This window comes from Chitinophaga sp., assembly GCF_039596155.1.
Taxonomy (GTDB): Bacteria; Bacteroidota; Bacteroidia; order Chitinophagales; family Chitinophagaceae; genus Chitinophaga.
In genome coordinates, this window is record NZ_JBCNKF010000028.1 from 57,672 (window position 1) to 112,831 (window position 55,160).

Here is a 55,160-nt window from a genome sequence, read left to right on the forward strand (position 1 = left end):
CTTTCTTTCGGATTGAAGCCGGAGTCACCATACTTATTGATGGCTTTTACGCGGTAGTAATAAGTAGTGGAAGCTACCAGGTTGCTATCGGTATAGGAGGTTGCGCCCGCACCAATAGTTGCAATAGTCGTATAAGGACCTGCCTGTGCAGTAGCACGGTAGATTTCAAATCCGGTTTCGTTGTTGCTGCTGTCTGCCCATGTCAGTTTGATCTTGTTATAAGCAGTAGCAGTAGCCAGCAGGTTACCAGGATATTTAGGTACAGCACCACTGGTCACTGTTTTTTTGAAGTAGTCAGCAGTGATTTTTGTAGCAGTAGTGATTCCATTAGCGGTATTCTTCCAGGAGAGGGTGAATGCCTGTCCACCTGCGATCTCGTTGTAGGCAGCAGCAATTTTGTGCATACCTGCGGTGAGGTAGATGGTACCTTCTCTGTCCTGTGTACCGTGTGCACCGTCGTTGTTCACGAGTGGTGTAACCGAAGCATCGTACTTGCTGTCGATCCAGAGCTTACTACCATCGTCAGAGTTGATGATGAAGGTATAGTTGCCGGATACAGGAATACGGATTTCACCTTCCCACACAAAACCGAAATAGTCTGCATCGGGAGCTATACTGATATCAGGAACAGCAGAGTAGCCGGTAGCATCAGGTGTCAATGTATTGAAATCGGGCAGTGTATTCCAGTTGCCGGTGTAGTAGCGCCATGCAAGGCCGTTTGCCACGGCATACACAGCTACCTGGTTGCTGCGTGCGGAAGAGTTGCCTGCAACATCTCTTGCTTTTACGACGAAGTTGTACAGTGAGTCACTCTTCAGACCATAGGCAGTGAAGGTGCTCACATCGTTATTTACCGTGTAGGACTTGATACCATTTACGTAGATGTCGTATTTGTATACACCTACATCATCAGTAGAGGGAGTCCATGACAGAGAAGCCTGGCTGGAAGTGCTACCTGTTACGGTCAGGTTGCCCGGAGCGGTAGGAGGCGTATTGTCCACCTGCGTCTGGGTAACAGCCTCATTACTGTTGGCTGCCGCGCTGCTGTCATTAACAGCACGTACGATGTAGTAATATTTGGTGTTGGGGTTGAGCAGGCTGTCGGTATAAGTAGCCGCATTGGCAGCGGTCAATTTCACCAGTGTATAAGGGCCGCCGGAAGTGGAGGCACGATAGATCTCATAACCGGTTTCATTGTAGGTGGCATTAGGATTGTCAGTCCAGTCGAGGGTGATAGCTGTTTTTGAAATAGCCGTCGCCGTGAGACCGGAAGCAGGTGCCGGTGCTTTGGTACCGCTGGCAGGCACTACAGAGAACGGTGCAGACCATTCGCTGGAACAACCGTACAGTTCAGTCACCTTAGCGCGATACTGGCCCGCTGCGCTCGCATTGTAGGTCTGCGTAGTAGCCAGTGTAGTAGTATCTGTTAACTTAGCCCAGCGGTAAGATGTATAACCATTAGGCAATGTAAGTGTTACAAATGTATTGCCATCCGGAGCAGGGATTACCTTACTCATCAGGCCGGAAATAGTGATAGGAGGGGTTTGAGTGGCTGCTTTCTGTTTAACCACAACGGGTGTAGCAGAATAATCAGACCATACATCTCCTCTTTTGATTCTTGCGTCGTAGGTACCAAATTCGGTCACTACCAGTTCGTTTGAATTCGCACCTGGAATGGTAATACCATCCTTGCGCCATTCGTAGCCGTCAAAACCGGCTGTTAATCCCAAAGTACAATTAACGGCTTCACCTGGGCAAAACTCGTTATGCCCGGCTTTTGGCCAGGGGTTTGTTTTATTCTGCCTGTTAATCCAGGGCCAGAAATCAGTTTCATTCCATGCGTTATCCCAAATACCATGACCCCCATTAGGGTAAATAGTTTCTTTCCAGTTGCCGCCTGCGAGAGAATCGGCGGTCATTACCTGGGCTGTAGTGTTAGGGTGAGGATTGTTGTCCAGACCACCCTGGAAGATCCAAAGAGGAATGTACTTAAATGTGTTGACCTGGTCTTTGTAAGCAATCTGACAACCGCTGATAGGCAGGAAACCAGCTATCAGTGTAGGATAAGCGAACATAAACTCCCAGGTAGAAGAGCCACCAGCAGAGAGACCATCAACAAAAATCCTGTTCACATCGAGCTTATTGCTGGCGATGAGAGTATCCAGGATCTGCTTAACAAAAGCATAGTGAGAAGCACCGAAATATCCGGTGGTGTTTTGGGGAACAAGAATAAAACCATCGAAATTACCATTGTCGACAGCAGCACAGAATTTGCCACCACCGTGGTAGAGGGAGTATTCATTGTCATAAATGCCTCCACCTTCACCTTTACCATGGAAGAAAATAAAGATGGGGTACTTCTTACCATCTGCTACACCTTGCTGATAGCTTTTGGGAAACTTCAGCCGAAATGGCATTCCGTTCAGGTAGTAACACTTGTAAGAGTCTTTGTTCGTGAAATTGACATCGCTTCGTAAAGTACGCACCCACTTCCCAATTGTACCCCATGCAGGGGCAGTGGGGGGATTATTGGGGTCGTAATTCACAACGGCGTCGCCTGAATTGAATATCTGTGCCATGGCCATATGACCAAAGCCCATGATAAAAAACAGACAGATTGCGTAAAATTTCCTCATATGGATAAGTGTTTCAGTTGTAAACCGATTAATTAACTTACCCAGCAAGTTTTGGCAAAACTGCGATTTTTTTAGTTCACATGTATCTTAACAACGTATTCGGCCAACTCAATGCTGAGCGGCTTTAAATAGGAAAACGGCTAAAAGTATTATCGTGAGGTTTTAAATGAGGACTGGTTGGAAGGATAAATTCGAAACGCTAAGGTAGTATAAAATTTAAAAGAGGCAAATCTTTTTTATTACATTAACAAATCGTTTTAAAATCCCGCTTCATGCATATCAGTTAAGGATTATAACGTTTTTCAGGATTTCGATGTAGACATTTTGTATACTGTTTTGTGCGCGTCGGGCATCGATCGTTCTCTTTTCCCATGTAAATAAAATCCTATAATAGTGTATCGTACAAACCACTGGTAGGTGAGTAGCGAAATTGCAACGGGTACAATAAAACATAACACCGGCTTCAGTATACCCGGCAGGTGAGTGTCTCCCAGCCATGCCTGCATCATATATACCAGCCCTACGTGTACCAGGTACACCCAATACGACGCGTCTGAAAGGTAACGCATGGTATATGATTCAGCATTGACCCAGCGCAGAAATACGCCCAGGAAACCGATCACAAGCGATGCAGTCGCAATGGTCATACCCAATTTCAGCAAAATACCGGCTGCAGTACTATTATAATATATCGCCAGTGCGGTAGTCAGACCAACGGCTGTAAACACCAGTCCATAACGTTTGAGCAACGGAAAATATTTCTCTTTATGCGCATGGAGTACCCAGCCTGCGTACACGAAAATGCCATAATACAGGATGTAATTAGGCTTCGGCACCAATCCGGGCGTGTATTTGATATAATACGTATCAAAGAGAAGTAATGATGCAAACGAACCTGCCAGTAATAACACAGGAACGATAGCTACAGGCAGTTTCGGCAACTTCAGTTTCATTAACAGGATGCCGATGATGTAGAACAACGTCAGGTAATACAGAAACCACAGGTGTACCGGGCCTCTCCAGATCATGATGTTGTGCAGGATCAGGGAAACGTCCGGCCCGGTGAGGTGCTGGCCCCCACCGGTCACCGTGTACGCTGTGAGCGGCAGATTGGTAAAGGGAAGTATCAGGAACAGACCGACTATCAAGGGGATCAGGATGCGCTGCGTGCGATGCTTTATAAATGCAGCCTCGCCAATCCTGAAATACAACAAACGGAAGAAGAACCCCGCTATCAGGTAGAACAACTGCATCCGGAAAGTATGTATTAAAAAAAATATCACATCATAAGCACCGCTGCTATAGTGCGGGTCATGATAAAAGTTTTCAAATGGGGTAAGTGTATACGCCATCACTGCATGCAGCACCACGCCCAGGAACATAGCAAGCGCCCTGAGTGCATCCATGCTGTTGATACGCTGTGTATTGGTTGTTGTCGACATGTTGGTTGTATTTAAGCATTCATAACGGCTGTTTCTCTCCTGGCCTTCTCCCACACAGCAGATTGCTGCTTCCTGATATATCTGAAAAAGCCTTCGTATATCGCCACATTCATAAAAAGAAAATAAAACGGAATATAGCAGGGCTTGAATTTAATGTCCCGCTTAGCAAGGAAAAACCCGGTGATTGCGAGTATATAAAATATTACCTGCGCTGCAAACAGCAATTGATACCAGCCGCCTGTTCCCTGAAACGTTAGTGCTGCGGCACTGATAAATAGTATTGGCAAACTAAGCGGACTCAGTGTCCAGCGCAGCACACGATGTGAGATGTATTGGAAGGAGAGGAGCGGATACCGGAATACATTGAGCAAAGCACGCAGCATTACAATAGATTGAAAGCCGCCTGCACTGATGCGGATCTTGCGTTTGTGTTCTTCTGTAATACCTGCTGATGGCGTTTCCATTGCGAAGGCATCCGGCGCATAAGCAATCCTGTAGCCCATTTGATTCACCCGCAGGGAAATGATAAAATCATCCAGGATCACATCTGGTTCCACCGGGGTGAAAAGCGCTGTTCTTACAGAAAACAATTCGCCCGCTGCACCTACTACTGTATATAGCGCCGCATCGAGTCGCTTTAATACCGATTCATATTTCCAGTAGATACCTTCTGTACCTGCTGCGCCACTGTTACCTGCCTGCATTACTTTCTTCTCGCCGGCCACACCACCTGTAAGGGGATCCTGGTAGTGCCGCACAATATTCCTGACGGCCGCCGCATTTAACAACGTGTTTGCATCACAGAAGATCACAATGGGAGTTTGCACGGTTTGCATCGCCCTGTTGATGGCGGCAGTTTTACCCTTCCGCTCCTGTTCATGCAAGCCTCTTATACGTGTATACTGCTGTATTATTTTTTCAGAACCATCATTAGACCCATCAGTGATGAAGATTATTTCTAATTTATCAGCAGGGTAATCCAGTTCGAGCGTGTTTTTAATTTTTTCAGGTATGAAGGCTGCTTCGTTATAAGCTGCAACGATCAGTGTGACCGTTGGTTCGAACGCAGTCGATACGTCTGTATCCTTTGCCAGCAGGCGTTTACAGGTCACCAGTATTCCCACCAGGACACCATACCCGATATAATTATAGAACAGTATGAATAAGCTGGTGTAGAATAATATCGTCATCGTTAACAATTTCGTTTACTGGGGGTGATGCTTCTTAATAACACTGCCAAATTAAAGAAGAAAAATTATTGTGTGTCAGGATGATGATACATCAACCGCAATTTTATGATCGTTTACTTTCAGTTTTGCATCATTCACGAGGAATTCTTAATCTTTTACCAATTTCAAAATATTAAAAAATAATTATTAATATACTTTTGCGACAGATTTAAGATAAAAACCATCAGGTTGTTGACATTCAAGTACAAAAAAAATATTGTTCAATATTTTTTTTGCACTATTCAGGAATAAAGAATATTTTTACGCCTGATTATAGCAATCTGCTAATGTAACCATAGCCATCTCCTCTGAAATTCACATTAACCAATTTGTCCTGAAATGAATGACCACCGCAGTCTTTGCGCGTATGCTTTACCTACTGAGCATATGTACTAACCTGCAAGTGGTGAATTTTAGTGATAATTCTACCTTATCCTCCTGGAAGATCAAAGAGATTCCATTTGCCCATTCTGCAACAGCGAGCGTTGCGGCGTGTATGCATTTGGTTTACAGAGCAATCTTTTATGTTCTAAACCGGAGTAAAAAATGAAAAAGAAGATTTTAATAGTAGATGACAGTGCCCCGATGCGATTCTTGTTAGAAGCGATGTTAGGCAACAAATATAAGGTGTATGCTGCTACAGACGGACTGACCGCTACTATGTGGTTATCCAGCGGCAATATTCCGGATCTGATCATTACAGATGTTCAGATGCCAAACATTGATGGCTGGCAACTTGCAAAAAATCTTGCGGGCAATGCACTGTATAGCGATATTCCTGTTATCGTGCTTACGGGAATGGACCTGAAGGACAACCTGCCCCTGTATCCCAATGTAGCGCAAGTGATTAACAAACCTTTTGATCCAATTAAATTGCTCGCGTTAGTAGATAACCAATTAAACACACAGCCGTCTGTGAGTATTGCGGGATAATCCTTTTTCCTTGTTCCCCTGGCACCATTGTTATAATAGATTTATAAGTAAACCGAACGCACATGATATCAAATCTACCATTGAGCTATCCGAATGCCAGAAAACGGACCGGTACCAAGGTTGTCGCGATGGCATCCAGCCACGTGAACAGGTACACGCTTTGCATCGGGAATGATGAGTTCTTTGATGGTGTGACTGGCAAAACGGATGAGTACGTATTTACTGCGAAAGAGTTGTCACTGTCAGTGGATGTGCTGAAAGAGCAGCTGCAATTTAACATCGTACCTACATTTATTATCTGTAACGTACATGGTAATCCTCAATTTAACCTGCGTAAGCTGAGAGACTTTATCCGTACGGAGTCCAGGCTCGCTAAAGTACCCGTGTTTATTTACACGGAAGATTTATCTGCGGAGCTGAAACAAGAGCTGCGCTCCATTGGTGGTATCGATGATATTCTCACCCCCGAAGTTACCCCTGCGATATTTGAAGAAAAGCTGCACACCGCGCAGCAGATCAGGAACCTGGCACAGACAATAGAAAAAGAAGGCAGATTCCCTGCCATCAAGCCCGGGTACTATATCAACTATTTCTTTAAACGTGGCCTGGATATACTCATTGCCGGCACACTACTCCTGTTGTTATCCCCTGTATTTTTAGTCCTGACTATTCTGATCAAACTGGATTCCAAAGGGCCTGTTTTCTATGTGTCCCGCCGCGCTGGCAACCGCTACCAGATCTTTAAATTTTATAAGTTCCGCACCATGGTAGCGGACGCTGACAAACAGGTCGCCCAGATGAAACACCTGAACCAGTACGATACTAACGGTACCGGTCCTGTGTTTTTTAAAGTAAGCAATGACCCCCGCGTTACCCCACTGGGCGCCTTCCTGCGCAACACCAGCTTAGATGAACTTCCCCAGCTGCTGAACGTATTGCTGGGTCATATGTCACTCGTTGGCAATCGCCCCCTTCCATTGTACGAAGCTGCTACGCTCACTACAGATGACTATGCAGGCCGTTTCCTGGCACCCGCCGGTATAACAGGTCTCTGGCAGATCAAAAAGAGAGGTAACAAAGATATGAGCGTAAGTGAGCGTATTAACCTGGATAAAAGTTACGCTGAAAAACATTCTGTGCTGTATGATATGTGGATTCTGGCAAATACGCCAAATGCACTCCGGCAAAAGGATAATGTATAATAATATTAACTACCGAATACGATTATGAGTTTGCAAGAACAAACACCTTTGGTGTCCATTATTGCCCTTAATTTCAACCAGACAACTGTTACCTGCGAATTTCTGGAGTCTACAAAAAAGCTAACCTACCGCAATTTTGAGACGATCGTCGTAGATAACGGGTCCGGTATTGATCCTACTGCTCAGATTGAAGCAGGCAACTATCCCAATCTTCGCCTCATTCTGAGTCCTGTCAACCTGGGTTTTACCGGTGGCAACAACCTCGGTATCGAGCACGCAAAAGGAGACTTCATCTTCATTGTAAACAATGATACAGAAGTAACCCCCGACCTGTTGGAACATTTGCTGCAACCATTTTATGAAGACGGAACTATTGGTGTGGTATGCCCCAAGATCCGCTTTTACTCACACCCCAACGTCATTCAGTACGCAGGCTTCAACAAGATGAACCTGCTCACCGGTCGTACATGGGCAGTGGGCAGCAAAGAAGAAGATAAAGGTCAGCACGATGTGTCAGGCCCTACCTGGTGTGCACATGGCGCCGCCATGATGGTCAAGCGGGAAGTGATCGACAATGTAGGCCGCTTTGCTGACAAATTCTTTATCTACTACGAAGAAAGTGACTGGTCTGCCAGAATTCTACGCGCGGGATACAAGATCTATTATAATGCAAACGGACTGATCTTCCACAAAGAGTCCATCACCATGGGTAAGGAGAGCGCTATAAAAGCGTATTACCATACACGCAACCGCATTCTCTACATGCGCAGGAATACAAACAAGTTGCAGCTGGCCGCATTCCTCTGCTTCTTTAGTTTCCTTACGTTCCCCAAGGCGGTGCTCACCTACACCCTGAAAGGACAGTTCAAGCATTTAAGATCTTTTGTCAAAGGTACTTTCTGGAACCTCACCACATCAAGTTATTCACCTGTATAAAAAACTTAATTATGTCTAAAATAACATCACTTGTTACCGGCGGTGCCGGCTTTATCGGTTCACATGTCGTAAAACATTGCCTCGCAATGGGACATGAAGTAGTTGTACTGGATGACCTTAGCGGGGGCTTCGAAGATCATATCCCGGCAGGCGCCATTTTCGTTCAGGGCTCTGTATCCGACGATCAGCTGGTGACCAGCCTCTTCGAAGAATACCGTTTTCAATATGTATACCACCTGGCGGCATATGCAGCTGAAGGGCTGAGCCACTTTATCCGCCGTTTCAATTATAATAATAACCTCATTGGCAGCATTAACCTGATCAATGAGTCGATCAAGCATAAAGTAAAGTGCTTCGTATTCACCTCTTCCATCGCTGTATATGGTGCAGGTCAGCTGCCTATGCGTGAAGAAATGGTACCTATGCCGGAAGATCCATATGGCGTATCCAAATTCGCTGTTGAACTGGACCTGAAAGCAGCCCACGAAATGTTTGGCCTGAACTACGTTGTATTCCGCCCGCACAATGTATATGGAGAGAACCAGAACATCGGTGATAAATACCGTAATGTGATCGGCATCTTCATGAACCAGATTATGCAGGGTTTACCATTGACTATTTTTGGCGATGGCGAACAGACCCGTGCTTTCAGCTTTATTGATGATGTAGCTATTCCAATTGCGAACAGCGTGAACATCCCTGAGGCGTACAACGAAGTGTTTAATATCGGTGCAGACAAACCCTACACCGTAAATGAACTGGCAAAAGTAGTAGGTGCCTGTTTCGGCGTTACGCCGGACATCAAATACCTGGCTGCCCGCAACGAAGTGATGCATGCTTACTCTGACCACACCAAAGCACACCGCGTATTCGGCGAGGGCAGCGGCGTATCCTTACAGGACGGCATTGCCCGTATGGCAGAATGGGCGAAAGAAGTAGGTGCACGTAAGAGCAAGGAATTCGAAAACATTGAGATCTACGAAAAACTGCCACAGGGCTGGGAAAGGAAACAACCTCAGGCTGCAGGCGTTCCGGCATAATGAACAACACACCTAAAATAAAGGTATTGCAGGCCATCCGCCAGGGACTGATAGGCGGTGGGGAATCCCACGTACTCAGCCTGGTGGATGCCATGGACAAAGAGCGTTTTGAACCGGTGGTTCTGTCGTTTACAGACGGACCGATGATCACTCGCCTCCAGGAAATGGGTATACGCCATTATGTAATTCCTTCCCTGAAAGCATTTGACCCTTCCTGCTGGAAACGGGTCAAAACGCTCATTCAGGACGAACAGATTGACATCGTTCATGCACACGGCTCCCGTGCTGCCAGCAATCTGTACATTCCCGCCCGCATGAGTGGCCGACCTTTGCTGTATACCATCCACGGCTGGTCATTTCACGATGATCAGCCTTTTCTGCAAAAGCAGTTGCGTGTATGGTCTGAACGACTGCTCACCAGCGGGACTAAAGCAAACATCTCTGTCTCTGCTTCTAACAGGGATACAGGCGTAAAGCACTTCGCCGGATTTCGCTCTACCGTAATCAATAACGGGATAGATCTCAGCAGGTTTAACCCGGATTCCCGGAAGAATAATATTCGCAAAGAATTAGGTATTCCTGCCACTAATACCGTGGTTGGATACATCGCCCGCATCACTCATCAAAAAGATCCATTAACCCTCATATACGCCTTTAAAGAGGTATTGAAGCAATATCGCGACATTACCCTGCTGGTAGTAGGAGAGGGGGACATGAAAGATGAAATGGTTTCACTGGCCGATGCACAAGGCATTGCCAGTCAGATCGTATTTCAACCCTTCCGCGCTGACGTGCCGGATCTGTTACAGGCAATAGATATCTACTGTTTACCCTCCCTCTGGGAGGGACTGCCCATCGGACTGCTGGAAGCAATGGCCATGCGTAAAGCCGTGATCGTAACCGCAGTGGATGGCTCCAGAGAAATTGTTACTGACCGGCAAAATGGCCTTGTGGTGCCAGCCCGCGACCCCGGGGCTCTCGCCACCGCTATCGGCACCTTACACACAGACGTTGCACTACGCACCTCGTTACAGCAGGCAGCTGCTGCCACTGTTAATCAACACTATTGTGCAAAAGGCATGACCCGTCAGGTTGAAACCCTGTACCGGCAAGTGCTTGAACATAAAAATTAACCGGATACGAATCATGACTACTACTGTTACATACGAATATGATAGGATCGCTGACAGAAAGCGGCTTGACTTTATCAGTGATGCACTGAAAAGCAAAGTAAAGGCTGATGCCAGGGTATTGGATGTAGGCTGTGGCAACGGTGTGATCAGCCGTCACCTCGGCAAACTTGGGTTCAATGTACTGGGTATAGATGTAAGCGAACAAACCATTGTTCGTGCACGTGCCCTGAATACTTTACCCAACGTGTGGTTCGACGTGATCAGCGCTGAGAAACTGGTCGCTCAGGGGGATACCTTCGACGCCATCATTTGCAGCGAGGTGCTGGAACACCTGCAGGACCCTTCCTCCTTATTGAAAGTCTTGTACCAGTCACTGAAGCAGGATGGTGTGCTGATCGTAACCGTACCTAACGGCAGCGGCCCCCGCGAACTGTTTGTTACCCGCCCCGTGCTGGCGATGCGTGAAAAAAACAGCTGGCCCTGGAAATTAGTGGTTGGCGTCAAGAAAGCGCTGGGCTACTCAGGAACCACTGTCCAGTCAGCTGCAGATAATCTGGATCATGTGCAATTTTTCAACAAATCGGACCTGGAAAAATTGTCTACACAAAACCACTTTCGCATTGTCCGCTTTGGAAAAGCAAATTTTATAGAAGATGTCTTCCCATTCAGCTTTGTAGCAAAAAAAGTACGTGCGTTACAGTGGCTGGATTGTAAAATAGCCGATGCATTGCCCTACCGTTTTACGGGTGGGTTCTTTTCTGTTTGGGAAAAAGCTAATTAATATGTGGTCAATCCTACTGAGCTGCTTTGCAGCCATACAGCTTTTACTGGCAGCCTATCTGCTTCAACCGACATTTCTTTTGCTCATTTATGGCATAAAGAAATTTTTTGGCGCTCTCTTTGTTAAGGGAAAAACAGCTACCGGTACGCCGGAAAAAAATTATTCTTTTGCTGTTATTATTACAGCACACAAAAATCTGCAACTGGTTCCACCCCTTGTAGATTCGGTACTCAGGCAAACCTACCGCCACTTCAAAGTTTATGTTGTAGCGGATGGGTGCGACCACGCAAATATTGGATACAACAATGATCCACAGGTAAAGGTACTCCTGCCTGAAGTTCCCTTAAATGCGAAGATCCGTTCCATCGACTTTGCGATCAATCAATTTGACGCATCGCACGACGTAATGATCATACTGGATGCAGATAACCTGTTGCATCCCAATTATCTCGAAGTGCTGAACGGGTATTTCAACAAAGGTTACCGTGCCGTACAAACGAATATGCTGGCCAAGAACAATGACAGTGTATATGCGCAGCTGGACGCTGCCGGCAACTATTTCAGCAACTTCATCGACAGGCGTATGCGCATGGAAATGGGCCTGTCTGCCAATATCTGGGGATTGGGTATAGCAATTGAAACCGCTTTGTACAAGCAGGTGATCTATCGCAACTTCCTCGGCGGGTTTGATAAAAAGATCCAGGCAGACATCGTGAAACTTATTCCACAACTGGCATATGCAGAAGATGCGAAAGTATACGATGAAAAAATCGATAGTGGCGATGCACTGGAAACGCAACGTACCAGGTGGATCAATGCTTACTTTAAATATTTTAAATATGGCTGGGATGTGTTCGTAACAGGACTGCGGCGTGGTAGCTTTAATCTTGTGTTCTTCGGATTCAATTTACTGCGTCCGCCATTGTTCCTCCAGGTAGCAGGCGCCGCTTTATTTGCTTTCGTCGACTACTGGATCGCTCCGATGTGGACATTGGGCTGGATAGCTGCTATGATCCTCTTCCCGCTGTCGTTCTTTATCATCGTGGCGGTGATGAGCACAGACAAAAAGGTAGTGAAAGCACTGTTTTACCTGCCTGTTTTTTTCGTCAGACAGGTAAAAGCATTCCTGCACATTGGCCGGGCTAACAAAGCCTTTTTACAGACACAAAATAATAAGGTTATCTATATTCAGGATCTCCTGAATCAATAGTTTCCCTCTCATACTGAAGGAAAACCCCGTATCTGCCGGGGGAATATGCGAAAAATCAGCAGAAAGGGTGTATCGTAATGATACGCCCTTTTTACTTAAATTGCCTGTAAAACGAAGAGACCATGTCAGAAACTGTTGAAATCAGGCAATTGACCGCAGAGGATTATATTGATTTAAAGGAGTCTATGTTGAAAGCCTACCCCGATATGGCGGGTAGTTATTGGCGGGAGCCTACACTGCGCCGGCTCATAGAGATCTTCCCCGAAGGGCAGATTGCTATTACTGTCAACGAAAAAGTAGTAGGCTGTGCATTATCCATTATTGTGGATTATGGCAAATTTGGGGATGAGCACACTTACGAGCAGATTACCGGTTACTACACCTTTAACACCCACAATCCCAAAGGGGATATTTTATACGGTATAGAAGTATTTGTACATCCCGATTTCAGGGGCAAACGGTTGGCAAGACGACTCTATGATGCCCGTAAAAACCTTTGCGAACGCCTGAACCTGAGAGGGATTGTAGCAGGTGGCCGTATTCCGAATTATGAAAAGTTTGCCGATCAGCTCACTCCCCGTGAATATATAGAGAAAGTAAAGGATAAGGAAATCTATGATCCCACACTTACTTTCCAGTTCTCCAATGACTTTTTAGTTAAAAAAATCCTGAAGAATTACCTGCCTAATGATGAAGCCAGTAAGGGCTTCGCCACTCTTTTGCAATGGTATAACATCTACTATGAAAAGGATGCAGATACTGTTCGCTATAATAAGTCCACCGTGCGCATTGGCCTCGTACAATGGCAAATGAGAGACTATGGCAGCCTGGAGGGTTTCCTGCAACAGGTAGAATACTATATCGATGCTGTGAGTGATTACGGATCGGACTTTGTCGTTTTCCCGGAACTGTTCAATGCCCCTCTCATGGCCGAATTTAACCAGGTTGACTCCGCCCAGGCGATCAGGGGCGTAGCAAAATATACAGAGCAGATCAGGGACTGGTTTATTGGCAAGGCGGTCGCGTACAATGTAAACATCATCACGGGTAGTATGCCTGTACTGATCGATGATGCGTTGTATAATATTTCCTACCTCTGCCGCAGGGATGGTACCTACGATCATTATATCAAAATCCATCCTACGCCCAGTGAAGTATATGCGTGGGGGATCAAGGGCGGCAATGCACTGAAAACATTTGACACAGACTGTGGCAAAATTGGTATCCAGATCTGCTACGACGTAGAATTTCCGGAACCATCCCGCATACTAGCAGAAGAGGGCATGCAGATCCTGTTTGTGCCATTCCTTACAGATACACAACACGCCTTCAACAGGGTACGTTTCTGTGCGCAGGCAAGGGCTATTGAGAATGAATGCTATGTTGCCATTGCTGGCTGTGTCGGTAACCTGCCGAAGGTGAACAATATGGACCTGCAATATGCGCAGAGTGCTGTACTGACCCCGTCAGACTTTGCATTCCCTGTTACTGGCGTGAAAGCAGATGCAACGACCAATACAGAAATGGTGGTGATTGCGGATGTGGACCTCGTATTATTGAAAGAATTGCATGCCTTCGGTAGTGTGCAAACGAAGAAGGATATACGGAAAGATCTTTACGAAGTAAAATGGAAAAAATAATGGAACACACGATCAATGTAGCTTTACAGATCCTGCCAACGGTAGCCTCAGACAAGGTATATGCCACAGTCGACGAAGCCATCGCTGTCATTCACAACTCCGGTCTCAAATACCGGGTATGTCCGTTTGAAACGGTGATAGAAGGGAAGTACGACGAAGTAATGGCGGTAGTACGACAGGCACAGGAAGTCTGCTTCAGGGCCGGAGCGTCACAACTCCTATGCTACATCAAAATGCAGATCAAAAAAGATGCGGATGTATTCATCGATGATAAGATGGAAAAATACGACTAATCAAAACGGGGTTTTCTCCGGTCAGCCAGCGGACGGGGAGCATGGTATAGACACATTATCCCGAACGGGTGAAATGTAACCGGAGAAAACCCCATCATAAAATATCACTAGCTAAACACAAGGTAAGCGATACCCAGGGTGAAGAAGATATTGAATACCTGGGCAATGATGAATGCCATCGCAGGGCGCCCTCTTTCCATGCTGAAAATATCGGTGAACTTTGTCTCCAGTCCTATGCAGGTAAAAGCCAGCGCAAACCAATACGTTTGCAGGTCCTTGATACTGCCTTTAATGGTGGTCACCAGTGCAGGGCTGAGTGCAAAGGAAAAGAAGAGGGATGCGATAATAAAGCCTAACACAAATTTAGGAAAGCGATCCCAGATCGTTCTCAGGGTCGGCTTTTCGTAATTGGCTTCTTTCTTTGAATAAGACCAGTACAATGAGATAAAGAAAGCCGCTAAACCCAACAACACATTTTGTGAGAACTTCACCAGTGTCGCATATTTCAGGGCCTCTTCCCCCAGCATTGTGCCCGCGGCAACCACTGCACCTGAAGTATCGATAGTACCTCCCAGCCATGCACCTGCTACCGCCGGCGGCATATCTGCCCACCTTGCAATATACGGCATGAACAGCATCATCGGAATCGCCACGATCAATACAAGGGAAATGACATGAGACAGTTTCTTGTTATCCCCCTCAATAGCCCCCGCAGTAGCAATCGCCGCCGATACGCCACAGATAGAAACTGCACTGGAGATCATCATCCGGAATTCATCGTCCAGTCCTAATTTCCTGCACAGCCAGAAACTGAAATACCAGACCGTAAATACAACCGCTACCGATTGAATGATACCCAATGCGCCAGCCTTCACAATGTCCTGGAATAATACATTACAACCCAAAAGCACCAGCCCTGTTTTGATGTAAAGCTCCGTTTGAATCGCCGGCTTTAACCAGCCGGGTACACCAACGGTATTACTGATGATGAGACCTAAGATGAGGCTGAAGAGAACGACTTCGATCCCATATGCTTTCATGATGGCGGTATTGGCTACAAGCTGTGCTACCAGTGTAATGAATACGACTACTGCTAACGCCGGTAACAGTTTCAGATAACGGCCCGTTTGCTGACTTAGTACTTTGGCAATAAACAGGCTGATAGCCACCCAGATAAAGCCTGAGCCGGTTTTAGTAAGAATATCAGTTCCGTAGAAAGGCTTGAGACCTAAAGTAATAGCCGCAATAGCAAGGAACGCTATAATGACAGCGATCCAGTCTTCGTGGATTTTTTTAGTAAGCATGCATTAGGTTTTTTCGTAAGTGGTGGTAGCGGTAAGATAGTAATTATATTGTTGACAGACCTTATTAAAAAAGATGGCGACAGGAACGCCTTTCATTCACTCCAGCTGGTTATTTATGCCAGAAGAAAATATACCCGATGATAATCGCACCTATTAGTCCGACTACATCCGCGATGAGTCCACAGGTAAGAGCGTACCTTGTTTTTTTAATATTCACAGATCCGAAGTATACTGCCAGGATATAAAAGGTGGTTTCCGTAGAACCCTGTATCACGCTTGCCAGTTTGCCCTGGAATGAATCCGGGCCATAGTGATTGATGGCCTCTACCATCAGGCCACGGGCTGCCGAGCCGCTGAAGGTTTTCATAATACCAACGGGCAGTACCGGTACAAAATCCGTATTCATGCCCAACCAGGCCACTACACTGCCAATCGCATTGGTAACATAATCAAGGCAACCGGTATTGCGGAAGGCACTGATGCCTACCAGCATGGCTACCAGGTAAGGAATGATCATCACAGAGGTCTGGAAGCCTTCTTTCGCGCCTTCAATAAATACGTCGTATACGTTCACCTTCCTGATCATCCCCAATGCTAAAAACGAAGCAATGATGGCAAAGATCACAAGGCCACCTATTAAGCCCGTGTAGGTGGCTATCTGCTCTGCCGGCAGATTATGCATGGCGTAATATAAAATGGCCAGCAGGCCGCCAAAAATGCCTAAAAACACCAGTACCGGCAGTTTGAAAAGGTTCAGTCGCTGGTAGATGGCTACCGCGATCATACCGGAAATGAAGGAAACCAGGGTACCTATCAGGGTAGGAATAAATATATCAGCCGGATTGGCAGCATGAGCAGCCAGCCGTATAGCAATCACTGATGTAGGAATAATCGTAATACCCGCTGTATTCAGCACCAGGAACATGATCTGGGCATCACTGGCGGTATCTTCCTCCTTATTGATTTCCTGCAGCTGTTTCATGGCTTTCAGGCCCAGGGGAGTGGCGGCATTGTCCAGCCCCAGTGCGTTGGCGCTGAAGTTCATGAGCATAGACCCCATGGCAGGGTTGCCCTTTGGAATGGAAGGAAACAGTTTGGAAAAGAAAGGCGTCACAGCTTTGGCAAAGAGATCGATCATCCCTGCCTTTTCTCCCACTTTCATAATGCCCAGCCAGAAGGTCATGATCCCTGCCATACCCAGGGAGATTTCTGCCCCCGTCTTTGCACTGTCGAACATGCCGGTCATTACTGTAGAGAATACTGCAGTATCACCCAAAACGATGAGTTTGAAGAGTGCAACCACAAAAGAAATCAGGAAAAAAGCCAGCCAAACGTAGTTTAAAGCCATGAATGTAGATTGGTTATATAAGTAATCCGGTAAATGTAATAAATTTTTCATCCGGCTGCAACAGGCAGTGGAGCATGAGCTGATTCCCTGCGAACGGCGGAGCCTGCAGTAAACAGCCACCATTACCGATGGGTGAATGCTGCTCATTGGCCTGCCAGCCGGGCCATCAATTTAACGATAACACACCTCTGTATACCTAAACTGCATAATTAAGTGAAAAAAGTACTATCTTCGCGCAAATTTTTTAAAAAATGGCGTTACAAGCAGGAATTGTTGGATTACCGAATGTAGGAAAATCGACATTATTTAATGCGGTAAGCAACAGCGCAAAGGCGCAGGCTAGCAACTACCGTTTTTGTACTATTGAACCTAACGTAGGCCTGGTAGATGTACCGGACGAAAGACTGGCTAAGCTGGCGGAACTGGTCAATCCAAACAGGATCGTTCCAACTACCATCGAATTCGTAGATATCGCCGGTCTGGTAAAAGGTGCCAGTAAAGGTGAAGGCCTTGGAAACAAGTTCCTCGCTAACATCCGTGAGGTAGATGCCATCGTGCACGTCATTCGTTGTTTCGAAGATGATAACATCCTCCGCGAGGAAGGTGCGATCAATCCTATCGGCGACAAGGAAATTATCGATACAGAACTACAGCTGAAAGATCTGGAAAGTGTGGAAAAGAAAATTGCCCGTACTGAAAAGATGGCCAAAACAGGGGGTGATCCGAAAGCAAAAGTAGAATTTGAAATACTGAAAAGATGCCAGGCACACCTGGAGCAAGGTAAAAATATTCGTGAACTGGGACTGAGCAAAGAAGAGCGTGTAGCTATCGCAGACCTGTTCCTGCTCACCGAAAAGCCGGTACTGTATGTAGCGAACGTAGACGAGGCCAGCATGCACACCGGTAATAAATATTCACAGGCACTGCAGGAAGGTGTAAAGGCTGAAGGCGCGCAGGTGATCGTAATGAACAATACAATTGAAGCACAGATCTCTGAAATGGAAGATCCGGCAGATAAGGAACTGTTCCTTTCCGAATACAACCTCACTGAACCCGGTCTGAACCGCCTGATCCGCTCTGCTTACAACCTGCTTGAACTGATCACCTACTTTACTGCAGGTGTACAGGAGGTGAGAGCATGGACTATTCACAAAGGCTGGAAAGCACCACAGGCAGCAAGTGTCATCCATACTGATTTTGAAAAAGGGTTTATCAAGGCGGAAGTGATCGCTTATGATGACTATGTAAAGTATGGTTCGGAAGCAGCTGCAAGAGATAACGGCCGCTTTAGAATTGAAGGTAAAGAGTATATCGTAGCGGATGGTGATGTAATGCACTTCCGTTTTAATGTATAAAAGATGCTTCACGGCCGGAAGGGCCGATGAGGGTTACAACAAAAGACGCCCTGAGTCGCATGGCTCAGGGCGTCGTCTATTTAGCCTGTCCCGGGCACCGTTTTCCCCCCGCAGAAATTTTTTTCTGCTGATTAATCTTTCTTCTTCTATATTTGTCTACATATTTAGTAGACTAATGGCCATTGTCTCTCAGTATCTAAATTATCGTCGTATAAAATGAGAGCAATATTAGCATTGATAAGCATGCTGATGGCCATGGCCGCAGATGCCCAGATTAGAGGTAAAGTAATTGATCCGGAGACAGGAACACCCGTGCCGGGTGCAAGCGTGTGGATGCAAAACACAACAACGGGCGCCCTGACCGACACCGCCGGCATATTTCATTTGCCTGTGCCGGCAGCGTTTCCGGTTAAACTTGTAGTCACCTATATTGGCTATGGGAATAAGGAGGTGGTATTAAAAAATGCCAGCTTTGTCACCATCGTGTTGCCCGAAAAACAGGTAACACACCTGAATGACGTAGTGGTCACAGCCTCCCGTCATGCTGAATCTATATTACGTTCACCAGTTACCATTGAGAAACTGAGCAGCAGACAACTGGCTGAAAGTCCTGCTATAAGCGCGTATGAAGCCATTTCTTCCCTCAAAGGAGTCAATACATTGAACACAAGCCTGCTCTTCACTGTCTACAACACACGTGGGTTCCAGAATCCTACCAATCTTCGTTTTGTACAGCTGGTAGACGGAATGGATAATCAATCGCCGGTGTTAAACTTTCCGATTGCGAACACCATCGGTGCGGGCGACCTGGATATAGAGAGTGTAGAACTAATACCCGGCGCATCTTCAGCGCTGTATGGTCTAAGTGCGACCAATGGCCTCGTAAACACCATTACCAAAGATCCCTGGCTGCACCAGGGACTGAGCTTTAACTATAAAGGTGGCATAAACAACATTAACAACCCTTATGCCTACGTGTCGCCATCCGCTTATACCAGCCTTTCCCTGCGGTATGCATCAGCGCTCTCTGAACACCTGGCCTTTAAAGTGAATTTTGCATATACCCGTGGCAGTGACTGGGTATCGGGAGATACCAGCCGGCAAACGAATTTAAACGCAGGAACCGGCTATGGCAGTATCGCGAACAGACTCGATCCGGGCTACAATGGTGTGAACGTGTATGGAGATGAAAGTTATCGCACACTAACCCTGAATAACCAAAGTGTCGCCGTCAGCCGAACCGGTTATAAAGAAGCTGAGCTGACAGATTATGCATCTAAACTGTTAAAAGCAGATGCAACCCTCGTATATAAGTTTAACAGTAATACCCGGCTCTCCTACACCTACAGGGGAGGTCTGGTAGATAATATATTTACCAGGGCGAACAAACTGAAGTTTAAAAACTATAGTGTACAACAACATGGTATTTCATTCAAATCACCGGTTATTTCCTATAAAGGGTATATCAATACCGAAAACTCAGGTGACTCCTACAATATACGTTTCCTGGCAGACAATATTAACCGTACCTGGAAGAGCGATAACCAATGGTACAGTGATTTCACCAAAGCCTTCACGAATGCCTTCTCCGGCGAAAACATGAACGACGCGCTGCAGGCCGCAAGGTCAGCTGCTGATAACGGCCGTATCGCAGCAGGTACAACCACCTTCACGCATATTGCAGATAGTCTGAAGCGGATTGGCAGCTGGACGTCCGGAGCAAAGTTCATTTCCAAAGGATATTTTATCCATAATGAACTGCAGGTAGATTTATCTAAATGGACGACTCGTTTTGTCAACGTGCAGGTAGGGGCTGATTATCGTTTCAGCTCCCTGCGCTCTGATGGTACTTTTTATCCCGATACCACCGGAAAACCTATTACCACCTGGAAAGGAGGCGCCTTTTTACAGCTGAGCAGAGACCTTATCCCTGACAAATTAAAGGCTACGGGTTCGGTGCGCTATGATAAAGCCCAGTATATTTCAGGTCAGTTTACATCGCGACTTGGACTGGTGTATTCTCCCACAGCACAGCATAATTTCCGCTTATCCTTCCAGAATGGTTACCGCATGCCGGTATTCCAGGATGCATGGGCTAATCTACGCTTAGGTACGACACAGGTATTAGGAGGTATCAAACAGAATCTGCAGTCCTACGATATCATCGGCAACTCCTATTTCACATCCAGTATCACTTCATTTAATGCAGCGGTCAACAAAGCTGTAAGCGCTGGTGCTGACAGGAACGCCGCAATTCAGGCAAATAAGTCTTTACTCATAGCAGCACCTATCAATTACATTCGCCCGGAAAAGAACTTAACATTTGAACTGGGCTATAAAGGCTCAATGCTAAATGATAAACTCTTTGTGGATGTATCTGCATTCTGGGTGCAGTTCGATGGATTTATTCAGGGTATCGGTGTGGGAAAAGTGAACCTTGCTACAGGGATCGCCAATGACAGTACTGCAGCAATAGCGGTAGCCGGTGGCAATTATTCAAACTATTCTGTGTATACAAATACGCCTTCGAAAGTTTACAACTACGGCGTGTCGCTGGGTATTGACTATATATTCCCAAAGGATTACCGTTTCTCGGCTAACGGTACCTACAATGGATTTGACCAGGCTGGTACACAGGATGCTTACCTGAGTTCCGGTGGATTCAATACACCCCGCTTCAGCGGTAGTTTCAGTTTCGGCAATGTACATGCATACAAAAATTTCGGCTTCAATGTCACTTATCGTTGGTCGGGTAGTATTAACTGGGTATCCAGCATCGCCAATGGTTATGTGCCGGCCTGGGGGTCACTGGACGCACAGATCTCATACCATATTCCGGCTGCCAGGAGCACAATCAGAATCGGTGGCAGCAACGTCCTGAATAAATATTATACACAATATATGAGTGGGCCTTCCATCGGTGGTTTATACTATGCAAGTATCACGTTTGATGAATTATTCAGTAAAAAGCACTAATAAATGAAAAGAAAATATCTTTTAACAGGCGTATTGAGCGCAGCTATGCTTTGCAGCTTCACGGACACAACAACTGCGCAGCACCGTCCGCCAAACGTAATTGTGATCCTGGCAGATGATTTAGGTTATAGCGACTTACAGGCGTATGGAAATACCAAAGTACATACTCCTAACATTGACGGATTAGGAAAGAGCGGCATACGTTTTACAACGGCCTATTCAGCGGCCCCCATTTGTTCCCCTTCACGTGCCGGACTAATCACCGGTCGGAGCCAGGTACGCTTCGGGTATGAATTTATGCCCGATGGCAACGGTGCTGCGCAAAACGGATTGCCCGCTTCTGAGCTCACCCTGGCGCAGTTACTCCACGATAAGGGATACGCTACCGGCATCGTAGGTAAATGGCACCTGGGAACCGGAGAGGGCTTCTATCCTGATCAGAAAGGATTCGATTACAGCTATTATTTTCAGGCAGGATTATCCCCTTATACAGAAGGTGAACTGGATACCAGCAGGTATGTCGGCATCCGTGCGCCCTGGGCACTCACAGACAAAATAGCCTGGACACCGCGCAAAGGTGCCACCGCTATCAGGGAGGGGCGGGAGATTGTAAAAGATACCAGCTATCTTACTTTTTCCCTGGCCAATAAAGCCGCGAAGTTCATTCAGCAACATAAGGACGGTCCTTTCTTTTTATACCTGACCTTCAATGCGCCGCATGATCCTTTCCAGGTGCCCAAAGCTTACTACAATAAAGTCACCACCGAGAAAGATTCACTGAAACGTATCTACTACGGCATGATTGAAGCGCTGGACGATGCCGTAGGACAGGTATTGCAACAGGTAAAAGCAGCCGGCGTGGAGAACAATACAATTATCTTCTTTACAAGTGATAATGGCGGTGCCAGCTATACCCGTGCTACTGACAATTATCCCTTACGTGGAGGTAAGTGCACACACTTCGAGGGAGGATTATCCGTACCGTTCTATGTTCGTTATCCCGGGCATATAGCCAGCGGCACTACTTCCGCACAGGAAATTTCGTCGTTTGATATTTTTGCTACCGCTGCCGCATTGTCCGATGCAAAGCTGCCGGCAGACAGGACCTATGATGGTGTAAACCTTTTGCCCTACTTACAAAAAGGTTCATTAGGCAAGCACCCGCATGAGAAATTCTTTTGGAGAAGTGGTTTTTCAAAAGCATATCGTAGCGGGAACTGGAAGTTAATCGTGAATGAGCACGATAAAAAACAATGGCTGTTTGATCTGAGTAAAGACAGAGCAGAGAAAAACGATTTATCGACAAAGCAGCCGGGGGTACTGAAGCAATTACAGGAAGAGTTACGGAAGTATGAGGAGACACAACTGCACCACCCATTGTGGGAGAGCCGATATAATACGACCGTTGAAGTCAGGGGAGAAGAATACACCTTCCCTATATAAGAAATATAACAACCGGCAGGATGCAGTTTCAATCATTCAACAGTAAGAAATGAGACATGTATCCGGCATAAACGACATGCTGGAAATTTCTTACAATACGACTGGTGCTCATTAATGGTAAAAATAAAAGGAGTCTGTATCAAAGAAAGATACAGACTCCTTTATACTTTGTATAATGTGCTACTTCAGCAGATCTTCGAACAACAACGAGATATAATAAATCCCGCCTGCCTTCGGATTACCCAAAGAGGTCTGGTAATAATGATTCGTAATGTTAGAACCACCCACTTTGATAGTTGCATTTACTTTCGGTACCCGGTAGCTCACCTGTGCATCCAATGTAGAATAAGCGGCTACTTCGCCCTGCACAAAGCTGGAATTCCAGACGAATGCATCCTGCCAGCGATACATAATATTAAAGCCCAGATTTTTATAGACGTTCCTGTTCGACAATCCCAGGTTGAAGCGATATTTAGGCGTATTAAATGCGTTTGTCAAAGATTTTGAATCCTTCGTAATATCATTGTAAGATACATTTCCTGTAATCGTCCATTTTCCTACCAGGTAATCCAATCCCAATGCGCCACCCTGTGTTACTACATCCGCTGGATTGTTTACATAAGTGGCAAAGATATTCGCCCTGCTAAACGCCGGATCTGAAGCCAGTGGCTGCGTAGGCTGGATCAGTACCAGGTAGGAGAGGAAGTTGGTATACTTGCTGTAATAGTAATAGGCATCGATCAGTAAACGGTTTTTGATCAATCCTTTGTAACCTACTTCGTAAGAGCTCACGCTTTCCGGTCTGAACTTCCCGAAGGTATACGCTTCCAGTTTGGTTGGATCACCTGTAGCTGCATACTGTTGTACACTTGCTTGCGTATATCCTTTTTTGTTATACAGGTCATACTTTGAGATCAGGGAAGGTAAACCGCCTATCAGCCTGGTGTTGGAGCGGATAGGCAGGTCGATATACTGATCCTGGTTAGTCGGATTGCGGTAAGCGGTCTGGAACGAGAGGCGGATATTATGTTGCGGTGCTACAGTGAACACACCGGAAATGCGTGGTGTAAACCTGCCATCAAAGTTTTCATTCTTATCATAACGAACCGAACCTGTCAGCTTGATCCTGTCATTCACCAGTTTCTTACCCACCTGTACAAAACCGCCATACTCGTTGATGCCGATACGTCCGTTCGCATCGTCAAATATGGTTCCGTCTGAGTTCAGGGCATAATGGCGGAAACTTGCACCAGCCTGCACTTCCACTACTTTCACATGATCGGTGAAATCATAGAAGCCTTCGTAGTGATACAGGTTGGTTTTATCATTGAATTTAGCCCCATTACGACCTGCACCAAACCCGATATAGCTGGAGGTAATCGTTTTTTTGGCGGCATCGAAAGCGGTGGTTCCGGGCTGGAGACGGTTCCTGTCAGCATAAGCACGGGCAAGCGCATGGGCTTCTGCGTCTGTTTTTACGCCGGGTGCACCTGGAAATCCTCCCAGTCTGGCCTGATTGTATACGGTGGCATATTCCGCAAACCAGCCACCTGTTACATTCCCGCTACCATCGTAAGTAGCACTTGGATTGTACGCTTCATTTAAGATTGTTCCCAATGCGGTGGCGTTATATGCTTCGCCGGAACGTTCCTGGGTTGTATAAGCGCGGAGGTAGAATCGTTTACCTCTTAACTCCACCTTATATTGACCCATATTAAAATTACGGAGTGAATAACGGTCAGAACCGGTATAGACAGTGGTACCACGGCCCCAGTTGCCCTGTATAATACCTTCCAGGTTATCCGTGAACCTGTAATGTAAAGCGCCACTTAATTTCAGGCTCTTCGTACCATAATCTACCAGGTCCTTTTCCCTGTACCCGGTGCGGGATACGGCAACTCCGTTCAGGTAACCGGCAGAAACACCATAGGTGGTAGTGATCTCGTCGCCGTACACATTGATCCCGTCATAATTGGGATCTGTGGCATGCGAGTAACCAGCCTTGGTTCGGCCATTCAGGCGGTCGTAATTGGTAGAGTCCACTGCCTGCCAGTCGTCAGCCTGCAGGTAGCTTACGTTCAGTTTAAACGCGAAGCGACCAAAAGCTTTTGCATAACGGGCTGCCAGGTCAGGAATAAACCCGACATACGGCTGCTGTAATTTATTAACATGGTTGACACCACTCTGCAGGCGCAGACTGAGTCCCTGGTATTCAAAAGGGCTTTTACTTGTCATGAGCAGGGTACCGTTCATACCACCTGCACCATACAGGGCGGAAGATGCACCGGGGAGTAATTCTACAGAAGCGACATCCAGTTCAGAAAGTCCCAGGATGTTACCCACAGAGAAGTTGAGACCGGGTGCCTGGTTATCCATACCATCTACCAGCTGATTGAAGCGGGTGTTCCCATTGGTATTGAAACCACGGGTGGTTACCGTGCGGAAGGTAAGGCTCTGCATACTGGTTTCTACGCCTTTCAGAGAGGGAAGTGCATCGTAGAAATTGGGCGTAGGCGTTTCCCGGATGGCAGTAGCATTGAGTTTTTCGATAGACACTGGAGAGGTCAGGATAGATTCAGATACACGGCTGGCGGCTACGACCACCTCTTCACCCAGTATTTCGGTGGAGCTCAGCTGTATATTGTTGTTTGCTTCTGTCGAGACCTGCACCTGTTCACTTTTAAAACCTACAGACGAGAAAATAAGGGTCAGTGGCAACGATCGGGCGGTATTGAATTTATAATGCCCGCTGCCATCGGTGATAGTGCCGGACAATGCACCTTTTAAGCTGACGGTTACACCTGCTAAGGGTTCGCCGGTAGTCTTATTGGTTACGGTGCCTGTAATGGTTTTTTGCTGACCGTATGCTACAGTGAATAAGGATAATAGCAGCATACAACACAGACTGGTTGTTACAATGCAGTTCTTCATATAGTGGCGATTTAACGATTTCGATTGACGGGGTGTATAATTTTAAATGAATATAGTTAAATAATGTTAATAAAAACCAAAAGTGAGATTTCCAATGTGACGATACAATCACAATTTCTCCAAAACGACATCATAAGTACATTAAAGTATACTTGTATAATAAAAGTGACCGTGTGGACTAGCCGGTAAATAAACCCGTAAGAAAGATCAAACCGGAACAGGAAACGCGATGTAAGATAAAATTGCTAGCGGCAGATTAGCCCGTAAATAAACCCGCGAGAAATCCCAGGCCGGAACAGACGATAAATACACCTCAACAAAAAACAGTAAAAAAGAAATCTATCAATAATAATACCCCAAAAAAAAGAAGATGCCCCACATAACATGAGACATCTTCTAATATATTCAATTACGCTTAGTCCATCTTCTGGCCAACCTTCCGGTATCCCAGGTAGAAGAACAGCGGGAAGACCAATAACGTCAGTATAGTCGCCGTAATCAATCCCCCGATCACCACAATTGCCAGTGGCTTGGATGTCTCTGACCCGATACCTTTTGACAAAGCTGCGGGCAACAAACCAATCGCTGCCATCAGTGCTGTCATCACCACAGGACGTACCCTTTCACGCACCCCATCGCGGATAGAAACCTCCAGTGTATGGTGGTTGAAATCATGCTTCTTCACCTTCGCCATGTTGTTCTTAAAGACGGATATCAATATCACCCCGTTCTGTATACAGATCCCAAAGAGCGCAATGAAACCGATACCAGCGGAAATACTGAAGTTAGTACCTGATATCAGCAGTGCGGCGATACCACCTATAATTGCAAACGGTACGTTGATCAATACCAGTCCCGCATCCTTCACATTGCCGAACATCACAAAGAGAATCAGGAAGATGATCATCAAACTGATCGGTACCACCTGTGTCAGGCGTTTGGTAGCACGCTGCTGGTTTTCAAAGTCACCTGCCCACTGCATTTCATATCCTTTATCCAGTTTCACATCCTTGTCCACTTTCGATTGTGCTTCCGCAATCACACTACCCATGTCACGACCACGTACGGAGAACTTCACGGCTGTATAACGCCTGTTATCATCACGGAAAATGATGCTCGGCCCCGTCAGTGTTTTGATAGTAGCGATATTCTTGATCGGCACTTTTGCTCCACGCAGGGTAGGTACCATCAGGTCACTGATCGCCTCCGCGTTGTTACGGTATTGCTCCTCATAACGCAAACGTAGCTGGAACTTACGCTCACCTTCGTAGATCTGAGTGATGGCTTTACCACCGATTGCCATTTCGATAATTGCATTCGCATCGGCTGTAGTCACACCATACAGCGCCATTTTGTTTTCATCCAGTTCGATATCCAGTTCCGGCTGGCCGATATTCTTGATCACACCTAAGTCTTCTACACCAGGGATCTTCTTCATGATGTCGTATACCTGGTTGGCTTTGCCTTCCGTATAGGCCAGGCTGTCACCATAGATCTTCACACAGAGAGAACCTTTCACACCTGATACTGCTTCCTCCACGTTATCCATGATCGGCTGCGAGAAGTTCAGGTTGATACCGGGATAGACTGACAGTTTCTGTTGCATACGGTCAATCAGCTCTTCCTTGGTAATACCGCTCTTCCACTGTTTCTTCGGATAAATATCTACATGGAACTCGATGTTGTAGAAACCGGTTGCATCCGTACCATCGTTCGGACGGCCCGTTTGCGACATCACTTGTTTTACCTCCGGATAAGAAAGGATGATCCGGCGCATTTTGTTCGCAATAGATTTAGATTCTTCCAGCGACACGCTGAGGGGACAGGTAGCACGGATATAGATGGCACCTTCATCCAGTTCCGGCAGGAACTCACTACCCAGGAACTTGAAGTTAAACAGGCCCACTACCACCAAACCTACTGCTACCAGCAGTGACAGGCGTTTATTCCTATATGTCCAGGCAAACATTTTCATTACACCATTGGTAATGAATTCAACGAACACGTTGTGTTTCTCTCTTACATTCTTACGCAATAAAATACTACTGAGCAACGGAATCAGTGTCAGTGTCAGGATCAGTGCACCCAGCAGTGCAAAGCCCAGTGTCCATGCCAGTGGTGAGAACATCTTACCTTCTACTTTCTGGAAGGAGAAGATTGGCAGCAGACCTGCGATGATGATCAGTTTGGAGAAGAAGATCGCCTTACCCAGTTCGCCACCGGTGTTCTTGATAATGCCCAGTTTGGAAAGTTTGTTAAACCGTTCCATACCCATCTGGTGCGCGCGCTGGTCGAGCAGTACGAAAATACCCTCTACCATCACGACGGCACCGTCAATGATGATACCGAAGTCAATCGCCCCCATCGACAGCAGGTTCGCAGACATGCCTTTCAGTGTCAGACAAATAAATGCAAAGAGCAGGGCCAGCGGAATCACGATGGCAACGATCACGGTAGTGCGCCAGTCTGCCATGAAGAGGAATACGATCACTGTTACGAAGATGATACCCTCCAGCATATTGTGCAGTACCGTGTGTGTCGCAAATTCGATCAGGTCACTACGATTATAGAAAGTATTGATCTTTACATCCTGTGGCAGTACTTTTTCATTGAGGTAAGTGATTCTGTCCTGCACGCGTTTGATCACCTCACTGGGGTTTTCCCCTTTACGCATCACAATGATACCTTCTACCACATCATTCTGTTTGTCACGACCTACCTGACCTAAGCGGGGCAGGGCAGAGACAGACACACTAGCGATGTCTTTTACGAGAATAGGCGTACCGTTGATGTTGTCTACGATAATATTGCCTATCTCTTCTGCGTTGTTCAATAAACCGATACCACGTACTACGTAAGCCTGTGAGTTATCTACGATCACATCACCACCGACGTTGATATTACTTTTGGAAATTGCGCTCGATACATCCAGCGGGGTAATGTCATAAGAAGCCAGTTTCTGTGGATTCACAGTGATTTCGTATGTCTTCACCTCACCACCAAAACTCACAACATCGCCGACACCGGGTACATTCAACAGGCGGCGTTCAATCACCCAGTCCTGTAGTGTTTTCAGCTCTCTGACGGTTTTGGTCTTGCTCTCCAGTGTATACCTGAAGATCTCACCGGTAGGGCCGGTAGGAGGCTGTACATCAGGATCGGCGCCATCAGGCAGTTCTACGTCGCGCAGCAGGTTGTTGACCTGTTGGCGGGCAAATGCATCGTCTACACCGTCTTCAAAAATTACTTTCACCACTGACAATCCGAATACCGTGGTTGAACGCACGGATTCTTTTTTCTGCACCGGGTTCATCGCTATCTCCACCGGCACGGTCACGAACTTCTCCACTTCTTCGGCGCTTCTGCCGGGCCATTGGGTGATGATAGTGATCTGTGTATTCGTTACATCCGGAAAAGCCTCAATGGGAATGTTTTTGAATGCGATCACACCCCATACAATGAGGACGATGGTCGCAAAACCTATGAATAGCTTGTTCTTTAACGAAAAAGCAATAATCTTTTTTATGACTTTCTGCATGGATTATTTTGTATTAAGGGCATCATAAATAAATACCTGGGAGCTGGTTACCACCTGGTCATTCACCTGCAGGCCAGAGATAAACGCCCTGTTGTCGATACGGCGAATTACCTTGATCTCACGGATTTCGAGGCCTTTGGCGGTTTTTACCACTACATATTGCTTACTGTTGTCCATCACAACTGCATTGGCAGGGATGCTCAGCATGCTGGTAGCCGCTGGTTTGGTATTTACTTTTACGGTAGCGAACATTTCAGGCTTCAGTTCCCCGCCGTTGTTTTGCATGCTGATACGTACCTGCATGGTACGGTTAGAAGGATCCAGTACATTATAGACCTTATCAATCTTACCAATGTAATCTTTCTCGGGACTAGCCAGTGTGGATACACGAACTTCGTCGCCCAGTTTGATAGCAGGAATATCTGCCTCGTATACATTTGCAATGATCCATACGGTGTTCAGGTCAGCCACAGTAAAGAGGTTGGCGTTGTTGTCCTGGCGTACTTCAGAGTTATTAGAAATATTTTTCTCAATCACGTACCCGTTGATCGGTGCTTTCAGTGTATAAGCGGAGCTGCTGCCACCGGTGATGTTAGCTACCTGGCGGGCACGGTTCAGTTCAGATTCAGCTTTCTTTTCTTCGATCTGAGCGGCCAGGTAATCCTGCTGGGTAGCGAGGTTACCTTCGAAGAGGGACTTTTGAGTTTCCACGTTCTTCTTTGCCAGGGCGAGGTTGGATTCAGACACAGATACATCGTTGCTGATGCCGGCTACTTCGGTACTCTGCAGTACCGCGAGCACCTGCCCCTGTTTTACGTAGTCACCCAGTTCCACATTCACAGACCTGATCTTACCACTTACCAGGGCGTATACTTTAGCTTCTTTTGTTTCGTCCGGTACGATCTTACCATTCAGTTTGATAGTTTCCGAAGGATTTTCAAAGGTAGCTGGTGCGGTTTGCACGTTTTTTACCAGGCTGTCGGACAACGCGTTTTCATCTTTGGCTACTTCAGGTTTGGTACCGCCGCATGCCGTCAACAGGGCGCCGAGTGCAACAGGGAAGAGATATATAATAAAAGGTTTCATGACTATACTTAGGTTATGATTAATTATTGAACAAAGTTTTACCAACAGCAAAATTGAGTGTCTCTATCGCCTGCATCCTATCATTTTGCAATTGGTTCAGTTGCAGCATATTTTCTTTATAAGAGTCGTAGAAGTCGGTCAGTTCCAGGAGACTGAGGTTCTTCTTCAGGAAGTTGTCAGTAACAGATTTCAGGAGTTGTTCGAACTGTCCACGGAACTGCGGATCTACTGATTCCAGCATTTTATCTGTGTTCAATGCTTTCACGTAAGCGGTCTGCACTTCATTTTCCACTTTTTGAGATTGCTGTGTAACCTGTAGTTTGGTTTGATCAATGCTGTATTGGGCAGCTTTGATATTACCCTGGTTCCTGTTGAAGAATGGCAGGTCGATGCCTACGTTGAGGAAGCTGGCATTGTCCACGAAGCTGCCGCGTTTATCAAATTCTGCCCCCAGGTTCAGGTCGGGAACAGCCATTGCTTTTTGCAGTTTCAGGTTTTGTTGGTTATAGAGCAGATTGTTTTGAGCCATCAGCAGATCCTGACGGTTGGCGTATGCGGTGTCTACCAGGCTTTGCAGACTGGTATTGCGTATAGCAGGCAGGTTGGCCGCTGCATTTTCAGGCAGGTCTATGATATAATAAGCGTGATTGTTTGCAAGCAGGATCTGGAGTTCTGATTCGATATCGCTTACCTGGTTCTCGGCGGCGGTACGGTCGGCCTTCAGGCTATAGAGCAGGGAACGCAGACGTACAGCATCTTTCAGGGTCACCAGGCCTTTGGCTTGCAGGTCTTTGTAGGTTGCATCCATTTTTTCGAGCGAGGTGATCTGATCCGCATAGGCTCTCATAGAATTCTGCAGGTAGTAGGCCTGGTAGAAGTTGCTGCGGAGAGAGTAACGCAGGGTTCTCAGCAAATCGAAGAAAGCATTTTCAGACATAGCAGCGGTTGTTTGCGCCAGTTTTATCTGTTTGTTCCTTTTGCCTGCCAGGGAAATGAGCTGCGTAACACTGATATCATACTGACCGTGTTGATTGCTCACGTCGAAGAACTGTTTCCTGTTTGGATTGTACAGGTTTCCACTCATCTGAAGGGTGGGGTTGTTGTACAATTTAGACTGGATGATCTGTGCGCGGGCGATAGAAATATTGTACTTCTCTGCCAGCAGGTCCAGGTTTTTTTCCAGGAATTGTTTTTCAGCATCCTGCAGGCTAATGTGCACAGTATCCTGTGCTGTGGCCTTGAATGCGAATAACAACATGATGATGCAACTGGCTACAATCCGGGGATGGCGCTTTGTTTTAGAATCCCGACTATACATCTGATTTTATTTTAAGACTATTTTAATGTGTAGAGCCTGTAGGCACACAACGATTCTTTATCAGCCTTTCCAGGTGATAAAAGTGCTTGAATTATGAATGGTGAAAAATTAAGCTTCCGGGGGAGGGGTGAGGATCTCGTAGGCGATGGTCAGTGGTTTTTGCACTGCCACCAGCGGGTAAGCTACAGCCAGATCATTGGTAGAGGGTTCCTGCTTGCAGCAGGTGATTTGTTCTGGATTAGAGATGTAGTAAGACACGCTGTTGCTTCCGGTGAAGTAGTGTGGCTGATCATCGTCTTCGTCCTGCTGGGTAACCTCCGTATTGCCCAGGATAACATGATTGACGAAATCGAAAATGGTGTTGACATCATTGATCTGTCTGCCGCGGGTATCATATATGTCTTTCTCATCCGCAACCGGAATAAACATAGTAGTCGCAATATGTAGGAAGAGTAATATGTAAGAAAATACCTTTGTCATGCTATAATCTGATACAAATATAGATTGGGGGTATAATAGTTTGAAGGGTCTTAAGGAATTTTAAGACCTTTTTAATCAGATTTTAACGCATAGGTAAGATAGTGATTTGGTGAAAATACGGGTATTTTGAATGGACACAGGCCAGCCATTCATTCAGTAACTCAATTATTTTAGAAGGAATCAGCACCGTCGGTTAGCAATATCCATCGGTTATAGATGGACTCAGGCCAGCCATTCATTCAGCAACTCATCGATCTTATCTACTTCGATCAGGAAACCATCATGCCCATACGAAGAATCGATCTCATGATAAGTAGCGTCCGGAATATGCTTTGCCAGGAAATGTTGCTCTTCCGGAGGGCAGAGGACATCACTGGTAATGCCCACAATCAGGGTAGGCTGTTTGATGAGTGCAAGGGTGCCTGCCTGGTCTGTAAGCCGGCCACGGGCGATGTTATGACTATCCATCGCCTTGGTGAGGCGCCAGTAGGCCTGGGCATTAAATCTTTTCACCAGTTTATCTCCCTGGTAATTGATATAGGAAGCGGCCTTAAAGTCGTCCGTCTTTTCATTGTCCGGGTCAGACTGTGTACGAACGAAGGTCTGGTAGTTACGATAGGTGAGCATACCGATAGCTCTGGCGGCTTTTAAACCATTGGCACCTGCATCCGGGCGAGGGTCCCGCCAGGTGTTATCAGCTTCAATAGCGAGTCGCTGAGCGGTATGAATAGCGATCCCCCAGGCGCTTTCGGAGGCGCCGGTACTGAGCAGTGCCAGTTGGCGGATGCGGGTTGGTTCCAGCAAGGCCCATTCCAGGGTCTGGTAGCCGCCCATAGAGCCGCCCATGAGTAATTGAATCTCTTCAATGCCCAGGTGCGCCCGCAGGAGGGTATGTGCCTGTACCATGTCCCGCACAGTAATTTGTGGGAAGGTAGAATAATAAGGCTTTCCGGTGGCAGGATTGATGGATAGCGGGCCGGAACTGCCATAGCAGGAGCCCAATATGTTTGCACAAACAATGAAATGGCGGGCAGGGTCAATAGCCTTACCCGGACCGATCAGGCCTTTCCACCAGTCGGCAACGTCCGAATTGGCAGTAAGGGCATGGCAGATCCATATCACGTTGTTACGGCTGTGGTTCAGCGTTCCATATGTGTGATAGGCGATTTGCAGTTCCGGTAAAACGACCCCGGACTCCAATGTAAATGTGTGCTTATTATGATAGATCTGTACCGTCAAAACCCCGCAAAAATTTGCGCAAATATAACATATGAGGAGTTAAAGACAAGAAATCGGGGAGAAATTTGGAAATTATCAAATTTATTAGGGGCTTAGGAAGCATGGAAAATGCATCTTCAATTGTTTTATTTGATGGCAAAATAATCTGAGGTAATAGAATTTTGAACAAATTATAACTTTCAGGATTGGAAGAGGTCCTGTGATTGAAAGGGCTGTGGTTGTTGGAATTATTTCCTCCCCGGGATTGGCATCAGCGCCCATGGTAAGGGAGGATATCCTTTGCAATTATTTTACTCAACCGGATTTAAACAAACGGTGCGTAGCATGCGCCAGGTCATTGTGGCCTCCTTCGGGCGGAAAAATCCTCTTGTATTGTTTATATTTGTAGGATAAACAACACTGAATATGAAGATTTCACTACAGAGAATAGACGACGCATTCAATATGGAAGCAGTGGACGAGCAGGGACATAAAGTTTTGATGGACTCTTCCCTGGAGAACGGCGGAAAGAATAACGGCGTAAGACCGATGCAGATGTTGCTGATGGGACTCGGTGGCTGCTCTGCAATAGATGTGGCGATGATCCTGAAAAAACAACGCCAGGACCTGAGTGATTTTAAAATCGAGATAGACGGGGAGCGTGAAAAAGGGAAAGAACCTTCTATTTGGGAGAACGTTCATATCATCTTCCACCTTTCCGGTGAAAACCTGGATCCCGATAAGGCAGCAAGAGCAGTGGAACTGTCTATGACGAAATATTGTTCAGTTGCAGAGACCCTGCGTCGCGCGGGAGGCAATCTGACATGGGAAACCAGGGTAAATGGTTGATTGAGGCAAGTAAATACTTGACAGAGTCAGGTAATGGAAAATTACCCGCTGTTGACAGGCTTACCGCAAATTGCCCTTAGCAACCAACCAATCAATTTGTATACAAACAACCAACATTAGTAATGGAGAAAGATCAATACCGGCCGGAGACAAACGCAGTCAGAATACAGACCGAGAAGACATGGCAGATGGAGCATTCCACCCCGCTCTTCCTTACATCCAGTTTTACTTATGACAGTGCAGAAGAAATGCGTGCTACTTTTGCCGATGAAACGGATAATAATATATACAGCCGTTTCAGCAATCCAAATGTAGACGAATTCGTGCGCAAGGTATGTAGCCTGGAACAGGCTGAAGATGGTTATGCCACTGCATCCGGTATGAGCGCCATATTTGCGAGTTTCATGGCCCTCATGAATGCAGGCGATCACCTGCTCTCTGCCAGCTCCATCTTTGGCTCTACGCATACAGTTATTACAAAGTTTCTACCTAAATGGGGTATTGAATACACTTACTTCGATATCAATAAACCAGAAACCGTCGAGGCGCTGATCAGGCCAAACACAAAGATGATGTTTGTCGAAACGCCTTCGAACCCGGGCCTGGAAGTTGTTGATATCAGCCTGCTGGCGAAAATCTGCGACAAGCATGGTGTAATATTAAACGTGGATAACTGCTTTGCCTCTCCTGTATTGCAAAAGCCGATCACATTGGGTGCGCACATCGTTACGCACTCTGCCACCAAGTGGATGGATGGACAGGGTCGTGTATTAGGCGGGGTAGTAGTTGGAAGAAAAGACCTGATCAGGGAAATACATACTTTCTGTCGCAGCACCGGGCCAGCCATGTCTCCATTTAATGCATGGGTACTGAGTAAGAGCCTGGAAACCCTGCATATTCGTATGGCAAGACATTGCGAAAGTGCACTGGCACTGGCAAAGGCGCTGGAAGGGAATCCATTGTTGCAGTGGGTGAAGTACCCGATGCTTGCCAGTCATCCCCAGCACGAAATAGCGAAGGCACAAATGACCGCCGGTGGTGGGATCGTTTGCTTCGAATTGAAGGGCGGTCTTGAACAGGGTACACGTTTCCTCGATGCACTGAAGATGCTTACCCTGACAGCAAATCTGGGCGATAGCCGCAGCATTGCATCACATCCGGCAAGTACTACTCATGCTAAGCTGAGTAATGAGGAAAGACTGAAAGTTGGCATCACTCCGGGCATGATCCGTATCTCTGTAGGGCTTGAAAATGCACAGGATATTATTGATGATATCAATCAGGCGTTGGAAATAAGCAAATAATTTTGCATATTTGAAGGGCTGAACAAAATGACACATTTGTTCAGCCCTTTTTTATTTCCTTTACCCATTTTATTTTATCCTATGCGTCGCTCATTATTCCTATGCCTATTCCTGATGGCCACGGTAGCTGCCTTTGCGCAGCGAGGGGTAGCGATTCTCCCGGTTTCCATTAATTTTGGCGTACCTGCCGGAGAAGTTACACCCGAAATGCAAGAGTATAGTAAAAAGATTGGCGTCTTTTTACAGGAAGCACTCTACAATTCTATCTATGCGGGTGGCGATACCTGCCAGCCTGCTTCGAGAACAAACAAATTGCTTACAGATGCCGGCATTGAACCGGATCAGCCGTATTACCTGGACAAGACGGGGCTGTGTATCCTGCTCCGCGTGAAGTATGTGATCGCTGTACAGGTGTCGTTCGGTAAAGGCGTTGATAAAGCAAAGAAAGAAGGTGGTCCTGAATGGTACAAGCTGACAAATGACCTTGATAAGTCCCGCAGCTTCAGACTCGAGGTATTTGCCTCCAATGGACAAAGTGCCTGGGACTACAAAGAAAACTACAGCTGGAACCAGCTCATTGTTCCAAATTCGGCAGTCATTCAGCCTGACACTTACAACAGGGTGAGAAAACAAATCGAAGGATTCCTGACGTTATAACGAGCGTTTTTTTTCCTTATCTTTCCGTTATGAAGTCTTTCCCTCGTTTTATCTTAATCGTTATACTCAGCTACCTGGGTGGTTTATTTTTACCATGGTGGACAGTGGCAATTGCAGCTTTTTTAGTAGCTGTGATCATCCCGTTGCCACCATTTCGTAGTTTTATGAATGGCTTCATTGCCGTATTCCTGCTTTGGCTGGCATTAGCCTTCCTGGCAGATATCCGGAATGATCACATCCTGGCAAACAGGATGAGTGAGTTGATACTGAAAATCAAAAGTCCTATACTGATAGGTGTAGTAAGTGCATTTATTGGTGGACTGGTTGCAGGTCTGGGCAGCTTGTCCGGTAGTTACCTGCGGTACAATAAAAAATTATAGACACATCTTTATACAGGAAATACTTATGAAAATCGCTTTTGCCTGGAGTAAAAGCGATTTTCTTACATAATAGCAAAAGTCTCATTGACGTAAGATTAAAAATGAGATCTTTGCAGGATAGAGGCCTTTAACGGAGCCCCTCACACAAACAGTGATTTTCTCACATAACAGTGATTATGCCCAAAACCGCATTGACCGTATTCTTTAGCATTTTATTTTATGCCTCACAGGCCGCCATTATCAAAGGGCGTATCACCAATGAACAACAAACCCCGCTTCCTTACGCAACGATCTTTATAAAAGGTACGACCACCGGTACTACCAGCAATGCTGACGGGCAGTATCAGCTGGACCTGCCTGCCGGTACCTATACACTGGTATGCCAGTATATGGGGTACCGTAAAATGGAAAAGCAGCTGACGGTGACCAATGCAGATCAGACGCTCAACTTTGCCTTACAACCTGTAAGTATGCAGATCAAAGAGGTCGTGATCAGGTCAGGCGGAGAAGATCCTGCCTACGCGATTATCAGGGCTGCCATCAAAAAGCGCAACTATTACCGTCACCAGGTAAGCGAATACACCTGCAATGATTATATCAAAGGGATGTTTAAACTCCGAAATGTTCCCGAACAGGTGTTCTTCCAGAAAATTAACAAGAAAGATATGGGGCTGGACTCCAACGGGCAGGGTGTCGTGTTCCTTTCTGAATCTATGACCCGTGTAGACTTCCAGGAGCCGGACAATATCAAGGTAGAGGTACTATCTGCCCGCCAGAGCGGTGGTGGGTTTGGATTTAGTTTTCCGGCATTCATCGATTTCTATGACAACAATGTAACTGCGGTGATCACCCAGTTTAATAAAAGAGGGTATATTTCTCCCATCGCAGAAAATGCATTGCTATATTATAAGTACCAGTTGGAAGGTACCTTCCAGGACGACGGGAAAACAGTGAACAAGATAAAAGTAATTCCCCGCAGGAAATTCGAGCCGCTCTTTGCCGGAACTATCTTCATTACGGACGATGACTGGCGCATTCATAGTGCAGACCTGATGCTGACACAGGATTACCAACTCGAGATCATGGATACTTTGCGCATTCGCCAGATCCATGTACCGGTGAATAACGAGGTATGGAGGACCAAGGACCAGGTGATCACAATGAGCATTAAACAAATGGGGTTTGACATGGTCGGGAACTTCGTGAATGTGTATTCCAATTACGACCTGCATCCGAATTTCTCAAAAAAACATTTTGATAAGACGATCATGCGGTACGATACCGCTTTCGATAAAAAACTACTGGCTTACTGGGATAGCATCCGCCCGGTGCCACTAGAAAAAGAGGAGGTGAGAGACTTCCATGTAAAAGATAGTACGGCGCAGGCCGAGCGGGATAGTGCCCGGTCATCCAGAACACTGGATACGCTACGGAAGCGCCAGAAGCCTGTCAAAATAACCGACTTCTTTTGGTCTGGGGCAAAGCATAACTATTATTTCCGCCGTGACACAGGCATCTATTCCAACCAGATCCAGCTGAAAGGGTTACTCAGACAACTCGAGTACAACACTGTAGAAGGGCTGGTACTAAGTGTGGAACCTGAGTTGAAACTGAACCTGCCGAAGTCACAGGAGCTGAAGATCATGCCTTTTATCCGCTATGGATTCAGCAATACACACCTGAATGCGTGGACTTATGTCAACTGGACACAGGAGAGCAGGATCAGGAACCGGATCGGTCAGAATACCTGGTTGCTGGGCGGTGGTAAGCGGGTAAGCCAGTTCAATAAGGATAACCCGATTTCTCCGCTGGAGAATGAGTTCTATACATTGTTCTTGAAGGAGAATTATATGAAACTGTATGAGAATTACTTCACGACCCTGCAGTTTACGCGGAGGTTCGAGAATAATTCATTCCTCAGGCTCGGGGTACGGTATGAGGATCGCCTGCCATTGGAGAACACGACTGATTTTGTGTTTTTTAAGAATAGTAAAAAGACGTTTTTACCGAATCATCCGTATGAGCTGGCGGATATACCTTTTACCCGCAACCAGGCATTGGTGGCTGAGGTTGGGTTCTCTTTCCAGCCGGGGCAGAAGTTTATAGAGTTGCCCGACAGGAAGATTGCATTTGGATCGAAGTATCCGATTTTCGGCGTGACATATACAAAAGGTATCCACGGAATCGCGGGGAGTGACGCAGACTTTGACAAGTGGCAGGTACAGGTGAAAGATAATATGAATCTGAAGTTGTTCGGAGAGTTTATGTACCGGGTGAGAGTAGGAGGTTTCCTGAATGACAAGCATGTGGATATTCCTGATTATCAACACTTCAATGGTAACCAGACGTTTTACAACATTAACTACCTGAATAGTTTCCAGCTGGCGCCTTATTATAAATACAGTACAACAGAGGCATTTTATGCGACGGCAAATGTGGAGCATCATTTCAACGGTTTGCTGACAAATAAGATCCCATTGTTGAATAGGTTGAAATGGAATCTGGTCGCGGGTTCCAATGCGTTCTATGTGAATCAGGATAAAAATTATGTGGAAGTTTTTGCCGGATTGGAGAATATTTTCAAGGTGTTGCGCGTTGATGTTATTGCCGGTTACCAGAGCCAGGATAAGACAAGGATGGGAGTGAGGGTAGGATTTGGCGGGTTGTTTGGAGGCATGGTGCGGCAACAGACGGCGCCGGAGCCATAGGTGAGTGAACGGTGGATTTATAGAAAGACAGCGGTCAACCAGGATAAAATGGGTGTGCCATCAGCAGCGATGGGCCCTGATAAAAACATAAAAGGGAAAGTCTGCCATTGACTTTCCCTCTTGCTTGCCTAATATCTTTCCTTTCTTGCTTTGTAGCTTTCTTTGGGATCACGATCATAAAAGTAAGCCAGTAGGCGGTATATCCACAATCCTACGATAAAGTAAAAGATGTAAAGAAAAACTGTACTCATAAATTCACATTTTTGGGTTAAACGCTGATTACTTGTCCGGTTCGTTTAAGTCAAAAAGGATGCCAAGTCTTAAAAATTATTTATATACAATAATAATCAGATAGTTACATGAGTTCAGATATGTCATCGGCAACCTGAACTTTTTGTATCCCTGGCATGTTATAATGTAGTATAATCTAAATTCAAGCCAGATTGAGCTGGATTTTTATAACATGTTTGTGTTAATTACAATATCCCCTTATGAAGAGAATTGCATTAATCGCGTTTATCCTGGGCGTAGTACTGGCTACGCTGGCTTACTTTGCCGAAATTTATGACTGGGTAGGTTTACAGGAGTATTTAACGGTCGGTTTTACAGGTTATGTATTGATTATCAGTGCTGCGGCGTATTATATGTCGTCTGTTTTGGTGGAGTGGTCAGCTGAGTCAACGAGTTGGGAGGCGTGAAGGTCAGCAGCGGGGTTTAGTCTCACCAGGGCAACGATGTTGTGTTGGAATGCCCAATGTGTGGGTATAAGGGGACGTTTGAAATTTTGTCAGCTGTAATAATTGTAGTCAATGGCCATCTTACCGGATGCAGCCGATTCAGGGCATTCAACGCCTGATAGCCCTTGCCGGTTACCCCCCGGATCATATTTTAAACATTAAATGCCCCTTTCTAATAATAAAAGGCAACTTTCCAGGTTGATGAATTACCTGATCAAAATCTGATATTCTCTTCCTTCACAAGGTTTTTCTGCTGATTGGAATAATAAGTAGCACCTATGATATTTACTGCGGGTGCGGAAAAGGACACAATACAAATTGTATTGGGATCGCTTTTACTGAAGTAAAAAGCATGGAAGAAGTCAAATGGTTCAGTCGGATTCATATAGATGCCCTTCAATTGCAGGGAAGAACGCGACTTTGGTAATTTTTCCACACATTTCTTTAAAGTACTATCGGCACTTACGTTTACGAAGGTTGTAATGGAGTCTTTCGGATTGTATTTGACCAACAGATCACCATTATCCTGCTCATTACAGGTAAATGCTCCTCTGGGCATCTTCCTCATATCTTCCCACCTGGCTGCGGGATTGTTTTGGTCCTTCGGGAAAAAAATAGAGATATAATCTGCTGAGACATTCAGTTTTGCATGACGCACTTTACAGGAAACCAAACAACAAATACCAATAACAGCAACCAGGAAATTTCTCATGAAAGTAAGTTTATTGACTGCCGGTAAAGATGCAACAAATGATTGACACCCAAAAAAACAAGAGTTTGCTACAACCGGCACACCAGATAGATGACGAGGGAGTATCTGATATTATATTTATCTTTGCAAAATCTGTGATTATGGGAAGCGTTAAAGCTAACACATCCGCATAATTTCAGACATAATTAGATAATAAGTTACGAAGTCCTTATCAGGTAAGGGATTCGTAGAAATTTTGCTCACAAGGCAAGTGTTCTTAAAATTTCTACTAACAACAATGGCACTACACAATCGCATTTCTGCAGCAGAACTAAAAGTGAAGCTGGCAGCAGAGACATTCCGTCGCGTTACCGTCTCGTTTTATCAGTACGCAAAAATCGAAGATCCACAGGCATTTCGTGATGACTTGTACCTCAAGCTGGATGAGCTGAAGGTATTTGGCCGTATTTACGTGGCTTCGGAGGGTATCAATGCCCAAATCAGCATTCCTGAGCATCACTTTGAGGAATTCAGGAATCGCCTGTATGGGTATCCTTTCCTCAATGGCATACGCCTGAACATCGCGGTAGACGACGATGGAAAATCCTTTTGGGTACTCAAAATCAAAGTACGGGAGAAGATCGTGGCAGATGGTATCAACGATCCTTCCTTTAGTATGGAGAATAAAGGTAAGTACCTGAAAGCGAAAGAATTCAACGACCTTACTGACGATCCTAATACCATTGTGGTAGATATGCGTAACCATTATGAATATGAAGTAGGGCATTTTGAGAACGCGATCGAGGTGCCTTCTGATACTTTCAGGGAGCAGTTACCAATGGCGGTGGATATGCTGAAAGACAACAAGGATGCGAATATCGTTATGTATTGTACGGGTGGTATTCGTTGTGAAAAGGCATCGGCTTATATGCTGCATCACGGTTTCAGGAACGTGTTTCACCTGGAGGGGGGAATTATTGAATATACCAATAAGGCAAAAGAGCAGGGATTACCGCTGAAGTTCAAAGGAAAGAACTTTGTGTTTGATGACAGGTTAGGAGAGCGGATCACAGATGAGATCATCAGTAATTGTCACCAGTGCGGAAAGCCTTGCGATACGCATACGAACTGCAAGAATGATGGCTGTCATTTGCTGTTTATACAGTGTGAAGAGTGTGCGGCAAAGTATGATGGATGTTGCAGTGCGGAATGTCAGGAGGTATATCACCTGGCGCCGGAAGTGCAGCAGGAAATGAGGAAGGGAACGGATAAGGGCGTGATGGTGTTTAATAAGGCGAAAGAGAGAATACGGCCGAGGATAAACGAAAATAAATAAGCATAAAAAATAGCTTCTACCATTGGCAGAAGCTATTTTTTTGTGCATGTTGTTGCGCCACAATGTAGAACACATAACAGTCTGGCTCCACGATACGATCACTCTCCACACATGCTTGCTGCTATTCTAAAGGATATGAGTTACTAAAAAAGAAAAACCGCCCCGCGTTGTTTCTTCTGCGGCGGGGCGGAGTAATTGAGCATGAAAACAGTTCAGACAAATTTAACATCTGAAAGAGCTGCGTTTGCATGTCCATTCTATCAACCTATATGCGAACTAAAACTTAATTCTCACTTAATGCATCATATATCAGCTGCTGGTGATCCGAAATCACATTCTCTCCTGCGTCCAATCCTTTACTGATATATGTAACCTCCCCTGAAGTTGTATACGTTTCTACTTCTCTCAGCTGGATATTATACTTGTCCTTAAACACCAGTACGTAATTCCTGCTATGATCTACAATCACCGCATTCTCCGGCACTGCTACCATATCATCACCTTCGGCATAATGTAAAATGATTTTAGTGAACATCTCTGGCTTCAGCAGTTTGTTCATATCATCCAGCTTAATACTCAACTGTATGGCATTAGCGGCTGAATCAACGGCATCTACAGTTCCATAAAAGATCTTGTCGGGTAATGCAGCGGTAATGATCTCAGCTTTATAGCCTTCCTTCACGTCGTCTATATGCCCGGAAGCATAATCTACAAGGATTTCTACGTCTTTCTTCTTATTCACCTTACCAGCTACTTTTCCGGAAAAATGTAATTCCATTTGAACCGGTTCGATACTGGCCGTATCTATCCGAATCGTCTTCAGCATGGTATCACTCAGCACAAATGTCTTTTTAGTGACCCCGCCTTCCAGCTGCGGATGTTTGCAGCCCCCCAGGAAAAATCCTGAAGTAAGTAACAGGGAGAAAAGAAAATTGCACTTCATGTCGTTCTGTAGAATAATAGCAAAATTCCCAATTCCTACTTAAAGAAGGCTTTAAAGGCAATTAAAAACTCATTAAAATACAGGGAAGTGTGAATAAAAAGAGGGGGAAAAGCCGTGCTTATGGGTTAGAATACAGGCCTGGCAAAGGTCTGGGTGTATGAAGGGGCGATCGGATTCACAGGAGTACCGGTTACAAAAGAAAACTACCTACGCATGTGGCAATATCACTGTAAACACAGTGCCCTTGCCTGGTGTAGAGGAGGCAGAAATATGCCCTTTATGCAACTGTACAATCTTCTTACAGATAGACAATCCCAGGCCATGGCCGCGTGTAGCGTGTGCATTTGCGCCCCGGTAAAAGGGTTCAAACACTTTATTAATTTCTTCCTGCGCTATTCCGATCCCATTATCTCTCACCTGGATCTGTATATTATGGGTAAAGAAATCGATTGTAACCCTTGCGGTATTATCTGTAGAAAATTTAAATGCGTTGTCCAGCAGGTTCAGGAATAAAACTTTCAGCAGGCTTTCATTTCCCTGTACGACCAGTTCTGTATCCTGCTCCGGTACTTTCAGGAAGCTGATATCCACTTTCGGGCCTTTCTGCGGTTCGCCTGCGATGGGGATGTGTTTTAATTTCACCAGGTTCCCCATTTCGAGCAACAGCTCATCCATACGAACTTCGCTGAATATAAACTTTTGCTGGTTCAGTTCACTCTGCGCCAGCTGTAGCAGGCCATTACTCAGGTCAGAAAGATTCTCCGCATCTTCCAGCACAGATGATAAGATATCTGCATATACTTCTTTGGTTCTCTCTTTTGAAAGCGCTACCTGCAGCTGACTGATGATGGAGGCCAGGGGGGTTCTCAGCTCATGGCTGGCATTGTTTACAAAACTCTTTTGCAGATCGAATGCATCGCTCAGGCGCTGCAGCATAGTATTGAAGTTCGCACCCAGCTGGGCAATTTCGTCCTTCCCTTTGGCGTCCACGCTAATGCCCTGCAGGTTATTGGCGTTGATGGTCTTCACCTGTTTCACCAGCTTATCAATCGGCTGTACCATTTTGCGGGCAAAGAAATAACCGATGATCACTAACAGGATCACCGCTACGACAATTTCGATGATCAGGATCCGCTTCAGGTTCTGCAGGTTCTGATACCCGTATTTATCAAAGCTGGATACAAGTACAATAACGGATACATCGCCTTCTGTGTAATACACACCGACCAGTTCTCCGTTATCACGACCATGGCTATATTCTCCATTCTTTTTAATGTAGTCGAGCAGCTGCCGTGAAGTACGGATGGCCGTATCCTTCATATTGGAATACAGCAGATCATAGTTCAGATTATATACGAGAATGCTTTCCTGATAAAGATCCTGGAAGGTGGTTTTATCCAGTTTGCGTAGCAGGTCTACCTTCACGGTATTATCTTCAATGATCACATTGGCAATGGAACGGGCACGGTATTCAAGGCGGTCGAGGTATTCGGCCTGCCTGGACTGAGAGGAAAAATAATAAGCGAGAATAGCAAAGGTGTTCAGCAATATGATGGCTGAAATAGAGTAGGAGAGTGCTATTTTATATTTGATCTTCACTTATTCTTCCGTGCAATAGAATCGATACAGGATTAAGAAAGTTGACAGACAGACTTTATTTTATGTAACGGTTTTTTACAACCTATTCTTCCGCCAGGTAGTAGCCCATGCCTGTCTTTGTATGCAGCAGTTTATTCTCAAAATCCTTATCAATCTTCTTACGCAGAAAATTCATATACACCTCGATTACATTGGTACCTGTATCGAAATCAATATCCCATACCTTTTCTGCAATCACCAGTTTAGAGATCACTTTTCCCTTGTGCAGGGCCAGGAACTCCAGCAGCTGGTATTCTTTTGCCGTCAGCGGAATCTTCTTTCCACTCCGGGTCACTTCTTTTTTCTCCCTGTCTATTTCCAGGTCGGCAATAACGATCTTATATTGAGAGTTCTGCTGTACTTCGCTGCCGGCTCTTTTCAGGAATACGCGGATACGTGCCAGCAGTTCCCTGAAATCGAAAGGTTTTACCAGATAATCGTCGGCCCCCAGTTCGAAGGCCTGCATTTTGTCTTCCATACCTCCGAGAGCCGTCAGCATAATAATGGGGATCCGGTTATTGCGGCGACGGATCACTTCACACACTTCATAACCATTACTGTGGGGCAGGTTGAGATCCAGGATCACGAGGTCATAATTGTTAGACGCGCCCAGGCTCTTACCCATACGGCCGTCGTAGGCAACATCTACCTCAAAGCCATTTTCCTCCAATCCCTTTTTAACGGCATTGGCTACCTTTATTTCGTCTTCGACTACGAGTATTCGCTGCATAAGCTGATTTATGGATGATGCTTGCCTTTCCTGTTTTATAAATTACTCACGAAAAACTGAGAAAGAACAGGTACCATCGTACCTGTTCTACAAATTATATTATTGAACCGGATGGATTAACCCTCCAGTTCCATCAGTTTTTCAAATGCTTTTTCGTATTCTTCAGTGGCACTTTTCAGCTCTTTGCTTAACTGTGCATATGCTGATTCCACCTTCTGGAAACGGGCTTTATCAGCATAAACGTCCGGATTGTTCATTTCAGTTTCCAGGTCTGCCTTTTTCGCATTCAACTTTGCCAGCTGTTCTTCGAGTTGCTGGAATTGCTTCTGCTGTTTCTGCAGTTCCTTCTTTTTATCCTTATCTATCGGCGCTTTCGGCTCCTGTTGTTTTACCACTGGTGCTACCGCTTCCTTTTTCTGTCCTTTTTCAGCAGCAGCCTGTTGTTTCGCTACCTCTGCCTGGCGTCTTTTATGTTCTTCCCACTCAGCGTAGGTACCTCTGAATTCCTTGATTTCACCATCCACAATCTCCCAGATCTTGTTGGCCGTCTGGCTCACAAAATAACGGTCATGGGATACGAGTACATAGGTACCATCATACTTGGACAGTGCATCAATCAACATCTGTACGGAGTTCATATCCAGGTGGTTCGTCGGCTCATCGAGCAGCAGGAAGTTCGCCTGGCTGATGATGGTTTTCGCCAGTGCCACGCGTGCCTTTTCACCTCCTGAGAGGATGCGGATCTTCTTGTATACGTCATCGCCGGTGAAGAGGAAGCAACCAAGAAGGGAGCGGAGTTCTACTTCAGTGCGGCCGCTACCGCAGCTTTTCAGTTCGTCGAGAATTTCGCTGTCCAGGTGCAGGCTTTCCAGCTGGTGCTGTGCGTAGAAGCTATCTACCACGTTGTGACCGGGGATGCGTTCCCCTTCCATTTCTTCGGTACCGGCTATTACACGGAGCAGGGTAGATTTACCTTTACCGTTCGCACCGATCAGGGCAATCTTGTCACCCCGGTTGATGATAGCGCTGGCATTATTGAGGATGGTGAGGTTACCATATTTCTTGGTCACTTCTTCCAGGGTACAGATGATCTTCCCCGGGGTTTTATCGATGGTGAAGTTGATACGGATTTTGGATGGACCGCCGTCTACCTGTTCCACTCTTTCCAGTCTGTCCAGCCTTTTCATAGCACTCTGTGCCTGGGCGGCTTTAGAGGCTTTCGCTTTGAATCGCTCGATAAAGCGTTCCTGCTGGCGGATGTATTCCTGCTGGTTCTCGTAAGAACGTTGCTGCATTTCGCGGCGCATTTCCTTTTCTACTTCGTAGTCTTCATAGTTGCCGGAATAGTGGTGCAGTTGCTGCTGGTACAGCTCCACGATCTTGTTGACCATTCTGTCGAGGAAGAAACGGTCATGCGATACGATGATCACGGCGCCATTATAGCTTTGCAGGTATTTTTCCAGCCATTCGATAGAAGGGAGGTCAAGGTGGTTCGTCGGCTCATCGAGCATGAGTACGTCCGGTTGCTGGAGGATCAGTTTTGCGAGGAGTACGCGCATACGCCAACCTCCGGAGAACTGGTTGTAGGGTCTTTCCAGGTCGGCTGTGCTGAACCCGAGCCCCTCCAGTACCTGTTCGGTACGGTGTTTCATTTCGTAACCACCGAGGGTTTCGAAGAGGTGCAATTTATCACTGAATTCGATGAGGAGTTCTTCTGACTGGTTTTCTTCCAGTTCTTTAGTAAGGCGCTCGATATCTTTTTCCAATTTAATGGCTTCGGCAAAAGCGGTCATACCTACCTTGAGGATGGATTCGTCGGATTCAAAGCTCAGGAGATCCTGGTTGAAGAAACCCAGGGACAGGTTCTTCGCTTTGTTTACGCTACCCTTTGAAACGGAATACTCACCGTTAATAACACGTAAAATGGTGGATTTCCCGGTTCCATTCATCCCGATCAATCCTACACGGTCGCCGGGTACAATATGCCACGAGGCATTTTCTACAATGGCCCTTGCGCCAAACTCAAACGTAATGTCCTGAAGTGCTATTAGCATTGCCTAGTTTAATTGAAAGGGGCAAAGTTAGTGCTTTTTAATGATCCTTTATGCCGGACGCAGGCAAAAGCAATGGTTTCCTTATCTTTGTAAAAATAGACATATAATATATGAGGTTCATAGCAGCGGGGTTATTACTGATTAGCATAGCCGCCTGTCAATCATCCGGCAAGCAGGCAAATGAGGAAAAAGTAGATACGACTGTATTACAGGCACCCTATGCCACTGTATTCTATGATTCATTATCGTTAGCCCTGGAAAGTTATTATTCCCTGACGGAGGGGATGACCGAGGCTAATCTTACGTATATAGACCGGTATAGTACCGAGTTGAAACAGCACCTGGATAGTTTGCCCCTGCATGCATTGCAGATGGATTCCGGCAGATTGGGGAACGTGAGCAACCAGGTAAGCAGTATGAGTGCAGAACTGAGTGGCCTGGTGGGAGAGAAGGGGATTGAGGAGAAGCGTGCTGCATTTGACATGGTTTCAGGGTTGCTGTTCGACCTGGTAAAGATCACCGGGGTAAAAGGCAGAACGATCTACCGGCAGTATTGCCCAATGGCGCTAAAGGATGCCGGGGGATACTGGTTGAGTAATTCCAGTAAGAAGATCAATCCGTATTTCGGGAATGATATGCTGGGATGTGTGGAGGTGACGGATAGTCTGAAGTTTAACTAGGGGTATTGGGACGGGAGTTTTGGAAAGGTGTACACCTGGCAGATTGCCGCTTGTTTAATTCGGGTATTTATTTAAGACGGATATTCACTTAGTAAACAAAATGACCCCCTTGTTCTAAAGAGAAGTATGAATGCAGTTTCCACCACTACCTTCGTCCCTGTTAATCCAGGGAATGGGTTTGATTAAAATCAAACTGATTCACTACCATCTTTTAACAGATGTAGAAAAACCCATCAATTTTCTTAACTTCGCAAGCCCAAACGCGGTATATCAAACAGATATGCTCACTTTGGCAAATAAAAACGCAAAACTAATAGCTGAAGATTAACAGCTCAATCGTATGATCAACATTACATTACCGGATGGCGCAGTTCGTCAGTATGAAGCAGGAGTAACTGCAATGGACATTGCCAAATCCATCAGTGAGGGATTGGCACGCAAAGTATTAGCCGCTAAAGTGAACGGGCAGGTGGTAGACGCCTCCCGCCCCATAACGACGGACAGTACGCTGCAATTACTGACCTGGTCTGATGTAGAAGGTAAATCAACCATGTGGCATTCTTCCGCCCACCTGATGGCTGAAGCGCTGGAATCAATCTATCCGGGCGTAAAGTTCGGTTATGGCCCTGCCATTGAAGGCGGTTTTTATTACGATATTGACCTGGGTGGCCGTACTATTTCCGACGAAGATCTGCGTAAAGTGGAAGCTAAGATGGTTGAACTGGCAAAGGCCAACAACGCCTACGATCGTAAGGAAGTGAGCAAAGTAGAAGCATTGGAATACTTCACCAAAAAAGGTGATGAATATAAAATAGAGACTATCAATGAGCTGGAGGACGGTAAAATTACTTTCTATACACAAGGTAATTTCACTGACCTGTGCCGTGGCCCACACATCCCAAGTACCGGTTTTATCAAGGCGATCAGGCTGACAAACATCGCCGGTGCCTATTGGAGAGGGAATGAAAAGAACAAGATGCTGACCCGCATCTATGGTGTTACTTTCCCTAACCAGAAAGAACTGGATGAACACCTGTTCCTGCTGGAAGAAGCTAAGAAACGTGACCACCGTAAGCTGGGTAAAGAGCTGGAACTCTTTACATTCTCTGAAAAAGTGGGTTTAGGATTGCCGCTGTGGCTGCCTAAAGGTGCCATGCTCCGCGAAAGACTGCAGGCATTCCTGCAGAAAGCGCAGCTGGATCTCGGTTACCTGCCGGTGGTAACTCCTCATATCGGGAACGTGAACCTGTACAAGACTTCCGGCCACTATGAGAAATATGGTAAAGACAGTTTCCAGACCATCCACACACCAGAGGAAGGCGAGGAATTCATGCTGAAACCCATGAACTGTCCACACCACTGTGAAATTTACAAGGCCAGCCCGAAGAGCTATAAAGACCTGCCGGTTCGCTTTGCGGAATTCGGTACCGTATATCGCTACGAGCAGCATGGTGAACTCCATGGTCTGACCCGTGTACGTGGTTTTACCCAGGATGACGCGCACCTTTTCTGCCGCCCCGACCAGGTGAAAGAAGAGTTTATGAAAGTGATCGACCTGGTACTGTATGTATTTAACAGCCTGAGCTTTACTGAATATACTGCCCAGATCTCCCTGCGTCACCAGACTGACAGAGATAAGTACATTGGTACAGAAGAAAACTGGAACCTGGCAGAGCAGGCGATCATTGAAGCAGCGACTGAAAAAGGACTGAACACTGTAACAGAATACGACGAAGCAGCGTTCTATGGTCCTAAGCTCGACTTCATGGTCAAAGATGCCCTGGGCCGTAAATGGCAGCTGGGTACCATCCAGGTGGATTACAACCTGCCTGAGCGCTTTGACCTGGAATACATCGGTGCTGATAACCAACGTCATCGCCCGGTAATGATCCACCGTGCACCTTTCGGTTCACTGGAAAGATTCATTGCCGTACTGATCGAACACTGCGGGGGTAAATTCCCATTGTGGCTGACACCTACCCAGGTGAAAATTCTGCCAATTAGTGACAAGAGCCAGGCATATGCAGAAAAAGTGGCAGAATTGTTAAAAAAAGCGGAAATTAGAGCAGAAATTGACGACCGGGCTGAAAAGATCGGTAAAAAGATCCGGGAAACCGAGCTCGCCAAAGTTCCTTATATGCTGGTACTGGGTGAAAAAGAAGCCGCTGAAGACAAGGTAGCAGTGCGCAGACAAGCCAAGGGAGACCTTGGAGCCATGGAGCTCGAACAGTTTATCACACTGGTAAAGGATGAAGTAACGAACAGAAGTTCTTTTGAATAAAACACCCGTTTTACAAAGTTCCTGTATCAACCCTCAAAAATTGGGGTTGATACTTTAAAATTATAGAAATATATTTTTAACTAATTGAACTTTTGTATTTTCGGGTACGTTAATTGCTTAAGAGTCTATTAAAAATTAAGGTCGGTTCATAGCTAATATCAATTATTTAAAGCAAAACAATCGGTAGCTGTGCCGGCTCTGCTAAAAACACATAGACAATTATTAATTTGAAATTTTATTTTTTTTAATGCAGCAAGGACCCAGACCAAATTTTAACAGGGGCGGAAGAAACCCCAATTTTCGTAGAGAACAACAGCAAGAGCACCGCACAAACAGAATGATCCGCGTTCCTGAAGTGCGTTTAGTGGGAGAGAACATTGAAGTAGGCGTATACCGCACAGACGAAGCGCTGCGCATGGCCGAAGAACAGGGACTGGACCTGGTTGAAATATCTCCGAATGCCGCTCCACCTGTCTGCCGCATCATTGACTATAATAAATTCCTTTACGAGAAGAAGAAGAAGGAAAAGGAAATGAAGGCGAACGCGCACAAAAGCGAAGTGAAGGAAATTCGCTTTACGCCTAATACCGATGACCATGACTTCGACTTCAAAGCCAAACATGCGGAGAAATTCCTCAAAGACGGTAATAAAGTAAAAACATACGTTCAGTTTAAAGGTCGTGCTATCATGTTCAAGGAACGTGGTGAACTGATCCTGCTGAAATTTGCAGAAAGACTGGCAGAAGTAGGTGCACTGGAAGGTATGCCTACAATGGAAGGTAAGCGTATGATCGCTATCTTCGCGCCTAAATCTGCGAAGAAGAAACCAGGTGGTCCTAAAGAAAGTAAAGAAGATCGTCCTGCAAGAGAGGATCGTCCGCAACAACCAAGGGAACCACGTCCTGCAGCAGCACCAGCACCTGAAAACAAACCAGAATAATTACCTGGTTTTACTTTATAAATAATAAAAGCCCGGAACCACTAGTTCCGGGCTTTTATTATTACTATAGGAACTACAAAAAATCTTCCTGCAATTGTATGCGATGTTTTCATTTAGGTATCACTTTTGATATGTGCTACTTCTAAAAAACTGTATATTGGGTAACCTAAGACACAATATGGAGGATAAGATCATCTGCTTCCTGATAGACGATGATGACGATGACCAGGAAATCTTCTCCCTGGCATTGAGCAACATCGATGAGAACATTGACTGCATTACCGCCAATGATGGCATTGACGCTTTGACCAAATTGAATAAAGAGGAGCTGTTTACACCAAACTTCATCTTCCTTGATCTGAACATGGTTCGCATGAACGGGCGGGAATGCCTGTCGGCTATTCGCAAAATCCCACGCCTGGATCACATACCCGTCATTATCTACTCCACTTCATCTGAACAAAATGATATTACGGAAACAAAAAACCTCGGTGCAGCCGATTATATAGTTAAACCACCCAGTATGGCCCTGTTGGAGAAAAGATTGGAGCAAGTTTTGAGAGGGTATCATACCTGATTTCAGCATTTATATGGAACTGACAAATACTGTAGTCCCGGAATTCCTCACCGGCGGTGGGGAAATGGGGGCGCTGATCCGCTCTCATAACTGGGCATCTACCCCATTAGGCCATTTTGAATCATGGCCACAAAGTTTGAAGACCTGTGTTCGAATCATCCTTACTTCCAGCCAGCCGATGTTTGTTTGGTGGGGACCCGAACTAATCAACCTTTATAATGATCCTTACAGATCCATCCTGGGTGGAAAACATCCGGACGTATTGGGTATGCCCGCCGCGGAAGTCTGGAAAGAAATCTGGGATTCCGTAGGTCCGCGCGCAAATACCTGTATGGAGAAAAATATCGGTACCTACGACGAAGCGCTCCTGCTGATTATGGAACGCAACGGCTATCCTGAAGAGACTTACTACACATTCTCATACAGTCCCATTCCCGGTGACTATGGCGGTACTAAAGGGATTATTTGCGCTAATACGGACGATACCCTCCGCATTACCGGTGAAAGACAACTCCGTACTTTAAGAGACCTGGGCAAGTCCGTTTCGGATATGACCTCGGATGTAGCCGTTTTTGAACATACTATCAAGGTGCTCAAACAGAATCCGCATGACTTTCCATTTGCCTGTATTTACCAGCTGAATAATGAAAACGGCATTGCCACACAGGTAGGTGCTACTGATCAGGATGTACTTCCAACAGACCTGCATATAGATTCGGATATTGCCGACTACTGGAAATTGCCTGAAGCAATCAGTTATAATAAATCGCTGGTTATCAGCAACGTGATAGATGGCTTTGGCAATTTACCTTCAGGTGCATGGGGCCGCTCGCCAGACAATGCGCTGGTGATTCCCATCAACGCGCGACAGTCTGCCGTGACTGCTTTACTGATCGTCGGTCTCAATCCGCATCGCCAGCTTGACGAAAAATACAGTGGCTTTTTCCAGCTTGTCGCCGACCAGATGGCGAGCAGTCTTGCGAATGTGTATGCCTACGAAGAAGCCCGTAAAAGAGCTGAAGCCCTCATCGAAATTGACCGGGCTAAAACGGCGTTCTTTAATAACATCAGTCATGAATTCCGGACTCCCCTCACATTGATGCTGGGACCCCTGGAAGAATTGCTGGCAGGAGATACTTCGCTGTTTTCACAAAAACAACTGGCTGACCTGCAAACGACGCAGCGGAATGCTAACCGCCTTTTGAAGCTGGTAAACACGCTGCTGGACTTTAGCCGTATTGAGGCTAAAAAAGTACAGGCACAATACTTCCCCGTGGATCTTGCGAATGTGACCAGCGACCTGGCAGGTAGTTTTCGCTCCGCTGTGGAACATGCTGGTATGCAGCTGGTGGTAGATTGCCAGCCGCTGGCAGAAACTGCCTATATTGACCGGGATATGTGGGAAAAGATCGTTCTCAACCTGCTTTCCAACGCCTTTAAATACACGCTGGAGGGTAGTATTACGGTTTCTCTTTACCAGGAGGATACACATGCTATTCTGCAGGTAAAAGATACGGGTATAGGTATTCCTGCTGAAGAACTGCCACACATGTTTGAACGTTTTCACAGGGTGAAACAAAGTGGTGGTCGTTCCTTTGAAGGAACGGGAATCGGGCTCTCGCTAGTAAAAGAACTGGTGCTGTTGCATGAAGGAGATATCTCTGTGGAGAGTACACCAGGGGTAGGTAGTATCTTTACTGTCCGCATTCCATTAGGCACAGATCACCTGCCGGCAGATCAGGTTTCGCTGGAAGAAAATAATGATTACCACTCGCTGTTGCCCGAAACCTATGCCCAGGAAGCTGCTCACCAGGCAGACATACAACCGGTTCAGAATGAACTGGTTGCTGATAGCGATAAACCGCTGGTACTCATCGTAGATGATAACGCAGATATGCGGGATTACCTTCAGCGGTTGCTGCAGCATTATTATATAGTAGATACCGCTGCCAATGGTAAACTGGCCCTGGAGCGCATCCGTCACCAGCTGCCGGAACTCGTCATCAGCGATGTGATGATGCCTGAAATGGATGGTGTAGCCCTGCTGCATCACCTTAAATCCGACGCACAAACGGCCGGTATTCCTATTATCCTGCTTTCTGCGAGAGCAGGTGAGGAAGCGAAGATTGCCGGTTACGACATCGGAGCGGATGACTACCTGGTGAAACCATTTTCTGCTAAAGAATTGTTAGCCAGGGTCCGTGCACAGATCCGGATCACCCGGCTGCACAACCATGCTGTGGAAATATTGCAGCAAAGTGCCCAGGATCTGGAACAGAAAGTCGATGAGCGTACAGCCGAATTGTTGAGAAAAAACAATGAGCTGGAACAATTTGCTTATATCGCCAGTCATGACCTACAGGAACCCCTGCGGAAAATCAGGACCTTCTCAGAACTATTGCAAAATAGCATGCAGGGCAACGGTACACAGGTCAATCATTATTTCGAGAAGATCCAGTCTTCTGCTGCCCGTATGACTGCCCTGATCAAGGATGTATTGGAATATTCACGTTTGTCTGATCCGGATGCACGTTTTGTGGATACGGACCTGCAGGCGATCCTGAAAAATACCCTGACGGATTTTGAATTACTGATTGAACAAAAAGGTGCATTGATTCAATGTGATGCCTTACCGGTTGTAAAAGGAATTCCTTTACAACTGCAGCAATTGTTTACGAACCTGATTGGCAACTCACTGAAGTTTTCTGATAAAGATCCGCTGATAAAAATAAGTGTAGCCGCAGTAAGTGAAGAAGATGTTCCGGGAGAATTGTCGAAAGAACAGGAGTATATCAAACTGACGTTCCAGGATAATGGCATCGGGTTCGAACAGCAGTTCTCAGATCGTATCTTTACTATCTTTCAGCGACTGAATGATAAGAAGACTTATGCCGGTACAGGTATTGGGCTGGCACTCTGTAAAAAGATCGTAGAGAACCATCATGGGCTGATCCAGGCAGAAGGGGAACTGCAGAAAGGGGCGACGTTTACTGTCTATCTGCCCAAATGATGTCTGATCTGAAAGATCCAACGGGAATGAATACTGTTAAATAAAAAGAAGAGGGTGTCTCATAAATAAATGAGGCACCCTCTTTTATTTGTATAAAAAAATGTATTGTTAATCAATATTTTATTAACTCTTCCTATATTTAAATATGGCAAGAGGTAAAACTTTATCCGTAG

The 55,160-nt window shown here is 45.9% G+C and carries 41 protein-coding genes (1 of these 41 only partly in view); 24 read left to right on the forward strand and 17 right to left on the reverse strand.

The window, feature by feature from the left end; all coding sequences use genetic code 11:
• The 3 genes from ABDW33_RS23575 to ABDW33_RS23585 all read right to left on the reverse strand — a co-directional run.
• Positions 1-2,636, reverse strand: partial view of a fibronectin type III domain-containing protein gene (locus tag ABDW33_RS23575; RefSeq protein WP_343692560.1) — the start only. The gene continues 4,105 nt to the left of window position 1, outside the view; 2,636 of the gene's 6,741 nt are visible here — the first part of the coding sequence; it begins with the start codon at positions 2,634-2,636; the stop codon falls past the left edge of the window.
• A gap of 302 nt (positions 2,637-2,938) precedes the next feature.
• The gene (locus tag ABDW33_RS23580; protein WP_343692561.1) at positions 2,939-4,078 is read right to left on the reverse strand and encodes an acyltransferase family protein; all 1,140 of its coding nucleotides are present in this window, start codon (positions 4,076-4,078) and stop codon (positions 2,939-2,941) included.
• A gap of 11 nt (positions 4,079-4,089) precedes the next feature.
• A complete protein-coding gene (locus tag ABDW33_RS23585; RefSeq protein WP_343692562.1) occupies positions 4,090-5,268 on the reverse strand; it encodes a glycosyltransferase family 2 protein in 1,179 nt (392 codons plus the stop codon).
• Positions 5,269-5,853: 585 nt separating this feature from the next.
• On the opposite strand from ABDW33_RS23585, the gene ABDW33_RS23590 reads away from it, so the two are divergent.
• The 9 genes from ABDW33_RS23590 to ABDW33_RS23630 all read left to right on the forward strand — a co-directional run bounded on the left by ABDW33_RS23590 (position 5,854) and on the right by ABDW33_RS23630 (position 14,475).
• Positions 5,854-6,240, forward strand: a complete 387-nt coding sequence (locus ABDW33_RS23590; RefSeq protein ID WP_343692563.1) for a response regulator — start codon at positions 5,854-5,856, stop codon at positions 6,238-6,240.
• 62 nt (positions 6,241-6,302) lie between these two features.
• Positions 6,303-7,442 carry a sugar transferase gene (locus ABDW33_RS23595; RefSeq protein ID WP_343692564.1) on the forward strand — a complete coding sequence of 380 codons (1,140 nt, stop codon included), beginning with the start codon at positions 6,303-6,305 and terminating at the stop codon, positions 7,440-7,442.
• Between the two features lie 24 nt (positions 7,443-7,466).
• On the forward strand, positions 7,467-8,378 hold the full coding sequence (locus ABDW33_RS23600) for a glycosyltransferase family 2 protein (RefSeq protein ID WP_343692565.1): 912 nt from the start codon (positions 7,467-7,469) through the stop codon (positions 8,376-8,378).
• Positions 8,379-8,389: 11 nt separating this feature from the next.
• Entirely contained in the window at positions 8,390-9,418 is a 1,029-nt protein-coding gene (locus tag ABDW33_RS23605) for an NAD-dependent epimerase/dehydratase family protein (protein ID WP_343692566.1), read from the forward strand.
• The gene (locus ABDW33_RS23610; protein WP_343692567.1) at positions 9,418-10,551 is read left to right on the forward strand and encodes a glycosyltransferase family 4 protein; all 1,134 of its coding nucleotides are present in this window, start codon (positions 9,418-9,420) and stop codon (positions 10,549-10,551) included. The genes ABDW33_RS23605 and ABDW33_RS23610 overlap by 1 nt, the downstream gene beginning before the upstream one ends.
• 13 nt (positions 10,552-10,564) lie before the next feature.
• Positions 10,565-11,332, forward strand: a complete 768-nt coding sequence (locus ABDW33_RS23615; protein ID WP_343692568.1) for a methyltransferase domain-containing protein — start codon at positions 10,565-10,567, stop codon at positions 11,330-11,332.
• 1 nt (position 11,333) lies between these two features.
• Complete coding sequence (locus tag ABDW33_RS23620; protein ID WP_343692569.1) at positions 11,334-12,542, forward strand: glycosyltransferase family 2 protein; 1,209 nt, start codon at positions 11,334-11,336, stop codon at positions 12,540-12,542.
• 122 nt (positions 12,543-12,664) lie between these two features.
• Positions 12,665-14,182: a bifunctional GNAT family N-acetyltransferase/carbon-nitrogen hydrolase family protein gene (locus ABDW33_RS23625; RefSeq protein ID WP_343692570.1), complete on the forward strand. Its 1,518-nt coding sequence runs from the start codon at positions 12,665-12,667 to the stop codon at positions 14,180-14,182.
• Positions 14,182-14,475 (forward strand): thiamine-binding protein, encoded by a 294-nt coding sequence (locus tag ABDW33_RS23630; RefSeq protein ID WP_343692571.1) that lies wholly within the window; start codon positions 14,182-14,184, stop codon positions 14,473-14,475. The genes ABDW33_RS23625 and ABDW33_RS23630 overlap by 1 nt, the downstream gene beginning before the upstream one ends.
• Before the next feature lie 107 nt (positions 14,476-14,582).
• On the opposite strand, the gene ABDW33_RS23635 is transcribed toward ABDW33_RS23630, so the two are convergent.
• Both ABDW33_RS23635 and ABDW33_RS23640 read right to left on the reverse strand, forming a co-directional pair.
• Entirely contained in the window at positions 14,583-15,779 is a 1,197-nt protein-coding gene (locus tag ABDW33_RS23635) for a putative sulfate exporter family transporter (RefSeq protein WP_343692572.1), read from the reverse strand.
• A gap of 109 nt (positions 15,780-15,888) precedes the next feature.
• A complete protein-coding gene (locus ABDW33_RS23640) occupies positions 15,889-17,127 on the reverse strand; it encodes a nucleoside recognition domain-containing protein (RefSeq protein ID WP_343692573.1) in 1,239 nt (412 codons plus the stop codon).
• Positions 17,128-17,378: 251 nt separating this feature from the next.
• Between ABDW33_RS23640 and ychF the strand changes: the two genes are divergently transcribed.
• The 3 genes from ychF (at position 17,379) to ABDW33_RS23655 (ending at position 22,901) form a co-directional block, all read left to right on the forward strand.
• Positions 17,379-18,482 carry a redox-regulated ATPase YchF gene (gene ychF / locus ABDW33_RS23645; protein WP_343692574.1) on the forward strand — a complete coding sequence of 368 codons (1,104 nt, stop codon included), beginning with the start codon at positions 17,379-17,381 and terminating at the stop codon, positions 18,480-18,482.
• A gap of 216 nt (positions 18,483-18,698) precedes the next feature.
• A complete protein-coding gene (locus tag ABDW33_RS23650) occupies positions 18,699-21,458 on the forward strand; it encodes a TonB-dependent receptor (protein WP_343692575.1) in 2,760 nt (919 codons plus the stop codon).
• A gap of 3 nt (positions 21,459-21,461) precedes the next feature.
• Positions 21,462-22,901, forward strand: a complete 1,440-nt coding sequence (locus tag ABDW33_RS23655) for a sulfatase-like hydrolase/transferase (RefSeq protein WP_343692576.1) — start codon at positions 21,462-21,464, stop codon at positions 22,899-22,901.
• Between the two features lie 180 nt (positions 22,902-23,081).
• Here the strand turns inward: ABDW33_RS23655 and ABDW33_RS23660 are convergent, their stop codons facing one another.
• The 6 genes from ABDW33_RS23660 to metX all read right to left on the reverse strand — a co-directional run bounded on the left by ABDW33_RS23660 (position 23,082) and on the right by metX (position 33,493).
• Entirely contained in the window at positions 23,082-25,832 is a 2,751-nt protein-coding gene (locus tag ABDW33_RS23660) for a TonB-dependent receptor (protein WP_343692577.1), read from the reverse strand.
• Positions 25,833-26,247: 415 nt separating this feature from the next.
• Entirely contained in the window at positions 26,248-29,370 is a 3,123-nt protein-coding gene (locus ABDW33_RS23665) for a CusA/CzcA family heavy metal efflux RND transporter (RefSeq protein ID WP_343692578.1), read from the reverse strand.
• 3 nt (positions 29,371-29,373) lie between these two features.
• Positions 29,374-30,456, reverse strand: a complete 1,083-nt coding sequence (locus ABDW33_RS23670) for an efflux RND transporter periplasmic adaptor subunit (protein WP_343692579.1) — start codon at positions 30,454-30,456, stop codon at positions 29,374-29,376.
• 19 nt (positions 30,457-30,475) lie between these two features.
• The gene (locus ABDW33_RS23675; protein ID WP_343692580.1) at positions 30,476-31,774 is read right to left on the reverse strand and encodes a TolC family protein; all 1,299 of its coding nucleotides are present in this window, start codon (positions 31,772-31,774) and stop codon (positions 30,476-30,478) included.
• Positions 31,775-31,882: 108 nt separating this feature from the next.
• Positions 31,883-32,254 (reverse strand): hypothetical protein, encoded by a 372-nt coding sequence (locus tag ABDW33_RS23680; RefSeq protein WP_343692581.1) that lies wholly within the window; start codon positions 32,252-32,254, stop codon positions 31,883-31,885.
• A 222-nt stretch (positions 32,255-32,476) separates the two neighbouring features.
• A complete protein-coding gene (metX, locus tag ABDW33_RS23685) occupies positions 32,477-33,493 on the reverse strand; it encodes a homoserine O-acetyltransferase (protein ID WP_343692582.1) in 1,017 nt (338 codons plus the stop codon).
• A 405-nt stretch (positions 33,494-33,898) separates the two neighbouring features.
• On the opposite strand from metX, the gene ABDW33_RS23690 reads away from it, so the two are divergent.
• From ABDW33_RS23690 to ABDW33_RS23710, 5 genes are all read left to right on the forward strand, one after another.
• Positions 33,899-34,321 (forward strand): OsmC family protein, encoded by a 423-nt coding sequence (locus ABDW33_RS23690; RefSeq protein WP_343692583.1) that lies wholly within the window; start codon positions 33,899-33,901, stop codon positions 34,319-34,321.
• Between the two features lie 122 nt (positions 34,322-34,443).
• Positions 34,444-35,625, forward strand: coding sequence for an aminotransferase class I/II-fold pyridoxal phosphate-dependent enzyme (locus tag ABDW33_RS23695; RefSeq protein ID WP_343692584.1), 1,182 nt, complete (start codon positions 34,444-34,446; stop codon positions 35,623-35,625).
• Positions 35,626-35,706: 81 nt separating this feature from the next.
• Positions 35,707-36,282: a hypothetical protein gene (locus ABDW33_RS23700; protein ID WP_343692585.1), complete on the forward strand. Its 576-nt coding sequence runs from the start codon at positions 35,707-35,709 to the stop codon at positions 36,280-36,282.
• A gap of 29 nt (positions 36,283-36,311) precedes the next feature.
• Positions 36,312-36,662: a hypothetical protein gene (locus ABDW33_RS23705; protein WP_343692586.1), complete on the forward strand. Its 351-nt coding sequence runs from the start codon at positions 36,312-36,314 to the stop codon at positions 36,660-36,662.
• Between the two features lie 176 nt (positions 36,663-36,838).
• Positions 36,839-39,370, forward strand: a complete 2,532-nt coding sequence (locus tag ABDW33_RS23710) for a DUF5686 and carboxypeptidase regulatory-like domain-containing protein (RefSeq protein ID WP_343692587.1) — start codon at positions 36,839-36,841, stop codon at positions 39,368-39,370.
• Between the two features lie 128 nt (positions 39,371-39,498).
• Here the strand turns inward: ABDW33_RS23710 and ABDW33_RS23715 are convergent, their stop codons facing one another.
• Positions 39,499-39,621, reverse strand: coding sequence for a hypothetical protein (locus ABDW33_RS23715; protein WP_262512489.1), 123 nt, complete (start codon positions 39,619-39,621; stop codon positions 39,499-39,501).
• 240 nt (positions 39,622-39,861) lie between these two features.
• Here ABDW33_RS23715 and ABDW33_RS23720 point away from each other — a divergent pair, with 240 nt between their 5' ends.
• Positions 39,862-40,068: a hypothetical protein gene (locus ABDW33_RS23720; protein ID WP_343692588.1), complete on the forward strand. Its 207-nt coding sequence runs from the start codon at positions 39,862-39,864 to the stop codon at positions 40,066-40,068.
• Between the two features lie 253 nt (positions 40,069-40,321).
• On the opposite strand, the gene ABDW33_RS23725 is transcribed toward ABDW33_RS23720, so the two are convergent.
• Positions 40,322-40,819 (reverse strand): hypothetical protein, encoded by a 498-nt coding sequence (locus ABDW33_RS23725; RefSeq protein ID WP_343692589.1) that lies wholly within the window; start codon positions 40,817-40,819, stop codon positions 40,322-40,324.
• 277 nt (positions 40,820-41,096) lie between these two features.
• Between ABDW33_RS23725 and ABDW33_RS23730 the strand changes: the two genes are divergently transcribed.
• Positions 41,097-42,134, forward strand: coding sequence for a rhodanese-related sulfurtransferase (locus ABDW33_RS23730; protein ID WP_343692590.1), 1,038 nt, complete (start codon positions 41,097-41,099; stop codon positions 42,132-42,134).
• A gap of 283 nt (positions 42,135-42,417) precedes the next feature.
• Here the strand turns inward: ABDW33_RS23730 and ABDW33_RS23735 are convergent, their stop codons facing one another.
• The 4 genes from ABDW33_RS23735 to abc-f form a co-directional block, all read right to left on the reverse strand.
• Positions 42,418-43,077 carry a hypothetical protein gene (locus tag ABDW33_RS23735; RefSeq protein WP_343692591.1) on the reverse strand — a complete coding sequence of 220 codons (660 nt, stop codon included), beginning with the start codon at positions 43,075-43,077 and terminating at the stop codon, positions 42,418-42,420.
• A gap of 207 nt (positions 43,078-43,284) precedes the next feature.
• Positions 43,285-44,676 (reverse strand): ATP-binding protein, encoded by a 1,392-nt coding sequence (locus ABDW33_RS23740; protein WP_343692592.1) that lies wholly within the window; start codon positions 44,674-44,676, stop codon positions 43,285-43,287.
• An 82-nt stretch (positions 44,677-44,758) separates the two neighbouring features.
• Positions 44,759-45,445, reverse strand: a complete 687-nt coding sequence (locus ABDW33_RS23745) for a response regulator transcription factor (RefSeq protein ID WP_083725443.1) — start codon at positions 45,443-45,445, stop codon at positions 44,759-44,761.
• Positions 45,446-45,561: 116 nt separating this feature from the next.
• Positions 45,562-47,499, reverse strand: coding sequence for a ribosomal protection-like ABC-F family protein (abc-f, locus tag ABDW33_RS23750; protein WP_343692593.1), 1,938 nt, complete (start codon positions 47,497-47,499; stop codon positions 45,562-45,564).
• A 110-nt stretch (positions 47,500-47,609) separates the two neighbouring features.
• On the opposite strand from abc-f, the gene ABDW33_RS23755 reads away from it, so the two are divergent.
• From ABDW33_RS23755 to ABDW33_RS23775, 5 genes are all read left to right on the forward strand, one after another.
• Complete coding sequence (locus tag ABDW33_RS23755) at positions 47,610-48,179, forward strand: hypothetical protein (protein WP_343692594.1); 570 nt, start codon at positions 47,610-47,612, stop codon at positions 48,177-48,179.
• Positions 48,180-48,519: 340 nt separating this feature from the next.
• Positions 48,520-50,460 carry a threonine--tRNA ligase gene (thrS, locus tag ABDW33_RS23760; protein ID WP_343692595.1) on the forward strand — a complete coding sequence of 647 codons (1,941 nt, stop codon included), beginning with the start codon at positions 48,520-48,522 and terminating at the stop codon, positions 50,458-50,460.
• Positions 50,461-50,707: 247 nt separating this feature from the next.
• On the forward strand, positions 50,708-51,400 hold the full coding sequence (infC, locus tag ABDW33_RS23765; RefSeq protein WP_343692596.1) for a translation initiation factor IF-3: 693 nt from the start codon (positions 50,708-50,710) through the stop codon (positions 51,398-51,400).
• A 178-nt stretch (positions 51,401-51,578) separates the two neighbouring features.
• Entirely contained in the window at positions 51,579-51,977 is a 399-nt protein-coding gene (locus ABDW33_RS23770; RefSeq protein ID WP_343692597.1) for a response regulator, read from the forward strand.
• Positions 51,978-51,990: 13 nt separating this feature from the next.
• The gene (locus ABDW33_RS23775; RefSeq protein ID WP_343692598.1) at positions 51,991-54,987 is read left to right on the forward strand and encodes an ATP-binding protein; all 2,997 of its coding nucleotides are present in this window, start codon (positions 51,991-51,993) and stop codon (positions 54,985-54,987) included.
• The last annotated feature ends 173 nt before the right edge of the window (positions 54,988-55,160 follow it).

Bases quoted from the DNA above. Each gene is read 5' to 3' on its own strand.
- ABDW33_RS23635 (WP_343692572.1), bottom strand. From the start codon at position 15,779: ATGCTTACTAAAAAAATCCACGAAGACTGGATCGCTGTCATTATAGCG.
- ABDW33_RS23715 (WP_262512489.1), bottom strand. From the start codon at position 39,621: ATGAGTACAGTTTTTCTTTACATCTTTTACTTTATCGTAGGATTGTGG.
- ABDW33_RS23680 (WP_343692581.1), bottom strand. From the start codon at position 32,254: ATGACAAAGGTATTTTCTTACATATTACTCTTCCTACATATTGCGACT.
- ychF (WP_343692574.1), top strand. From the start codon at position 17,379: ATGGCGTTACAAGCAGGAATTGTTGGATTACCGAATGTAGGAAAATCG.
- ABDW33_RS23655 (WP_343692576.1), top strand. From the start codon at position 21,462: ATGAAAAGAAAATATCTTTTAACAGGCGTATTGAGCGCAGCTATGCTT.
- ABDW33_RS23695 (WP_343692584.1), top strand. From the start codon at position 34,444: ATGGAGAAAGATCAATACCGGCCGGAGACAAACGCAGTCAGAATACAG.
- ABDW33_RS23770 (WP_343692597.1), top strand. From the start codon at position 51,579: ATGGAGGATAAGATCATCTGCTTCCTGATAGACGATGATGACGATGAC.
- ABDW33_RS23745 (WP_083725443.1), bottom strand. From the start codon at position 45,445: ATGCAGCGAATACTCGTAGTCGAAGACGAAATAAAGGTAGCCAATGCC.
- ABDW33_RS23610 (WP_343692567.1), top strand. From the start codon at position 9,418: ATGAACAACACACCTAAAATAAAGGTATTGCAGGCCATCCGCCAGGGA.
- ABDW33_RS23640 (WP_343692573.1), bottom strand. From the start codon at position 17,127: ATGGCTTTAAACTACGTTTGGCTGGCTTTTTTCCTGATTTCTTTTGTG.
- ABDW33_RS23660 (WP_343692577.1), bottom strand. From the start codon at position 25,832: ATGAAGAACTGCATTGTAACAACCAGTCTGTGTTGTATGCTGCTATTA.
- abc-f (WP_343692593.1), bottom strand. From the start codon at position 47,499: ATGCTAATAGCACTTCAGGACATTACGTTTGAGTTTGGCGCAAGGGCC.
- ABDW33_RS23670 (WP_343692579.1), bottom strand. From the start codon at position 30,456: ATGAAACCTTTTATTATATATCTCTTCCCTGTTGCACTCGGCGCCCTG.
- ABDW33_RS23630 (WP_343692571.1), top strand. From the start codon at position 14,182: ATGGAACACACGATCAATGTAGCTTTACAGATCCTGCCAACGGTAGCC.
- ABDW33_RS23710 (WP_343692587.1), top strand. From the start codon at position 36,839: ATGCCCAAAACCGCATTGACCGTATTCTTTAGCATTTTATTTTATGCC.
- ABDW33_RS23775 (WP_343692598.1), top strand. From the start codon at position 51,991: ATGGAACTGACAAATACTGTAGTCCCGGAATTCCTCACCGGCGGTGGG.
- ABDW33_RS23650 (WP_343692575.1), top strand. From the start codon at position 18,699: ATGAGAGCAATATTAGCATTGATAAGCATGCTGATGGCCATGGCCGCA.
- ABDW33_RS23615 (WP_343692568.1), top strand. From the start codon at position 10,565: ATGACTACTACTGTTACATACGAATATGATAGGATCGCTGACAGAAAG.
- infC (WP_343692596.1), top strand. From the start codon at position 50,708: ATGCAGCAAGGACCCAGACCAAATTTTAACAGGGGCGGAAGAAACCCC.
- ABDW33_RS23595 (WP_343692564.1), top strand. From the start codon at position 6,303: ATGATATCAAATCTACCATTGAGCTATCCGAATGCCAGAAAACGGACC.
- ABDW33_RS23705 (WP_343692586.1), top strand. From the start codon at position 36,312: ATGAAGTCTTTCCCTCGTTTTATCTTAATCGTTATACTCAGCTACCTG.
- ABDW33_RS23730 (WP_343692590.1), top strand. From the start codon at position 41,097: ATGGCACTACACAATCGCATTTCTGCAGCAGAACTAAAAGTGAAGCTG.
- ABDW33_RS23675 (WP_343692580.1), bottom strand. From the start codon at position 31,774: ATGTATAGTCGGGATTCTAAAACAAAGCGCCATCCCCGGATTGTAGCC.
- ABDW33_RS23605 (WP_343692566.1), top strand. From the start codon at position 8,390: ATGTCTAAAATAACATCACTTGTTACCGGCGGTGCCGGCTTTATCGGT.
- ABDW33_RS23665 (WP_343692578.1), bottom strand. From the start codon at position 29,370: ATGCAGAAAGTCATAAAAAAGATTATTGCTTTTTCGTTAAAGAACAAG.
- ABDW33_RS23755 (WP_343692594.1), top strand. From the start codon at position 47,610: ATGAGGTTCATAGCAGCGGGGTTATTACTGATTAGCATAGCCGCCTGT.
- ABDW33_RS23625 (WP_343692570.1), top strand. From the start codon at position 12,665: ATGTCAGAAACTGTTGAAATCAGGCAATTGACCGCAGAGGATTATATT.
- thrS (WP_343692595.1), top strand. From the start codon at position 48,520: ATGATCAACATTACATTACCGGATGGCGCAGTTCGTCAGTATGAAGCA.
- ABDW33_RS23620 (WP_343692569.1), top strand. From the start codon at position 11,334: ATGTGGTCAATCCTACTGAGCTGCTTTGCAGCCATACAGCTTTTACTG.
- ABDW33_RS23590 (WP_343692563.1), top strand. From the start codon at position 5,854: ATGAAAAAGAAGATTTTAATAGTAGATGACAGTGCCCCGATGCGATTC.
- ABDW33_RS23600 (WP_343692565.1), top strand. From the start codon at position 7,467: ATGAGTTTGCAAGAACAAACACCTTTGGTGTCCATTATTGCCCTTAAT.
- ABDW33_RS23580 (WP_343692561.1), bottom strand. From the start codon at position 4,078: ATGTCGACAACAACCAATACACAGCGTATCAACAGCATGGATGCACTC.
- ABDW33_RS23725 (WP_343692589.1), bottom strand. From the start codon at position 40,819: ATGAGAAATTTCCTGGTTGCTGTTATTGGTATTTGTTGTTTGGTTTCC.
- ABDW33_RS23720 (WP_343692588.1), top strand. From the start codon at position 39,862: ATGAAGAGAATTGCATTAATCGCGTTTATCCTGGGCGTAGTACTGGCT.
- ABDW33_RS23585 (WP_343692562.1), bottom strand. From the start codon at position 5,268: ATGACGATATTATTCTACACCAGCTTATTCATACTGTTCTATAATTAT.
- ABDW33_RS23690 (WP_343692583.1), top strand. From the start codon at position 33,899: ATGAAGATTTCACTACAGAGAATAGACGACGCATTCAATATGGAAGCA.
- ABDW33_RS23700 (WP_343692585.1), top strand. From the start codon at position 35,707: ATGCGTCGCTCATTATTCCTATGCCTATTCCTGATGGCCACGGTAGCT.
- ABDW33_RS23735 (WP_343692591.1), bottom strand. From the start codon at position 43,077: ATGAAGTGCAATTTTCTTTTCTCCCTGTTACTTACTTCAGGATTTTTC.